Annotated in this window: 52 protein-coding genes and 1 tRNA gene (2 of these 53 only partly in view); 25 read left to right on the top strand and 28 right to left on the bottom strand. The window is 69.7% G+C overall.

The genetic code is table 11. The features are described from left to right. From nadD to OXI49_15030, 5 genes are all read right to left on the bottom strand, one after another. Nucleotides 1–240 carry the 5' portion of a nicotinate (nicotinamide) nucleotide adenylyltransferase gene (gene nadD / locus OXI49_15050; GenBank protein MDE2691829.1) on the bottom strand. Its footprint begins 354 nt before the window's first position, so only the first 240 of its 594 coding nucleotides appear in the window; it begins with the start codon at nt 238–240; its stop codon lies beyond the left edge, outside the window. Next, nucleotides 237–1298 carry a GTPase ObgE gene (gene obgE / locus OXI49_15045; protein MDE2691828.1) on the bottom strand — a complete coding sequence of 354 codons (1062 nt, stop codon included), beginning with the start codon at nt 1296–1298 and terminating at the stop codon, nt 237–239. The genes nadD and obgE overlap by 4 nt, the downstream gene beginning before the upstream one ends. A gap of 24 nt (nt 1299–1322) precedes the next feature. Next, entirely contained in the window at nt 1323–1580 is a 258-nt protein-coding gene (gene rpmA, locus OXI49_15040; protein ID MDE2691827.1) for a 50S ribosomal protein L27, read from the bottom strand. Nucleotides 1581–1611: 31 nt separating this feature from the next. Then, nucleotides 1612–1941 (bottom strand): 50S ribosomal protein L21, encoded by a 330-nt coding sequence (gene rplU, locus OXI49_15035; GenBank protein ID MDE2691826.1) that lies wholly within the window; start codon nt 1939–1941, stop codon nt 1612–1614. A 111-nt stretch (nt 1942–2052) separates the two neighbouring features. Further along, on the bottom strand, nt 2053–3435 hold the full coding sequence (locus OXI49_15030; GenBank protein ID MDE2691825.1) for a HAMP domain-containing sensor histidine kinase: 1383 nt from the start codon (nt 3433–3435) through the stop codon (nt 2053–2055). A 32-nt stretch (nt 3436–3467) separates the two neighbouring features. Here OXI49_15030 and OXI49_15025 point away from each other — a divergent pair, with 32 nt between their 5' ends. Genes OXI49_15025 through queA form a run of 4 tightly spaced genes read left to right on the top strand, consistent with a single transcriptional unit; the run spans nt 3468 to nt 8113 of the window. Further along, nucleotides 3468–5069: an ABC transporter substrate-binding protein gene (locus OXI49_15025; protein ID MDE2691824.1), complete on the top strand. Its 1602-nt coding sequence runs from the start codon at nt 3468–3470 to the stop codon at nt 5067–5069. A 16-nt stretch (nt 5070–5085) separates the two neighbouring features. Beyond that, nucleotides 5086–6051 (top strand): ABC transporter permease, encoded by a 966-nt coding sequence (locus OXI49_15020; GenBank protein ID MDE2691823.1) that lies wholly within the window; start codon nt 5086–5088, stop codon nt 6049–6051. Further along, nucleotides 6048–7088 (top strand): ABC transporter permease, encoded by a 1041-nt coding sequence (locus tag OXI49_15015; GenBank protein ID MDE2691822.1) that lies wholly within the window; start codon nt 6048–6050, stop codon nt 7086–7088. Before OXI49_15020 ends, OXI49_15015 begins: the two co-directional genes overlap by 4 nt. Beyond that, a complete protein-coding gene (queA, locus tag OXI49_15010; protein MDE2691821.1) occupies nt 7085–8113 on the top strand; it encodes a tRNA preQ1(34) S-adenosylmethionine ribosyltransferase-isomerase QueA in 1029 nt (342 codons plus the stop codon). The genes OXI49_15015 and queA overlap by 4 nt, the downstream gene beginning before the upstream one ends. On the opposite strand, the gene larB is transcribed toward queA, so the two are convergent. Genes larB through gcvT form a run of 5 tightly spaced genes read right to left on the bottom strand, consistent with a single transcriptional unit; the run spans nt 8071 to nt 11609 of the window. Further along, on the bottom strand, nt 8071–8835 hold the full coding sequence (larB, locus tag OXI49_15005; protein MDE2691820.1) for a nickel pincer cofactor biosynthesis protein LarB: 765 nt from the start codon (nt 8833–8835) through the stop codon (nt 8071–8073). The genes queA and larB overlap by 43 nt on opposite strands. A gap of 11 nt (nt 8836–8846) precedes the next feature. Next, a complete protein-coding gene (gene larE / locus OXI49_15000) occupies nt 8847–9641 on the bottom strand; it encodes an ATP-dependent sacrificial sulfur transferase LarE (GenBank protein MDE2691819.1) in 795 nt (264 codons plus the stop codon). Further along, complete coding sequence (locus OXI49_14995; GenBank protein ID MDE2691818.1) at nt 9631–10077, bottom strand: hypothetical protein; 447 nt, start codon at nt 10075–10077, stop codon at nt 9631–9633. Before OXI49_14995 ends, larE begins: the two co-directional genes overlap by 11 nt. Nucleotides 10078–10092: 15 nt before the next feature. Next, entirely contained in the window at nt 10093–10470 is a 378-nt protein-coding gene (gcvH, locus tag OXI49_14990; protein MDE2691817.1) for a glycine cleavage system protein GcvH, read from the bottom strand. A gap of 17 nt (nt 10471–10487) precedes the next feature. Next, nucleotides 10488–11609: a glycine cleavage system aminomethyltransferase GcvT gene (gene gcvT, locus OXI49_14985; protein ID MDE2691816.1), complete on the bottom strand. Its 1122-nt coding sequence runs from the start codon at nt 11607–11609 to the stop codon at nt 10488–10490. 33 nt (nt 11610–11642) lie between these two features. On the opposite strand from gcvT, the gene OXI49_14980 reads away from it, so the two are divergent. Continuing rightward, on the top strand, nt 11643–13376 hold the full coding sequence (locus OXI49_14980; protein ID MDE2691815.1) for a cache domain-containing protein: 1734 nt from the start codon (nt 11643–11645) through the stop codon (nt 13374–13376). A gap of 12 nt (nt 13377–13388) precedes the next feature. Here OXI49_14980 and OXI49_14975 read toward each other — a convergent pair whose 3' ends face one another. The 5 genes from OXI49_14975 to OXI49_14955 are packed head-to-tail and all read right to left on the bottom strand — an operon-like array spanning nt 13389 to nt 17383. Beyond that, on the bottom strand, nt 13389–14663 hold the full coding sequence (locus OXI49_14975; protein ID MDE2691814.1) for a pitrilysin family protein: 1275 nt from the start codon (nt 14661–14663) through the stop codon (nt 13389–13391). Beyond that, the gene (locus OXI49_14970; GenBank protein MDE2691813.1) at nt 14660–15922 is read right to left on the bottom strand and encodes a pitrilysin family protein; all 1263 of its coding nucleotides are present in this window, start codon (nt 15920–15922) and stop codon (nt 14660–14662) included. The genes OXI49_14975 and OXI49_14970 overlap by 4 nt, the downstream gene beginning before the upstream one ends. 19 nt (nt 15923–15941) lie before the next feature. Beyond that, nucleotides 15942–16745: a metallophosphoesterase gene (locus OXI49_14965; GenBank protein ID MDE2691812.1), complete on the bottom strand. Its 804-nt coding sequence runs from the start codon at nt 16743–16745 to the stop codon at nt 15942–15944. 34 nt (nt 16746–16779) lie between these two features. Then, nucleotides 16780–17010 carry a hypothetical protein gene (locus tag OXI49_14960; protein ID MDE2691811.1) on the bottom strand — a complete coding sequence of 77 codons (231 nt, stop codon included), beginning with the start codon at nt 17008–17010 and terminating at the stop codon, nt 16780–16782. Continuing rightward, a complete protein-coding gene (locus OXI49_14955; GenBank protein ID MDE2691810.1) occupies nt 16994–17383 on the bottom strand; it encodes a hypothetical protein in 390 nt (129 codons plus the stop codon). The genes OXI49_14960 and OXI49_14955 overlap by 17 nt, the downstream gene beginning before the upstream one ends. 67 nt (nt 17384–17450) lie before the next feature. On the opposite strand from OXI49_14955, the gene OXI49_14950 reads away from it, so the two are divergent. After that, nucleotides 17451–17526 (top strand) — tRNA-Ala (locus tag OXI49_14950). Nucleotides 17527–17543: 17 nt separating this feature from the next. On the opposite strand, the gene OXI49_14945 is transcribed toward OXI49_14950, so the two are convergent. Continuing rightward, on the bottom strand, nt 17544–18314 hold the full coding sequence (locus OXI49_14945; protein MDE2691809.1) for a protein-L-isoaspartate(D-aspartate) O-methyltransferase: 771 nt from the start codon (nt 18312–18314) through the stop codon (nt 17544–17546). Between the two features lie 24 nt (nt 18315–18338). Here OXI49_14945 and OXI49_14940 point away from each other — a divergent pair, with 24 nt between their 5' ends. Continuing rightward, nucleotides 18339–19736, top strand: a complete 1398-nt coding sequence (locus tag OXI49_14940) for a metallopeptidase TldD-related protein (protein MDE2691808.1) — start codon at nt 18339–18341, stop codon at nt 19734–19736. Here OXI49_14940 and OXI49_14935 read toward each other — a convergent pair. From OXI49_14935 to smpB, 6 genes are all read right to left on the bottom strand, one after another. After that, the gene (locus OXI49_14935; GenBank protein ID MDE2691807.1) at nt 19733–21376 is read right to left on the bottom strand and encodes a SpoIIE family protein phosphatase; all 1644 of its coding nucleotides are present in this window, start codon (nt 21374–21376) and stop codon (nt 19733–19735) included. The genes OXI49_14940 and OXI49_14935 overlap by 4 nt on opposite strands. Next, nucleotides 21373–21732 (bottom strand): STAS domain-containing protein, encoded by a 360-nt coding sequence (locus OXI49_14930; protein MDE2691806.1) that lies wholly within the window; start codon nt 21730–21732, stop codon nt 21373–21375. The genes OXI49_14935 and OXI49_14930 overlap by 4 nt, the downstream gene beginning before the upstream one ends. A gap of 43 nt (nt 21733–21775) precedes the next feature. Continuing rightward, on the bottom strand, nt 21776–22219 hold the full coding sequence (locus OXI49_14925) for an ATP-binding protein (GenBank protein ID MDE2691805.1): 444 nt from the start codon (nt 22217–22219) through the stop codon (nt 21776–21778). 601 nt (nt 22220–22820) lie between these two features. Then, nucleotides 22821–24329: a sigma 54-interacting transcriptional regulator gene (locus OXI49_14920; GenBank protein MDE2691804.1), complete on the bottom strand. Its 1509-nt coding sequence runs from the start codon at nt 24327–24329 to the stop codon at nt 22821–22823. Nucleotides 24330–24331: 2 nt separating this feature from the next. Next, nucleotides 24332–27193, bottom strand: coding sequence for an excinuclease ABC subunit UvrA (gene uvrA, locus OXI49_14915; GenBank protein ID MDE2691803.1), 2862 nt, complete (start codon nt 27191–27193; stop codon nt 24332–24334). Further along, nucleotides 27190–27711, bottom strand: coding sequence for an SsrA-binding protein SmpB (gene smpB, locus OXI49_14910; protein MDE2691802.1), 522 nt, complete (start codon nt 27709–27711; stop codon nt 27190–27192). The genes uvrA and smpB overlap by 4 nt, the downstream gene beginning before the upstream one ends. Before the next feature lie 235 nt (nt 27712–27946). On the opposite strand from smpB, the gene lpxC reads away from it, so the two are divergent. Genes lpxC through OXI49_14870 form a run of 8 tightly spaced genes read left to right on the top strand, consistent with a single transcriptional unit; the run spans nt 27947 to nt 38064 of the window. After that, complete coding sequence (gene lpxC / locus OXI49_14905; GenBank protein ID MDE2691801.1) at nt 27947–28945, top strand: UDP-3-O-acyl-N-acetylglucosamine deacetylase; 999 nt, start codon at nt 27947–27949, stop codon at nt 28943–28945. A gap of 55 nt (nt 28946–29000) precedes the next feature. Continuing rightward, nucleotides 29001–29615: a DUF4390 domain-containing protein gene (locus OXI49_14900; protein ID MDE2691800.1), complete on the top strand. Its 615-nt coding sequence runs from the start codon at nt 29001–29003 to the stop codon at nt 29613–29615. After that, complete coding sequence (locus OXI49_14895; protein MDE2691799.1) at nt 29612–30280, top strand: hypothetical protein; 669 nt, start codon at nt 29612–29614, stop codon at nt 30278–30280. The genes OXI49_14900 and OXI49_14895 overlap by 4 nt, the downstream gene beginning before the upstream one ends. Continuing rightward, complete coding sequence (locus tag OXI49_14890) at nt 30277–32550, top strand: ATP-binding protein (protein MDE2691798.1); 2274 nt, start codon at nt 30277–30279, stop codon at nt 32548–32550. The genes OXI49_14895 and OXI49_14890 overlap by 4 nt, the downstream gene beginning before the upstream one ends. A 24-nt stretch (nt 32551–32574) precedes the next feature. Further along, complete coding sequence (locus OXI49_14885) at nt 32575–33942, top strand: sigma-54 dependent transcriptional regulator (GenBank protein ID MDE2691797.1); 1368 nt, start codon at nt 32575–32577, stop codon at nt 33940–33942. After that, nucleotides 33939–35879, top strand: a complete 1941-nt coding sequence (gene selB, locus OXI49_14880; GenBank protein MDE2691796.1) for a selenocysteine-specific translation elongation factor — start codon at nt 33939–33941, stop codon at nt 35877–35879. Before OXI49_14885 ends, selB begins: the two co-directional genes overlap by 4 nt. A 1-nt stretch (nt 35880) precedes the next feature. Beyond that, nucleotides 35881–36996, top strand: a complete 1116-nt coding sequence (gene ald, locus OXI49_14875) for an alanine dehydrogenase (GenBank protein ID MDE2691795.1) — start codon at nt 35881–35883, stop codon at nt 36994–36996. Nucleotides 36997–37050: 54 nt separating this feature from the next. After that, on the top strand, nt 37051–38064 hold the full coding sequence (locus OXI49_14870) for a TIGR03842 family LLM class F420-dependent oxidoreductase (protein MDE2691794.1): 1014 nt from the start codon (nt 37051–37053) through the stop codon (nt 38062–38064). A 92-nt stretch (nt 38065–38156) separates the two neighbouring features. Here the strand turns inward: OXI49_14870 and polA are convergent, their stop codons facing one another. Further along, complete coding sequence (gene polA, locus OXI49_14865; GenBank protein ID MDE2691793.1) at nt 38157–40838, bottom strand: DNA polymerase I; 2682 nt, start codon at nt 40836–40838, stop codon at nt 38157–38159. Between the two features lie 33 nt (nt 40839–40871). Here polA and OXI49_14860 point away from each other — a divergent pair, with 33 nt between their 5' ends. Next, entirely contained in the window at nt 40872–44414 is a 3543-nt protein-coding gene (locus tag OXI49_14860) for an FG-GAP-like repeat-containing protein (GenBank protein MDE2691792.1), read from the top strand. An 81-nt stretch (nt 44415–44495) separates the two neighbouring features. Continuing rightward, nucleotides 44496–45905, top strand: coding sequence for a sodium-dependent transporter (locus OXI49_14855; GenBank protein ID MDE2691791.1), 1410 nt, complete (start codon nt 44496–44498; stop codon nt 45903–45905). 57 nt (nt 45906–45962) lie between these two features. Here OXI49_14855 and OXI49_14850 read toward each other — a convergent pair whose 3' ends face one another. The 5 genes from OXI49_14850 to OXI49_14830 all read right to left on the bottom strand — a co-directional run bounded on the left by OXI49_14850 (nt 45963) and on the right by OXI49_14830 (nt 50709). After that, nucleotides 45963–46919, bottom strand: coding sequence for an HNH endonuclease (locus OXI49_14850; GenBank protein MDE2691790.1), 957 nt, complete (start codon nt 46917–46919; stop codon nt 45963–45965). A gap of 54 nt (nt 46920–46973) precedes the next feature. Next, entirely contained in the window at nt 46974–47336 is a 363-nt protein-coding gene (locus tag OXI49_14845) for a hypothetical protein (protein MDE2691789.1), read from the bottom strand. Nucleotides 47337–47359: 23 nt separating this feature from the next. Beyond that, nucleotides 47360–48352 carry an Rpn family recombination-promoting nuclease/putative transposase gene (locus OXI49_14840; protein ID MDE2691788.1) on the bottom strand — a complete coding sequence of 331 codons (993 nt, stop codon included), beginning with the start codon at nt 48350–48352 and terminating at the stop codon, nt 47360–47362. Between the two features lie 111 nt (nt 48353–48463). Next, nucleotides 48464–49453, bottom strand: a complete 990-nt coding sequence (gene lpxK / locus OXI49_14835; protein MDE2691787.1) for a tetraacyldisaccharide 4'-kinase — start codon at nt 49451–49453, stop codon at nt 48464–48466. Continuing rightward, entirely contained in the window at nt 49450–50709 is a 1260-nt protein-coding gene (locus OXI49_14830) for a 3-deoxy-D-manno-octulosonic acid transferase (protein MDE2691786.1), read from the bottom strand. Before OXI49_14830 ends, lpxK begins: the two co-directional genes overlap by 4 nt. A 201-nt stretch (nt 50710–50910) precedes the next feature. On the opposite strand from OXI49_14830, the gene OXI49_14825 reads away from it, so the two are divergent. The 8 genes in view from OXI49_14825 to OXI49_14790 are tightly spaced (at most 15 nt apart) and all read left to right on the top strand, a layout consistent with a single transcriptional unit that may run on beyond the window. Next, the gene (locus tag OXI49_14825) at nt 50911–51618 is read left to right on the top strand and encodes a sigma-70 family RNA polymerase sigma factor (GenBank protein MDE2691785.1); all 708 of its coding nucleotides are present in this window, start codon (nt 50911–50913) and stop codon (nt 51616–51618) included. After that, a complete protein-coding gene (locus OXI49_14820; protein ID MDE2691784.1) occupies nt 51615–52202 on the top strand; it encodes a hypothetical protein in 588 nt (195 codons plus the stop codon). The genes OXI49_14825 and OXI49_14820 overlap by 4 nt, the downstream gene beginning before the upstream one ends. Further along, nucleotides 52199–52936, top strand: coding sequence for a hypothetical protein (locus tag OXI49_14815; protein ID MDE2691783.1), 738 nt, complete (start codon nt 52199–52201; stop codon nt 52934–52936). Before OXI49_14820 ends, OXI49_14815 begins: the two co-directional genes overlap by 4 nt. 15 nt (nt 52937–52951) lie before the next feature. Further along, nucleotides 52952–54190, top strand: coding sequence for a type II secretion system F family protein (locus tag OXI49_14810; GenBank protein ID MDE2691782.1), 1239 nt, complete (start codon nt 52952–52954; stop codon nt 54188–54190). Next, nucleotides 54190–55875, top strand: coding sequence for a GspE/PulE family protein (locus OXI49_14805; protein ID MDE2691781.1), 1686 nt, complete (start codon nt 54190–54192; stop codon nt 55873–55875). Before OXI49_14810 ends, OXI49_14805 begins: the two co-directional genes overlap by 1 nt. Beyond that, nucleotides 55844–56851 (top strand): hypothetical protein, encoded by a 1008-nt coding sequence (locus OXI49_14800; protein MDE2691780.1) that lies wholly within the window; start codon nt 55844–55846, stop codon nt 56849–56851. Before OXI49_14805 ends, OXI49_14800 begins: the two co-directional genes overlap by 32 nt. After that, nucleotides 56848–57474 carry a hypothetical protein gene (locus tag OXI49_14795; GenBank protein MDE2691779.1) on the top strand — a complete coding sequence of 209 codons (627 nt, stop codon included), beginning with the start codon at nt 56848–56850 and terminating at the stop codon, nt 57472–57474. The genes OXI49_14800 and OXI49_14795 overlap by 4 nt, the downstream gene beginning before the upstream one ends. Beyond that, on the top strand, nt 57471–57671 hold the beginning of the coding sequence (locus OXI49_14790; GenBank protein MDE2691778.1) for a hypothetical protein. 381 nt of this gene lie beyond the right edge of the window; only the first 201 of its 582 coding nucleotides appear in the window; it begins with the start codon at nt 57471–57473; its stop codon lies beyond the right edge, outside the window. The genes OXI49_14795 and OXI49_14790 overlap by 4 nt, the downstream gene beginning before the upstream one ends.

The raw sequence follows: 57671 nt of genomic DNA, 5'->3' as shown, positions 1-57671 counted from the left end.
CCGGCCAAAATCGAGTTCCGCGTCCGAGACGACGAGCTCGGGGTAGGGCAGGAGCGCCAGTTCGACCATCGTGTTCCGCACGAGCGCAGGCGCCCTCGTCCCTCGGGGCTTGTGCGGAGGACAGGCGGTCGGCAGGTAGTGGACGACGTCCAGGTCCAGGAGTTCCCGCGCGGCGAGCACCGGCAGAACGTGCCCGTTGTGGATCGGGTCGAAACTGCCACCAAACAGGCCCATCCTCATGGCGAGGTAACTCCCGCGGAAGCCTCGTCGCCGGCGGAGTCGGCCACATCCAGGAGGAGGCGCAGTTCGCGCACCAGGCGGTCAAGCCCGGTACCCGCGACGGCCGAGATCTCGAGAGACCGTACTCCCTCCCTTCGCGCCAGGGCGGCCAGGTCGCGTCGCCGGTCCGGTTCCGCGATGTCGAGCTTCGAACCGCAGAGGATCCGGGGCCGGCGAAGGAGATCCTCGTTGAAGGCGCCAAGCTCGGCGGAGATCGTGTCGAAGGCCGCCTGGACCGCACCCGCTCCCTCCTCGGGCTGCGGCCCGAGGTCGACCAGGTGCAGGAGGACACGGCAGCGTTCCACGTGGCGCAGAAAGCGGGTTCCGAGGCCGGCGCCCTGGGCGGCGCCGGCGATCAGTCCCGGCAGATCGGCGATCACGAAGGGTTCCGCCTCGACCGGAATCGCCGGCGGCCCAACCACGCCAAGCTGGGGCACGAGCGTCGTGAAGGGATAGTCGGCGATCTTCGGTTTCGCGGCAGTGAGCCTGCTGATGAGGGTCGACTTGCCCGCGTTCGGCAGGCCGACGACGCCAATGTCGGCGAGCAGCTTCAGTTCCAGGCGCAGGCGGCGCTGCTCGCCCGGTCTTCCCGTTTCCACGCGCCTCGGCGCTCGCTGGCGCGCGCTCTTGAAGCGGGCGTTGCCGCGCCCACCGGCGCCGCCGCGCGCGACGACGAGCTGGTCGGACTCGGTCAGGACCTCGCCCAGGGGCTCGCCGGTGGCAGCGTCATGGACCTCGGTTCCGAGCGGCACCGGAATGACGAGATCGCTGCCGCTCCGACCGGTCTTGTTCGACCCCTCACCGTGCCTTCCCCGCTCGGCGTGGTACGCGGCCGGAAAGCTGAGACGGTAGAGGGTGCCGAGCCCGGACGAGCCGACCAGAACGACATCGCCGCCGCTGCCGCCGTCGCCGCCGGACGGGCCGCCCTGCGGCACGAACTTCTCGCGCCGGAAGGCCAGACAGCCGTCTCCGCCGGAACCCGCGAGGACATCGATGACGGCCTCGTCGATGAAGTGCATGAGCCGCTCCCCGCGGCGCCACTACTACCCGGCCGGATGGACGTTGACCACCGTGCCGCGCCGGCCGCGGTTGCGGAACTCGACCACGCCGTCCGCCCGTGCGAAGAGGGTGTCGTCGCCGCCGCGTCCCACGTTCTCGCCGGGAAAGAAACGGGTGCCCCGCTGGCGCACGATGATCGTGCCGCCGGTCACGCTCTCGCCCGCGTAACGCTTCACGCCCAGGTTCTTGGGGTTGGAATCGCGGCCGTTGCGGCTCGAACCCTGGCCCTTCTTGTGCGCCATCTCTTTCGACCTCCGTTGCTCCGGCGAGCGGCTATGCCCCGCCGGATCGTTCGATCGCTTCTATCCGGAAGCGCTGCAACTCCTGGCGGTGCCCGCGGCGCCGCCGGTAGCCCTTCCGGCGCTTGAACTTGAACACGACGATCTTCGGGCCGCGCAGGTCGCTCACGAGCTGCGCCCGCACCCTGGCACCCTCGACGACGGGCTCACCGATTTCGGTTTCGCCCTTGCCGCCGCCGATCATCAGCACCCGGTCGAAGACCACCTCCGAACCGGCCTCGGCGCCGCCGAGGCGTTCCAGGTCGACAACATCGCCTTCCTCGACCCGGACCTGCTTGCCGCCGGTCTCTATCACTGCGTACATCGTTCTCTCTCAGCGGCGCGCCGATCGTTCAGCGCACCGAGTATCGTCATCCGCGCTACGCCGCCACAGCGGCATTTCGGCGGCCGACAGTAGCACCCGCCCAACGAAACATCAATGGTCGGTGGGACCCGACACCTCGCGTTCCGCACGCCGCCTCGCCGCCCTCGGCGGCCGCGACGGACCCGGCGACAGCGGCAACTCGACCTCGAAAGTCGCGCCCTCGCTCCCGCCCTGCCGAACCCGCGCCTCCCCGCCGTGAGTGGCGGCAATGCGGCGGACGATCGCCAGACCCAGGCCGGTGCCGCCGCGACGCCCCGAGTGGAACAGGTCGAACACCCTCTCGCGGTCTGCGGGGTCGACTCCCGGCCCGTTGTCGCCGACCGCCAGCACGACCGATCCCGGCCGGACTTCCGCCTCGAGGCGGAGAACGGGACGATCGCAGTCGCTCATCGCCGCCACCGCATTGTCGATCAGGTTCAGCAGCAATTGGTTCATCTGCTCGCGGTCGACCTGGAGGGGGACGCCACCGCTGCGATCGTCGATCTCGACGGGTATGCCGGCGGACCGGAGCTTGCCGGCCACCACCTCGGCGCCGTGGCCCAGGAGTTCGGACGCGGTCGTCTGCTCGAGCTTCAGTTCGTCCGGACGCGCATAGCTCAGGAAGTCGGACACCAGGCGCTCCAGGCGACCGACTTCTGAACGCGTGATCGCGACCAGACGCTCCGAGGAACCCGCCTGCATCTCTTCCTGGAGCATCTGCATGTTCAGGTTCAACGAGTTCAGGGGACTTCGGATCTCGTGCGCGAGGCCGGAGGCGAGGGTGCCGACGTAGGCCATCTGTTCCGCCTCCTGCGCCTGACGCTCGGCCAGGGCGGTCCGCCTCGAAAGGCGGCTGTAGAGCAGGTAGCCGGCCACGAACAGCGCGACGGTCAACACCGCGACGATCGCGGTCTGGCGCAGCAACTCACGGCGCAGGGTCACGAGCCTCTGCTGCAGCTCGCTGCGCGAGATCCCGATCTGGAAGGTGCCTACCGTGCCGACCGGTACCGTCACGATCTCGTAGGGCACCTGGTTGGTCACCGTCTCCGCGACCAGCGACGGCGACTCCAGGTTCGGCGGGCTTCCGACGTCGGTGCGGGTTTCGTCCCGGCGATTGCGGAACACCAGGTGACCCTCGCTGTCGAAGACCTCGACGGTCTCGACGATGTCGCGCTGCACCAGCACGGAATCGATGTAGCTGCGCGTCTCCGATTCGGTCGCCATCGCCGTGTACAGGTCGCGACCGGTGCTCTCCACCCGGCCCGCGATGCGCTCGGCGAGGTCCTCCGCCTCCGTCCGGGCCTCGATCACGATCCGGTTCAGCTCCCGCTCGGACAGCGACCGGAAGATCAGCCAGCCGAACAGGGCGAGGTCGGCGAGAACGAAGGCGCCGAGGACCGCCGCCCAGGCGCGCCGGCGCCGTTGACCTCCGTCCCTGCCGATCCAGTCCCACACGCTCGAACGGTACAAGACAGCCGCGGTGTACGATGATTCCCGTGGTTGCGATGCGGCTCCTGGCGGCGGCCGGACTGGCTGCCATGCTCGGTTGGAGCTGCGCTTCCGACATCCCGCGGGACACGACGCGCCTCACCGTCGGCATGCGCTTCGAGTATCCGACGCCGAACGAGTTGATCGGACCCGCGACACTCACGTACAGCGCGATCGGCAACCAGTTCTTCCTGCCGCTGATGGCGGAACGACCGGACTTCCGCGACGGTCCGCCGACCTGGGCGCCCGCTCTGGCGGCCGACTGGGAGTTCTCCGAGGATCGCCTGCAACTCACCGTGCGGTTGCGTCAGGACGCGCTATGGAGCGACGGCGAACCGGTGACGGCCGAGGATGTCCGGTTTAGCTGGCTCGCTCAGACCGACGCGAACGTCGCCTGGGACTACTCGTTCTCCAAGGAGTCGATCGCCGACGTCGAGGTGATCGACGCCGGAACGGTGCGCTTCCACCTCGACGCCGCCCTGCCCACCGTGCTGGCCGACGTCTCGACCGGACTCATCCTCCCGAAGCACGCCTGGGAGCAGCGGCCCTTCGCCGAGTGGCGCAGCGACCCCGGCTGGTTCTTCGAGAACCTGGTCACCAGCGGCCCCTTCCTGCTGGAGAACCGGACGCCCGGCCAGGAACTCGTGCTGGGCCGGAACCCCGACTACTTCGAAGACGGTTTCCCGCGGGTCGAACGCGTCGTCCTGCGTACGGCCAGCGATGGCGCCGCGCTCACCAACCTGCTCCTTGCGGGCGAAGTCGACGTCGCCACCGGGCTCGGAGCAACCGACGCGCAGCGGATCGCGAACCAGCCCGGCCTCCGCCTGATCGCCTACTCCAACCGTCAATTCACCTTCGTGTCATGGAACACCCGAAGGCCCTGGTTCCAGGACGCGGAGACCCGTCGAGCCCTGGCCATGGCGATCGACCGCCAGGCGATGGTGGACACCCTCTGGCATGGCTACGCCGAAGTCGGTACCAGCCCCATCATCTCGAGCGTCTGGGCGCACAACGCCGGGCTTGAACCCTGGCGCTACGACCCGCCCGCCGCCCGGGACGGGTTGGCCGCCGCTGGCTGGACCGATGGCGACGGAGACGGCATCCTCGAGCGCGACGGCGTACCGTTCCGGTTCGAGCTGGCGACCTTCGCCGGCGCCCCCGCCCGTTGGGACGCGATGCAGATGATTCAGGCCGACCTCCGCGCGGTCGGCATCGACGCCCAGCCCCGCCGCGTCGAACCAGGTGCCCTGATTCAGCGGATGCGCGACAAGGACTTCGACGCCGCGGCCTCCGCCTTCGCGATCGACACGAGTCTCGACCTCCGCTACGCCTTCCACAGCCAGTCGATCCCCGGCGGCGACAACTACGCCGCGTATGCCCAGCCCGAAGTAGATCTCCTGCTCGACAGCTTCGCCACCCGCCTCGACCCCTCGGCGGGCCTGGAAGACCTCCACCGACTGCAGCGCATCCTGCACGAGGATCAACCGATGCTGGTGCTGTGGGAACCGTTGACTCTGGCGGCCTTCAACGAGGAACTCGAAGCGGTGGAGCCGAACGCGCTGAGCCCGCTCGCAAACCTCCTGGAATGGGCGTGGCGTTGAACCTGCGACCACGCTGGTGATCCGCTTCGTCCTGCGCCGCCTGCTGGCCGCGGCGGTGCTCTTCCTGATCGTCCTGACTCTGGCCTTCGCCGTCGTGGCGCTGGCTCCCGGCGATCCGATGGCGCCCTCCGACCCACGGATTCCGCCAGAGCAGGCGGAGCGGTTGCGGGCGCTCTACGGGCTCGACCAGCCCCTTCCCGCGCAGTATCTCCGTTGGCTGGGAGCGGTCGTCCTGCACTGGGACTGGGGGCAGTCCTACCGAACCGGTCAGCCCGTGGCGGAACTTCTGTTCGATGCCCTGCCGCCCACCCTCCTGCTGGCCGGCGCGGCCCTGGTCGCCCAGTACCTGCTCGGCATCGGCCTCGGCCTGATCGCGGCTTCCCGACCGAACTCGCGTCTCGACCTGAGCGTGCGCGTCGCGAGCCTGGTCGTTTACGCCCTGCCCACGTTCTGGGTCGGCCTGATGGCGATCCTCGTGCTGGCGGTGGGCCTGGGTCTGGCGCCGGCCGGCGGCATGACCTCCGCCGCCGCCTTCGAACTCGGGCCGGTAGCCGCCGCTCTCGACGTGCTGGCGCACCTGTGGCTTCCGGCCCTGGTCCTCGGCCTGTCGATGGCCGGCGACATCGCCCGCTACACCCGGAGTTCGCTGATCGAGTTCCAGGCCACCGAGGCCGGTCGCGCGGCCCGGGCCCGCGGCCTGTCCGAGACACGGATCCTGCTCGTTCACGGCCTGGCCCACGCCGCTCCGCGCCTGCTTCAGCTCGCCTCTGTATCGGCTCCGCTCCTGCTTTCCGGCGCCGTGGTGGCCGAAGTCGTCTTCGCCTGGCCCGGCCTCGGCACCGCGACACTCCTGGCGATCCAGTCGGGTGACATTCCCGTGGTCCTCGCGGCCACCGCATACGGCGCCGTCCTGGTCATCGCCGCGTCGCTTCTCGCGGACCTACTCCTCACCCGCCTGGACCCGAGGATCCGGGTGGAATGAGGCGGTCTACCCTGCCGGCGACGGCCCGGACCGGAGCCGGAGTCCTCGTCTCTCTGGCCCTGCTCGCGGCAACCGCCCCCCTGCTCGCGCCGCACGACCCCGCGGAGCAGCTCGACGCCTCCGAATCGAGCCGACGGCCGCCGCTGTCCTCCCTTCTCGTCGTGCGCACGCTCGACAGCGAGCCGCTGCTGGCGGAACGGGTGACGGTCGACGGCAACGACCTGGTCCTCGACCGGCGCTCGGGTTCGCTTCGCCTCCCGCTCGGTTCCGTAACCAACTACCGCGAGGAGGGCATCGCCGAGCGGCGGAGGAACTGGCTGGGCAGCGACGCGCTGGGGCGCGACGTCCTTTCGCGTCTGCTGCACGGCTCGCGCGTGTCGTTGACCATCGGTTTGCTGGCCGCGTGCCTCGCGCTGACCGCCGGCACCCTCGTCGGCTCCTGCGCCGCGATCGGCGGCCGCTTCGTCGACCAGACGCTGATGCGCACGGTGGACGGCCTGCTCTGCTTCCCCCACCTGGCCCTGGTGCTCCTGCTGGCGGCGCTCTACCGGCCCGACACGACGCTCCTCGTGCTGCTGATCGGCGGCACCGGCTGGATGGGTCTCGCGCGCCTGGTCCGGGCCGAACTGTTGCGGCTCAAGCAGGAACGGTTCGCGCTCGCCGCCGCGGCCGCCGGGCGTTCACCGGCCGGTGTGCTCATCCGCCATCTGCTGCCGAACGCGACGACGCCCCTGCTGGTCGACGCAAGCCTCAGGGTGGGGGCCTGCATCCTGGTCGAATCGGCGCTCTCCTTCCTGGGACTCGGCGTACAGCCGCCGCAGCCAAGCTGGGGTTCGATGATCGCCGACGGCCAGGGTCACCTGGCCACGGCATGGTGGATCGCCGCGTTTCCCGGCCTGATGGTCGTGGCCGCCGTGCTGGGCTCGAGCCTGCTCGCCGACGGCCTGAGCGACCGCCTCGCCGGCCTGGGGACCGGCGGCCACGGGACTCGCCGGCGCTCACCGTGGGCGATCCGTACGTGGCTAGGTCAGGCATGACCGGCGGCAAGCTCCGGACCTCGGACTTCGACTACGACCTGCCGCCGGAAGCGATCGCCGGGTACCCCGGAGAACGCGGCGAGAGCCGACTGCTGGTGCTCGGCCGGACCACCGGGAAACGGCGCTTCGCCGACCTGCCGAAGCTGCTCGATCCCGGCGACCTGCTCGTCGTCAACGACACCCGGGTCATCCCGGCCCGGCTGCGGGCCCGCCGGCCGACCGGCGGCCGGGTGGAGATCCTGCTGGTGGAGCGGGAAGGGCCAGCCTCCTGGTGGTGCCTGCTCCGCCCCGGCCGCCGCTTGCCCCCGGGGGCGCCTCTGGCGATCGAGGGCGGCCCGTCGGCCACGGTCGACGAACGCGCGGACGGACGTTTCCGGCTGACATTCGAACAGCCGATCGAGCCGCTCCTTGCGGAGATCGGCGAGACACCCCTGCCCCCGTACATCGACCGGCCGGTCGAGCCGCGGGACCGGGAGCGCTACCAGACGATCTACGCCGCGCGGCCGGGCGCTGTCGCGGCGCCAACCGCCGGCCTCCACTTCACCCCGGCGCTCCTGGGAGCGCTCGAACGCCGCGGAGTCCGGCGGGCGAGCCTCACGCTGCACGTAGGCCCGGGCACCTTCCGACCGGTCAAGACGGAGAACCCGGAGGCGCACGTGATGGAGTCCGAGCGCTTCGAGATCCCGGAGGCCACCGCCGAAGCGGTCGCCGCCGCACGCCGAAGCGGGCGCCGGGTGGTGGCGGTGGGAACGACCGTCGTCCGATCGCTCGAGACCGCGGCGTCAACGGACGGACTGGTCGCCGCCGGCGCCGGCCGGACCGGGCTCTACATCCGTCCGGGCTACGAGTTCCGCGTCGTCGACCGGTTGATCACGAACTTCCACCTGCCCCGCTCCACCCTGCTCATGCTGGTCTGCGCCTTCGCCGGCCGCCGCCGCACCCTGGACGCGTACCGCCAGGCGATCGGGAGCGGCTTTCGCTTCTATTCGTACGGCGACGCGATGCTGGTCGACAGAATGCGGTGAGCCAGCGCCGCCGCGCCGAAGCCGTTGTCGATGTTGACGACGGCGATGCCCGGGGCGCAGGCCGTGAGCATGGTCAGCAACGGCCCGATCCCCTCGAAGCTCGCGCCGTAGCCGACGCTGGTCGGAACCGCCACCACCGGACAGGGCACCAGTCCGGCGACCACCGTCGGCAGGGCGCCGTCCATTCCCGCCACGACCACCGCCACATCGGCCCGGCGGAGAGAATCGATCGAGTCGAGCGCGCGCTGAATGCCGGCGACGCCGACATCCCGGATCCGCTCGACTTCGTGCCCCAGCCACTCGCTGCACGACGCGGCCTCCTCCGCCACCGGAAAGTCCGACGTACCGGCGCTCAGCACCGCGACCCGTCGCCCGGACGGCGGCCCGAAGCGGCCGGCGCTCCAGATCCTCGCGCGCGGCTCGAAGCGGCCGTCAGGGATCGCGGCGCTGAGCAATTCCGCGGCCGCCGCCTCCACTCGTGTGACCAGCACGCGGCCCGAGTCCGCCACCATCGCTTCGACGATCCGAACCAGCTCGTCGTCGCTCTTGCCCTGAGCGAAGACGACCTCGGGCAGGCCGGTCCGGCTTTCCCGATCGAGGTCGAGCCTGGCCGCCCCCAGGTCCAGGTAGGGCAGACGCGCCACGCGTTCGTGCGCGTCCTCCGGTGAGATGTCGCCGGCGGCTACGCCTCGCAACAGCTCGAGGAGTCGCTCCCGCTCCATCGCGACGCCGCTCAGGCGGCGTCCGCGCCGCCGGTTCGATAGCCGCGCGGGTCGAGCGCCGCTCCCTCGAAACCGAGCTCGAGCAGACGCGCCTCGATCTCGCTCCACTGGCTTTCTGCCGCCGGCAGTTCGCCCTTCCCCACCTCGACCCGCGCCGAGTCGCCGTCGTGACGCACTCTGAGGATGCGGAAGCCCCGTTTCTGGAGTTCCGCTTCGGCCTCCTCGATGCGGCGGAGCTTGGGCAGCGTGACGAGCTGGCCGTGAGGTATCCGCGAAGACAGGCAGGCATTCGCCGGCCGGTCCCATACCGTGAGGCCGAGCGCCCGCGCCAGCCGACGGGCATCCGCCTTGGTCACGCCGTGCTCCAGCAGCGGACTGTAGACGTCTCGCTCGCGCACCGCCCGCAGACCGGGGCGGTCAGGGCCCGGATCCGAAGCGTTCGTGCCGTCGCAGACCGTCGCGAAGCCGCCGGTCCTCGCGAGTTCCAGCATCCGATCCATGCGCAGTCCCTGACACACGTAACAGCGGTGACGCGGATTGGCCCGGAACTCGGGCTCGTCGAGCTCGCTATAGGTGGTGACCAGGTGGCGAACGCCGATCTCCGCCGCCAGCCGGCGGGCGTGGTCCAACTCTGAACCGGCAAGGGTTTCGGCCGCCGCCGTCACCGCCACGGCCCGGTCTCCCAGGGCGCGTTGGGCCAGGGCCGCGACCAACCCCGAATCGACGCCACCCGAAAAGGCGACCAGCACCGGGCCACGACTCCTCAGGTCCTCCTCGAGCGTCCGGACGAGCATCTCAGTCGTCACGCCGGCCGAGTTCGAGTTTGCGGCGCGGCGCGGCGGTGCCCCGCAGCAGGACGGGTACCGCGAACAGAGCCGCGTACACCCCGAAGGTGAGGATCGGCACCAGGGGCATCTCCTCGAGCTGCTCCCGCCGGGCCATGGACCGAACGAGGTACAGCCAGCCGGGCGGACCGAACAGGTAGAGCACGAACAGGAGCCGGGTGCGGGCCACCTGGAGAATGACCTCGTCCAGAGCCCGGCCCGCGAAGTGGCGCTCGCGGCCCGAGCGGTGGACGTAGACGTTGCCGAAGAACCAGCCGGCAAACGCGGCCAGTATGTACAGCGGGTAGAGCGCCAGTTCGAACGTCAGGTTCCACCGCAGGATCCCGATCTGGGCCAGGATGCCGACCGACCACGCCGCCAGACTCGACGACAGGATGACAGTCTCCAGCCCCTTCATCGCCGTGCGTCCGGATCAGCCCGCCAACTGCGCCTCGTACGCGGCGGCTGTCATCAGCTCGTTCGGCGGTCCTTCCTCGTCAAGTCGGAGGCGCACCAGCCAACCCTCGCCGTAGGGATCCTCGTTGACCACTTCCGGAGCGTTCTCGAGTCCATCGTTCACGGCCTCGATCGAGCCCGCCACGGGCGTGTAGATCTCCGCCACCGCCTTGACCGATTCGATCGCGCCGATCTCGGATCCGGCCGCGAACTCCTGTCCCGGCGCCGGCAGTTCGACGAACACGACGTCGCCCAGTTCCTGCTGGGCAAAGTCCGTGATGCCGAGCACGGCCTCGCCGTCCTCGACCTTGAGCCACTCGTGCTGCGCCGTGTAGAGGCGGTCGTCGGGAATCATCGGAACCTCATATGAACTCAGGCGCCCGCCTTGGGGCGCCGGTAGAAGGGTAGTTTGACGATACGGCAGTCGATCTCCCGGCCCCGAACCGTAACCGAAGCCGCGCTGTCGGGCGCGGGCGGCCCGCCGCTACTGCAATCCAGCCGGGCGATACCGATCGCCCGTCCCAGCGTGGGTGCGAAGGCGCCGCTGGTCACCGGACCGGCACAGTCGGGGGCATCCCGGACCGTCAGGCGATGTCCATGGCGGGCGATGCCGCGGCCCTCGACCTCGAAACCGACAAGCCGGTGGCGGCATCCCGTCTCCCGCTGGCGGGCCAGGGCGTCCCGGCCGACGAAGTCGCCCTTCTTCCACTTGACGATCCAGGACAGCCCGGCCTCAAGGGGCGTCGTCTCCTCGCCGATGTCCTGTCCGCAGAGCATCATCCCGGCTTCCAGCCGCAGCGTGTCTCTCGCGCCCAGACCCGCCGGCATCAGGCCAACGTCGCTGCCCTGCGCCAGGAACTCCGCCCACAGATCCTCCGCCTGGCCGGCCGCCGTGTAAATCTCGAAGCCGTCCTCCCCCGTGTAGCCGGTCCGCGACACGATCCGCTCTTCCTCATCCTGGTGGAGAAACGAGTAGTACCGAAGCTCCGCGGCTTCGGTACCCACGACGTCCGCGACGATCTCCGCCGCCCGCGGTCCCTGCACAGCGATCAGGGCCGTCTCGTCGCTCTCGTCGTCTACGCGGACGCCACCGTCCTCCGCCGAGGCCGCCGTCTCGAGCAGTTCCAGATCACGAGCCCTCGACGCGGCGTTGACCACGAGGAGGTAGTCCTCCGGGTCGAGACAGTAGACGAGCAGATCGTCGATGAAGGTGCCCCGCTCCGTCAGCAGGGCGCTGTAGTGGGCGCGGCCGGGCGCGAGCGCACCCACGTCGTTCGGCGTCAGGCCCTGCAGCAGGGACAGGGCGCGGGGACCCCACACGCGGATCTCCCCCATGTGGGAGACATCGAACATGCCGGCGCGTTCGCGCACCGCGCGGTGCTCCGCCAGCACTCCCTGATACTGAATCGGCATCTCGTAGCCGGCGAACGGCCCGAAACGAGCCCCCGACTCGACGTGACGCCTGTACAGGACCGTCCTCAGCACTCTCGTCATCTCGTCGCTTACAATGCCACGAAGGAGAACACGATGGGTTCGAACCGCAAGGGAGCGCTGTCGCTCGCCGTTCTGGCGCTACTCATGCTGGCGAGCGGGGTCGCCGAAGCCAGGACGACTGCCGCCCAGGTCAAGGACCGTGAGACCCTGAAGGCTTTCGTCGAAGGGGCGAAGGCAGAGTTCGAGGCGATCACCCAGGTAGACGAAGGCGCAAAGCTCAGGGGCCGGCTGAAACAGGAGGGGCCGCTCAAGGCGGGGTCGATGTTCCTGATCATCTTCCTCCAGAGCGGTGAGCCGTTCATCCACGGGGGCGATCGCACGGCGGAGAGCAAGAACCTGATCGACGTCGAGGACGACAACGGGAAGAAGGTCGTCCAGGAGCTCCTGGCGGTCGGCGCCCGAGGCGGCGGTTTCGTCGAGTACCACGACGGGGAGCCAGGAACTGCGTACGCCGTCGAGTACATCTCCGGGATCACGGGAAGACGATTCACGCTGGTCGGCGGCTGGTCGCAGGACGTCTCCCATGTACCGGACAGGCCCGCGACTCATCTGCCGAAACCGGCCGTCACCGCGTCGCAGGTCAAGGACAGCGAGACACTCATCACCTTCGTTGAGGAAGCGGTCAAGGTGTACCGCGAAGCCGTCCGATCGGAAGGCTACAGCGCCCTGGTCGGGATCAGAAACGCCTTCCGGCTGGAAGGAGGAGACTGGAAGTCCGGTTCCATCTACCTGTGGGTCGTGAGTGGCTCGGGCATCATCCTGTTTCACGCAACCAGGCCGGATGTCGAAGGCACGCCGACGGACATGACGAGGACGGACATCAACGGGGTGAGGTTTGCCGAGGAGCTGATCGGAGGTGCGCGGCGCGAGGGTCGGAAGTTCCTGGAGTACTACTACGACGACCCCACCGTCCAGGGAGACGAGGACACCGGTTCCCCGAAGCTCGGTTACGCGGTGAGCTTCCCGGTGCCCAACTCGGAGCAGAGGGCCGTGATCGGTTCCGGGATCTACCTCCCCCGGGAACCCCTGTCGAGCGTCTGCGAGGACGACACGAGCAGTCTCTGCCTGCATGGTGACACGTTCCGCGTGAGCGGCAGCTACCTCGTGGACGGCGAGGCGGATGCGATGTCTCCCGTTGAGATGGGCGGAGCATCAACCGACTCGGGGCTCTTCACCTTCTTCGACGGCGAGAACTGGGAGGTGCTGGTCAAAGTGCTGAACGGCTGCGAGGTGAACGGTCACTGGTGGGTGTTCTCCGCGGCCGCGACGGATGTCAGCTACGAGTTCTCCATCAAGGCCGCGGACGGTCTCTCCAAGGTCTACCGCTCCGCCGGCGGCGCGCCGTCCCGCGCTCAGGCTGACACCGGCGCGTTCCGCTGCGAGGATGTGCCGGCACCCGAATCGCCGCCCGAGGTCGCGGACATTCTGGAGGTCGGAGCGACGCACGACCTGCGGCACGCCGACGTGACCGCCTCGTTCACTCTGCAGGGCGCTGAGCGCGCGGCGTCGGCTGTGAGCTCCGGCGACTACCAGGCAACGGACTCGGGGCTCTTCACCTTCTTCGATCCGTCGAACTGGGAAGTGCTGGTGAAAGTGCTGGACGGCTGCGAGATGAACGGCCACTACTGGGTGCTGATCGCGAGCGCGACGGACCTTGCTCATCGGGTGTTGGTCGATTTCGGAGACGCCAAGGCGCCCTACGCCATCGATGAGGGCCTGGGGCCTGCGTTGATCGACACCACGGCGCTGAGCTGCGTGGCTTTCTGACCCGGTCGAGATCTACGAAACGGCGTTTCGCAGGCAACCGTCCTGGCCGGGCACTCCCACCGTCACCAGCATCCGCTCCGGGTCGAGGTGCCGCCGCGCCGCCCGGAAGACACCTTCCGGGCTGAGACGCTCGATCCGTTCGAGCCGCCAGGAGCGCCGGTAACTCGGTAGCTCGAAGAGCAGCGCGTCGACGAGCAGGCCGGCCCAGAGGCCGGCGGTCTCCGTCAGAAAGGGCTCGTGGCCGAACATCCCGGTCCTGCATGCTTCGAGGACGGCCGCTTCGGGCGGCCGCTCCAGCACCTCGTGGAGCGCTTCGCGGACCAGTTCGAGCCCGCGCTCGACATGATCCGGATGGGTTCCGAGGTAGACCGAGAGGGCGCCTGGATCGCTGCCGGCGCCGGCCAGCACATCGACGTGAGTCGCGTACGCCAGACCCTCCCGTTCGCGAACGCGATGGGGGATCCGTCCGGCCAGACCGTCGGATCCGAGCAGGATGCCGAGCGCGCGCAGCTCCGGCAGATCCGGATGCCGCCGGTCTACGGTGAAGTGTCCCGCGTATACGTGCGCCTGCTCTCGGGAACCGGTGACGATCTCGACGCGCTTTTCGCGCCGGCCGCGCGGCGCCGGCGGTTCGACCGTACGGATAGCGGCTCCGGCCGAGCCTCCGAAGAAGCGCTCCAGGTCCGCCAGCACCGCGTCCTCGTCGATGTCGCCCGCCACCGCCACCACGCCACCCCGCGCCAGGGCCTCGCCGTGAAACCGCATGCAATCCTCGGGCGTGAGGGCGGCCAGTGACTCGCTCGTTCCCTGACTAGGCGACGCGAGGGGATGGGGATGGTAGAGCTGATCCTGGAAGGCCCAGCCGGTCACGACTTCGGGGCGATCCGCGAGACTGAGAAGCTCACCCAGGGTCTGGTCGCGCAGCAGCTCGAAGCGCGCCCGGTCGAAACCGGCTTCGAGCACCAGCTCGGCCAGCCACTCGAGCGCCAGATCCGCGTCGTCGGCCAGCGCGTCGACCGAGAGGCCGTGGACCTCGGCGCTCGCCAAGCCGTTCAGGGACACGCCGCGCGCTTCGGCCTGTTCGGCGATCTCGCGCCAGGTTCGGCGGGCGCTGCCCTCGACCAGCATGCGGCCGCAGAGAAGCGCCAGCCCGGGCGACGGATCGACGCGGGCGCCGCCGCGAAGCCAGGCTCGGGCCGCCACGACGCCGGAGTCCGGCACGCGCAGGGCGGCCAGGCGCAGCCGGCCCGACCACAGGTCGAGACGCAGCGGCTCGCGATCGGTCACGGGCGAGACCAGCCGACGACCCGCGTTTCCCCGGACAGCAGGGCGGCGCAGGCCGCGGCGACGTCGGATGCGGTCGCGGCGGACAACGCCTCGAACGAATCGCGGCTGAAGCCCGGTCGGAACAGAGCCTGCTCGAGCGCGGCCGTCACCGCCCGTTCGGCGACCGCTTCGTGCAGGAAGACCCAGTCCGCGAACAGAATCCGCTTCGCCCGCTCGAGCTCTTCGGCGTCCGGCGGGCGACTCGCGAGGCCCTCGACCCGCGCACAGAGCTCCTGCTCCAGACGCTCCGGATCGACACCGGGCGCCGCCTCGGCCGACAGCGTCGCCATGCCTCCCAACCGGTGCCCGGCAACGGCGGCCGAGGCCCAGAGCGCCAGCGGATCCTCCTCGACAAGGTCGCGCTGGACGCGACTCGCGCGGCCACTGCAGAGGACGGCCAGGGTCAGACGGAGATGGACATGGGCCGGGTCGTCCGGCGCGGGCGCCGGATGGGCGACGAGCAGGCGTGGCGTCTCCCCTCCCTGCAGCTCGACCCGACCGTCGGGCCGTGCCTCGAAGACGGGCGATCCGGGGCTCGCGCGGGTTCGCCCACCGGTTGGCGCGCCGCCGCCCAGCGCCGCCTCGACAAGCTCCATCGCGTCCGGGGGCAGGCCGCCGGCGCAGACCAGGACCGCACGACCCGGCCGATAGTGCCGGTCATGAAACGAGCGGAGCGCCCCGGCGTCCAGCGAGCGCAGGCTCTCCCTCGTGCCGAGCACGGATCGCCCGTAGGGATGGCCGCCGAACACGCGCCGGGCCACCGCCTGCTCCAGCGCGTCCCAGGGATCGTCCTCGACCATCCGGATCTCCTCGAGGATCACCTCGCGCTCGCTGTCCACCTCCTCCGGCAGCAGGCTCAGGCCCCGCATCCGGTCGGACTCGATCCGGAGCGCCTCCTGCCACGATCCGCGCTCGAACTGGAAGTGGTAGAGGGTTGCGTCGTGGGACGTGAACGCGTTGTTCGTGCCGCCCAGGCGCTGAGTCAGACGGTCGATCGCGCCCGGTTCGTAGGCCGCCGAGCCCTTGAACATCATGTGCTCCAGAAAGTGGGCCAGACCGGACTCGCCGGGTTCCTCGTCCCGACTTCCGGCGCGATAGCAGAGGGCAACGACGATCGACTCGGCCCCGTTCTGCGGCAGGAGGACCACTCGCAGGCCGTTGTCCAGCGTCTCGACCCGACCCGCCACGCGGTCGAAGGCCCGCAGATCGACCGCGTTCATGCCAGGGCGCGGTCGTAGGTCATGCCAGTGCGCAGTCGTGAACCGCTTCTGTCTCGAAAAGCCCGCTCCGCTCCGACCAGAGCATCTGCTCGACCGTCGCCGACCGGCCCCCGACCCCCGTATCCAGGGTGATCAGGTTGCAGGTGTTCCGGCCGCGCTCCCTGCCCCGTCCGCGCCCCGAAGTCGAGGTACCGCTCTGGACCAGCCACAGCCTTCTTCCGCAGTCCGGCGCCACGCCCACGGCGGCTACGTGGACGTGCCCGGCCAGGACCAGGTCGACGCCGGCGGCCGCGAACGCCGTCAGGGCCTCGCCGCTGCGACGCGCCGTACGCCAGCCCATCAGTTCGGGCAGGGCCGCCAGCGGGTGATGGGCGACGGCGATCCGCACACGGCCCTCGCTCTCCGCCGAGCCGTCCCGATGGAAGCGCTCCCCCACCGCGGCCAGTTGGCGTGCCGTGAAGCGGCCGTCCTCGATCGTCAGGTTGAACGCCGTGTTGAACCCGACGACCTCCAGTTCCGCATCCCGGAAGCTGGGCTCGATGTCGGGGCTGAAGTGGCGGCGGTAGGCGCCGTAACGGTCGAGCAGACGCTCCCACACCCGGTACATCGGAACGTCGTGGTTGCCCGGTACGGCCAGGAACGGCGGCCCGAGCCCTTCCAGGAACCGCCGCGCCTGCCGGAACTGCAGAGGTTTCGCCCGCTGAGTCAGGTCTCCCGACACGACGACGAGGTCGGGGCGCCGGTCGGCGACCAGCGCCTCCACGCCCGCGGCCGCCGGCCGGTAGTGCGGCGGCCCGAAGTGGATGTCGGAGAGGTGGAGCAGACGGCGCAGCGAAGGAAGGCCCTGGCGCGAGGCCCTAGCGGATCAGGACGCTGCGTACGCTCTCGTCGACCCGCTCGCCGGCGAGGTCGCCCAGAATGCCGAGGATCTCCCGGCCACGGGCGCGTCCGATCAGGAAACCGAGCGAAGCCGCCACTGCCACGGACGCCAGCGGATACGCGCGCACGAGCGCCACCCAGTCGAGACCGGGCGTCAGACTGCCGACAATCCGATCTTCGATCGCCGGCTGGTCAGGATCGGCGGTCACGACGCAGCAGGAATCCCAGGACGAAGCCCGCGGCGGCCGCGATCAGCACTGCCCGACCGGGATTGTCACGGACGTACACGTTCACGTCGCCAACCAGTTGATCCAGGTCCTTGCGCGCCCGTTCGTAGCCGTGACCGAGCTTCTCCCTGGCGGCGCCGTAGCCTCCCTTGGCCGCTTCGCCAGCCCGGGCCGAGGCCTTCTTGACCCGTTCCGACAGCGGGGAGTCCCGCATCCGCTCGCGCGCCGCGTCGACGCCGTGACCGACAGCCGAGCGGGCCTTCTCCACCCCTTCAGCGACCGCCTCCCGGGCCAGATCCATCGACGTGACGTTGCCGCCGTCCTCGCCGCCTTCTTTCTTCTTGGCGTTGCTCATGGCCCGATCATATACGTGTCCGGCGCTGCTACAATCCGTGGCCCCCGAGGTACGGGAGAACTCTCGTGGGGCAGTAGCTCAGCTGGGAGAGCACCACGTTCGCAACGTGGGGGTCGAGGGTTCAAGTCCCTTCTGCTCCACCACTTCTGGAAGTTCGGGCCTAGAAGTTCGGGTTCTCCCCTTCCGGGTCCTCCTGCGCGCGCCCCACCATGGGCACGAACCGGACGACGTCGACCTGGCGGCGTTCGAGTCCGTCCGGGGTCTTTCGGATGACCACGAGATCCTGCAGCGGTCCACCGACCGGGGCAACCAGGATGCCGTTCACCTTGAGCTGTTCGATCAGCGGCGGCGGCACCTCCTCAGGCGCCGCGGAGACCAGGATGCCGTCGAAGGGCGCTTCTTCCGGCCACCCGCGGTAGCCGTCACCTACGCGGACCTCGATGTTGCCGTAGCCCAGCTCGTCCAGAACCCCCTCCGCCCTCTCCGCCAGATCGTCGATGATCTCGATCGAGTAGACGCGGCGAGCGAGACGCGCCAGCACCGCCGTCGTGTACCCGGAGCCGGTACCGATCTCGAGCAGCTTCTCGTCGCCGTCGAGCTCGAGAAGGTCCGCCATCAAGGCGACCAGGTAGGGCTGGGAGACGGTCTGACCCGAGCCGATCTGGACGGCCTCGTCGCCGTAGGCGTCGTCACGCAGGGAGTCCGGTACGAATTCGTGCCGGGGCACCGTTCTGAGGGCGTTCAGCAGCTTCGGTTCTTCGATCCCCCGGCCCCTGATCTGTTCCTCCACCATGGCCGTGCGCTGGGCGGCGAACGGGTCGTTCTGGCCAGACGGCTGCCCCGCGACGCCGACCGCCGCAAACGCGCACACGACGCCGGCAAGCGCGACGGACCGCGGCGACCCGGACCTCGACTGCCGGAGTTCCTGCACGATTCCCTATGATAGGCAAACACCGTGCCGGATCGTCGCCCCTCGAGACCGGCCGCGCCGAACGGCCCATCAGGAAGGAGACGATCGGGACGTGCCGAGGCCGAGCCCCGCCTGCGCTCCCTGGGCCGGGTCCGGGAGGAACTCGGCGCCGCGGTGGACCGCTCGCCGGCGGACGAAACGGAAATCCTCTGGCTGGAAAGCAGGCGCGGCCGCACCGGCTACCGTGTTCCCGACCTCGACAGCTACCGGCGGCGCTCCCGTCAGGTCACGTTGAGGGTGCGGGAGGGGCGACGCTCGGGAATCCACCGCACGGGAGGCGCACGCAGCGGCGAGCTCGACGGTGCGGTGCGCTTCGCTCTCGCGGCGGCCCGGGCGGCGCCCGCCGAGTCGCTGCCCCTGTTGCCCGAGGGCAACCAACCGGAAGCCCCCTCGGCCGCCGTCTCCGACCCGGCCCTCGAACGCCTGCACGCCAAGGCGGCCCGGCGGCTGCTGCGAGAAGCGCTCAGGGACGACGAAGCGGCGATCATCGAATGGACTATCGGACAGGCCGCCATTGCCAACAACCGGGAACTCGCGCGAGGCGTACGCGCCAGTTCCGTCATGGTCGAAGTGCGAAGCGGCGCCGCTCCGGGCGCCGGCTTCGCCCGCCACGCCGCCCGCTCGCTCGACGGCCTCCAGCTTGCGCGACTGGTCGAGACGGCGCGTGAGCGGAGAGCGCCTGAAGGCACGGCCGCGACGCCGCCCAGCGGCGCGCCCGTCCTCCTGGCTCCCGAGGCGACGATCGAGTTCGTCGAACTGCTGAACCTCCACGCGTTCTCGTCACGGGCCATCCTCGAGCAGGAGTCCTTTCTGCTTCAGCACACGGGGGTGCAGGTCTTCGACCGCCGCCTCGACCTGGCGGACGACGCCTGCCGCGAGAGCGGGCTCCCCTTTCCCTTCGACCTGGAAGGCGTCTCGAAGATTCCGGTCGAGCTGGTGTCCGCGGGCGTGCCACGAACACCGGCACTGGACACCGCCACCGCTGCCCGCGTGGGACTTTCTCCCACCTGCCACTGCACGGGCGGCGAGGAGGCCTATCCCCTCAACACGTTCCTCCAACCCGGCGAGCACAGCGACAGGGAACTGTTCCGCATCGCGGACGGCGGCGTCTGGGTCAGCAGGCTGGACGAGGTCGAGTGCTTCGACCCCGCTCGCATGCGGGTGCGGGCACGGGCCCGCGGGGCGCGTCGCCTGCGAGCAGGTCGGCTCGCGGAGCCGGTGATCGATCTCGTCTGGGAGGACAGCCTGCTCCGTGTGTTCTCCAATCTGCTCGCCACCGGCGACACTCTGTTCTGCCGCCCTTCGCGCGACGGTTTCCTCGGCGGCACGTCCGCGCCAGCTCTGGCGGTGGCCGACGTGGACGGTCTGACCGCGGCGGGCTAACCCCTACGAATCAGCACGACCGTCTGATCGTCGCCCTGCGGCAGGCCGGCCCCGAAGCGCCTCACGTCGGCATCGATGGCGTCCACGATCTCGGACAGCGGCCGCTCGCGGCGGGAGCGAAGGAAGTCCTCGAGCCGCTCCTGGCCGTACTCTTCGCCGTCCGGAGACTCGCACTCCGTGATCCCGTCACTGTACAGGCAGAGAAGGTCGCCCGGACCCATCTCGAGAGGCTCGACCTGGTAGCTCGCGCTGGGAAGCAGGCCCAGCGGCAGTCCGCTGGCCGGAAGCGGCGTCACTTCGCCGTTCCCGCGTACCAGGAGCCCGGGGTTGTGCCCCGCATTGAGGAAGCGGACGGCGCGGTTTCGCGGGTCGATCTCGGCGAGGATCAGGGTGATGAAGCAGTTGCTGGCGCTGCTCTCGACGATGTGCTTGTTCAGACGGTCGAAGAGTTCCGGCGAGAGTTCCGCCCCCACGCCTTCTCCGCCCAGCCGGCAGTCGTCGACGAGCAACCGCAACGCCGAGTCCAGGGTAGAGACCAGGAGCGCGGCCGGCATGCCCTTGCCCGTAACGTCTGCGACCACCAGACCACGGCGCGACCCGGCAAACCGGAGCGAGCCGTAGTAGTCGCCGCCGACCTGGCGCGAGGGACGGCTCCAGCCAACCGTCTCGAAACAGCCCGCGCTCGGCATCTCGGCGGGCAGGATGTTGCGCTGGATCTCCGCGGCGAGCTCCACTTCCCGCTCCAGGCGCTCCTTCTCGAGCGCCTGCCGATGGAGCTTCGCGTTGGTCAACGCGATCGCGGCCTGATTGGCGAACAGCGAAAGCGCCCGATGATCGGCCGCGGCGAACGGGCCGACCCCGGTCCGGCTCTCCTTGTCCGCGACCACCAGCAGGCCGACGCTGCCGCTGCCCCCGTCGCCTTCGATGGGGACCGCAAGCGAATGTTCGGCGTCCGGCATCACGCCAGCCGCCAGCGCTTCGATGCCCGCCTCGTCGAAACCGGCCCGCGGCGCTTCGATCGCCTCGCGGGCGCCGCCGCCGATCGTGCCGGCGAGCGCGAGGCGGCCTTCGTCGTCCAGCAGGTAGAAGGCGCCGCGCCGGGCGTCCAGGAGCGAAACCGCGCGCAGCAGGATCTCCTCGGTCAGTTCGTCCAGGTTCAGCGTCGAAGCGATCGCCAGCCCCACGTCGTAGACCGCCTGCAGCGTGACGACGTTGTAGTTGTCCTGGAACTTCCGGTCCTTCAGTTCGTCGGCCAGTTCCCGCAGCCGGAGGCCGATGGCCAGCACTCCGGCGAGGTCGTGCTCCTCCGGCTTGCTTTCCTGTCCGCCGCCGGCGCCGTCATCGCGAGCCGCATCGTCCCCGACGGCGTAGTAGAGGATCAGGTCGTGCTCCAGGCTCCGTTCGCGGGTGCCGAGCACGCCCCACGACGCCACCGGACCGCCGTCGCGCCGGTAGATCTGGGCACCGGCCAGGCCCTGCGTCCGGCACCAGTGCCTGACCAGTCGGGTCTGCGCCGCGCCGCTCTCCCACTCCGCAGCCGCCGCGGCCGCCGCAAGCCGCCAGAGTTCGGCTCCGGGACCCGTTCCAGCCGCCGAGGTCGACTCCGACGCCTGAGCAGCAACGGCGGCCGGCGAAGTCACGAAGCCCCGGCCTGAAGCTCGGTCACCGCCGCCTGTTCGTCGGGAAAGATGCTGGCGTACTGCGCCAGGCCCATGATGTGGAAGGTCTTCTCGATCGTCGGGGTGAGATGGCAGAAGGAAAGCCGGCCCTCCACTTCGATCATCTTCTCGATGATCTCGATCAGGATGGAGATGCCGATCGAGTTGACGATCTTCGTCCCGGCGAGGTTCAGCAGCAACGTCCTGAAGCCCTCGTCGAGCAGACCGTACGCCGCCGCCGCGATCTCCTCGCCGCCCTGATTGTTGATGTAACCGTCCGTGTAGATCACCGCCAGACCGTCGCGGCGCTCCACCTTCAACTTCAGACCCTCGGTCATGGAACCAACCAGACTTCCTCGCTCAAAGTAGCGTCAGAGTGCGTCAGAGTACCTTCAACATCACGACGGATGTGCCGCCCTCGCCCGAGAGCACGTTCACCTCGTCCATCAGTCCTTCAATGATCTTCAACCCCCAGCCACGCTTCCGGATCGACTTCAGGTTGTCCTCGATCCGGGGCGGCACGAGCTTCGAACAGTCGAAGCCGACTCCCTGATCCTGAATCGTGATCCGGAGCACCTGCGGCTCGTCCGCCTCGGCCGAACCGAGTACCGCGAGCCCGAGATGAAGCTGGCCGTCGGCGGCCCGGCTGTGTTCGATCGCGTTGATGCACGCCTCGACGACCGCCATGCCTACTTCCTCGACCTTGTCCGTGCTCATCCGGATGGACTTCGCCATCTCGCAGGCGCAGGCCCGCACCTCCAGCTCCATTTCGGGCGCGAGCCTGAAGGTCAGGTGGGTTTCTTCAAGAACTCCGAGCTCAGACATCGGGTGTAGGCGATCGGCGTCCCAGCGGCCGGGATCCTAGGCGACAAGAAAGAGCTTGAGACAGTAGATCACCACGGGCTGGATCCGGTCGTTCAGCAGAAACCAAAGAAAGCTGGCGACCACCACGGACGACCAGAACACACCGGCGGAGAGACTCCCCGCCCACGAAACCGGCGCGGTGACGCCCCCACGGTCCAAAAAACTGAACGGCGACCCTACCATTATGTTCGACCTCCCCGTTGGTGACCCTGTGGAGAGCAAGTCCCCTGCCAGCCGTGGAGATACGAGGGAAAACCGCCCGCAAATCCAGCTCTCAGGCGGGTTTGACGACGAGCAGCACCGTCGCGACCGGATGGTCGATTCGGGGCAATTTGTCCCGACCCAGTCGCGTCACTCGGGCTTGAGGCGGCTCTGGTGAGACGTTACGCCCGCCCCACATGCACTAGGGACAATATGTCCTATGGTGGGCCATAATGACCCATCACCATCGCGGGATACCGGCCAGAACCCTGGTGGCACGTCCCCGCGCCACCAGCGTCACAGTCCGAGCGCTCGTCTGCGAGCGGTCGGATGTCAGGCCGGCCCACCGACAGCGGATCGATCAGTACCCGCCGCGCGTCAGAGTGCGCCTGTTGACGCCGAGAAGCCTCGCGGCGGCGCTCTTGTTGCCCCCCGTCATCCCGATGACCCGGCGTACGTGACGGCGCTTGACCGCCTCGAGGTCGAGCGGCTCCGGGCTCTGAGGACCGACCGCGCCGCCCATTAGCGACTGGATCAGGGCCACGTCGACGACGCCGTCCGCCAGGGAGACCGCGCCCTCCACGATGTTCTGCAGTTCCCGTACATTGCCGGGATAGTCGTGCGCCAGCAGGAGGTTCAGCGCCGTCCGGTCGAACTGCGGCACCTCGACCGATTCCCGCTCGCAGAACCTCTCGGCGAAGTGGCGGACCAGGTGCGGAACGTCTCGCCGCCGCTCCCGCAGCGGCGGCAGCTCGACGCTGACGCCCTTCAGGCGGTAGTACAGATCCTCGCGGAAGCGGCCCTCCTCGACCAGGCGCTCAAGCGGCTGGTGGGTAGCGGCAACGACCCGCGCGTCGACCGCTATCGGCCGCTGGCCCCCGACCCGCACGATCTCGCGCTCCTGAAGCGCGCGCAGCAGCTTGACCTGCAGCGCGACATCGAGGTCGGCCACCTCGTCGAGGAAGAGGGTACCCCCCTCCGCCAGTTCGAAGCGACCGAGGCGCGCCCTAACGCCGGTGGCCACGCCGCCCTCGATACCGAACAGCTCACTCTCGAGCAGGCTCTCCGGAAGCGCGGCGCAGTTCACCGCCACCAGCGGGCCGGTCCGCTCGGATCGCTGGTGGAGCAGGGCCGCCATGAGTTCCTTGCCCGTGCCGCTCTCGCCGCGAAGCAGGACGCCGACGCTCCGCGGCGCGACCCGGTCGATCACCTCCAGGATGCGGCGCATCGCCGGCGCATGGGCCACGATCCGCCTGCCGCCGACCTCCGCCAGGTCGTCGAGGCGCTCCTTGAGCAGCTTGTTCTCTTCCGCCAGTCGTTCCCGAGAGACAACCAGCCGCTCCACCTGGCGCAGGCCGTCCAGGGCCACTCCGGCCAGCGCCGCGACGGACCGGAGAAACCTCCGGTCGCCGTCGCTGAAACCCGGTTCGCCCTTGCCACGGACCTCCTTGTCGAGGACGGCGACGAAGCCCAGCACGGCATCGCGAGACTTGAGCGGAGCCGCCAGCAGGGACTGGAACTCCCGGCCGGCCAGCGACCCGCCGCTCCGCGCCAGGACGTCGTCCCGGGCCAGGAGATCGTCCCACAAGGGTCCGGCAAGCAATCCCTCGGCTGCCGGGGAATCGCTGCCGAAGCCGACCGTGGACGCCGACCGCGCGACCCCGAAGCGGTCGCGGGTGACGGCCGCGGCCGCTGCCGGGTCGACGATGGTGCAGAGACGCTGCAAGAGGTCGTCCAGCAGTCCCTGCTCGGATTCGTGGGAATGGAGCGCCACGACCAGGTCGTAGAGCGTCTCGAGCTGCAGCCGCTGGCGGCGGCCGGCAAGGTCCGTGGCCGCCTTCCGGGAGGGGGAGGATCTGCGGTCGGCCACGCTCAACTCGCCCTTCTCACCTGGGTGGCGGGAACCGGTGTCGGGGTCGCCAGCACCTTGCTCAGAAACTCCCCGGTATGACTCTCCCGCGAGGCCGCCACGCGCTCCGGCGTGCCGGCCACCACCAGCCTGCCGCCACCGACGCCGCCCTCCGGGCCGAGGTCGATGATCCAGTCCGCGTTCTTGATCACGTCGAGGTTGTGCTCGACGACCAGCACCGTGTTGCCCCGGTCCACCAGACGCTGCAGAAGGCCGACCAGGCGCCGCACGTCGTCGAAGTGGAGACCGGTCGTCGGCTCGTCCAGCAGGTAGAGACTCCGGCCCGTCGCCCGTTTGGACAGCTCGGTGGCCAGCTTGACCCGTTGCGCCTCGCCACCCGACAGCGTGGTCGCGGGCTGCCCGAGGCGGATGTAGCCGAGCCCCACCTCGTCCAGCGTCGAGAGGATGCGATCGATGGCGGGGACGTTGGCGAAGAACTCGCAGGCGTTCTCGACGCTCATGGCCAGGATGTCGGCGATGTTCTTGCCCTTGTAGCGGACCTGCAGGGTCTCGCGGTCATAGCGCAGACCGCCGCAGATGTCGCAGGTGACGTAGACGTCGGGCAGGAAGTGCATCTCGATCTTGTTCTGGCCGTCTCCGGCGCAGGCTTCGCAGCGGCCGCCCTTGACGTTGAAGCTGAACCGGCCGGGCTTGTAGCCGCGGGCCCGCGCTTCGGGCGTCTTGGCCATCAGGGTGCGGATCGGCGTGAAGACGTTCGTGTAGGTCGCCGGGTTGGAGCGCGGAGTGCGGCCGATCGGACTCTGATCGATGGCGATCACCTTGTCGAGATGCTCGAGGCCCTCGATCCGGTCGTGATCGCCGGCCGGATCGACGGCGCGGTAGAAGTGGCGAGCCAGGGCCTTGTACAGCACCTCGTTGACCAGGCTGCTCTTGCCTGAGCCAGAGACACCGGTGACCAGGACGAAGCAGCCGAGCGGCACGTCCACGTCGAGTTCCGCCAGGTTGTTCTGGCGGGCGCCCCGGATGCCCAGCCAGGCGCCGTTCCCCGGCCGCCGCGCCGCCGGCACCGGCACCTCCGCTTCGCCGCGGAGGTAGGCGGCGGTCAGCGATCCCTTCGCCTTCTCGACTTTCTCGAGCGATCCTTCAGCGACCACCTCGCCGCCGTGCTCGCCCGCCCTCGGACCCAGATCGACGATCCAGTCGGCCTCGCGGATCGTCTCCTCGTCGTGCTCGACCAGGAGCACGGAGTTGCCGAGGTCACGCATGCCCTTGAGCGTTCGCAGCAGCTTCGCGTTGTCCCGCTGGTGCAGGCCGATCGAGGGCTCGTCCAGCACGTAGAGCACTCCCTGGAGCTTGCTTCCGATCTGCGTGGCGAGCCGGATGCGCTGGCTCTCGCCTCCCGAGAGAGATCCCGAGGCCCGGTCCAGGTGCAGGTAGCCGAGACCGACGTCATCGAGGAACGTCAGCCGGTCCTCCACCTCCTGCAGGATCTTGCCGGCGATCTGCCGTTCCTTCGTGTTCAGTCCCAACGCTCCGACCACCCGCCGGAGGTCGCCGATCGGCATCGAGGTCAGATCGTCGATCGAACGGTCGCCGACGGTGACCGCAAGCGCTTCGGGACGAAGCCGGCGGCCCGAGCACGAGCCGCAGGTGCGCACCGACATGTACTTCTCGATCTCCGCGCGAACGCCCGGCGACTCCGTGTCCGCGTGGCGGCGAGTGAGCATCGGCACCACGCCCTCGTAGCGCCCGCGCCACTGGTAGGACGAGCGGCGACCCTTGATCTCGAAGGCGATCTCGCGGCTGCCCGAACCGTAGAGCACGACCTGCCGCACCTCCTCGGACAGCTCGCACCACGGCGTCGAAAGGTCGAAGCCCATTTCTGCGGCGACCGTCCTGAGCATCCTGAGCCGCCAGGAGGATGAAGTCGCAGGAAAGGGCCGAAGCACGCCGGCCTCGATCGATCGCCGCGGATCGTCCAGGATCCTCTCCTCGTCGACCGCCATCGAGGAACCCAGGCCGCCGCACTCCGGACAGGCGCCGTATGGGCTGTTGAACGAGAACAGGCGCGGCGAGACCTCGGCCAGGCTGGTGCCGCAGTCGGCGCAGGCGAAGTGCTGGGACATCGTCTCCTCGGGCAAGCCCTGGGGGGCCACGACGAGCAGGCCGCGCCCTACCTCGAGGGCCGTCTCGAACGATGCAGCCAGCCGCTGCTCGATGTCCGGCCGCACGACGAGCCGGTCGATGACGATCTCGATGTCGTGCTTCCTGTTCTTGTCGAGAGCGGGGAGGTCGCCGGAGAGCTCGCAGAGTTCGCCATCGATCCGCGCCCGCAGAAAGCCCTCGCGGACCATCTGCTCGAGCTGGCGGCGGTACTCGCCCTTCTTGCCCCGCACGTACGGCGCGAGCAGCAGCAGCCGGGTGCCCTCCGGCATGGCCGCCACCCGGTCGACCATCTGCTGCACGGTCTGCGGCCGGATCACCTTGCCGCACTCGGGGCAGTGCGGCACACCCACCGAGGCGTAGAGCAGCCGCAGGTAGTCCAGGATCTCGGTCACCGTCCCCACCGTCGACCGTGGATTACGGGACACCGACTTCTGCTCGATCGAAATCGCGGGCGAGAGTCCCTCGATCGAGTCGACGTCCGGCTTCTCGACCTGGTGCAGGAACTGGCGGGCGTAGGCGGACAGGGACTCGACGTAGCGACGCTGTCCCTCCGCGAACAGCGTGTCGAACGCGAGAGAGGACTTGCCCGAGCCCGAAACGCCGGTGACGACGACCAGCCGATCCCGCGGGATCTCGACCGTCAGGTTCTTCAGATTGTGTTCGCGGGCGCCGCGAACGACGATCTTCTTCCCGCTCACCGTGCTTCCCCGGACGCGTCCGCGCGCAGGCGCCGCCGGCCGCGAAACACCTCGCCGGCCTCGCGGTCGAGGGTGCGCTCCCGTTCCCGCTCCCGCTTGTCGTGCAACTTCCTGCCCTGGGCCAGGGCCAGTTCGACCTTGATCCGGTTGCCCTTCAGATAGACGGACAGCGGCACCACCGTCAGGCCCCGGTCGCGAGTACGCCCGAACAGGCGGTCGATCTCACGCCGATTCAGGAGCAGCCGCCTGGGCCGCTCGAGAGCGTGGTTCTCCCGGTTGCCGTGGCTGTACGCTGAGACGTGAGCGTCCAGCAGCCAGGCCTCGTGTTCACGGAAGGCGACGTAGCTGTCGCGTAGCTGGATCTTGCCGCTCCGGATCGACTTGACCTCGGTGCCCAGGAGTTCGATGCCGGCCTCGAGCCGCTCCAGGACGTGAAACTCTCGCCGCGCCTTCCGATTGACCGCCAGGGCGTTCCCGCCCGCGAGCGACCGCTGCTTCTGTTTGCTGCGCCTGGCCATCGGTGTTCGTTTCCGGCGTTGGGTGCATCTTCCCGAGTGAGTCTACTCTCCGCGGACACCCCCGACGCAGGCGGCCACGATGCGGCCGAAGCGCCACAGAGGTGTGGCGGAAACGCCACATCCCGGATCGCCGACCGGCTGTGGGCGCGCACGTAAACGACTGAAAAACAAGAGACTTGCAAGAGACACAAGGCAATCGCCGGGCTGGCACGATCCGTGCTGAAACACCTGCCCGATGGCAAAGCGCGCCAACGGATCGGACCGGAGTCCCCGGGCACGGTCCAACGACACGCGTGACCGCCTGTTCCGCCAGCAGACGATCCGGCGTCCGACGGCGATCTCCGGCGTGGGCATTCACACCGGCCGGGAGACGAATCTGCGCATCCTGCCGGCGCCGCCCGATGCGGGCATCCGTTTCCGCCGCGCGGATGCCGGCAACGTGGAGGTTCCCGCCGACCTCACGAGCGTCAGTTCCCTCGAACTCGCCACCACGCTCGGTCGCGACGACGTGACCGTCTCGACCGTCGAGCATCTCCTCGCCGCCGTCTACATCCTCGGCATCGACAACCTGGTCGTCGAGATGGACGGCCCCGAGGTGCCGATCCTCGACGGCTCGGCGATGCCCTACCTGCTGCTGCTGCAGGCGGCGGGCGTAAGGCCCCAGAACGCGGACCGGCAGATCCTCGCGATCACTTCGGTGATCGAGATCGACCGCGGCGACAAGTGGCTGCGCGCATCGCCCTACCCCGGCCTGCGCCTGGACTACACGATTGACTTCGAGGGCTGCGCCGTGGGGCGCCAGCGACTGCAGATCGACGTCGACACCCGCAGCTTTGAGCGCGGCCTGGCGCCGGCGAGGACCTTCTGCCGGCAGATGGACGTCGAGCAGATGCAGCGGGCCGGACTGGGTCTGGGCGGGTCGGTCGACAACTGCATCGTCTTCGACGAACACGGCGCGGTGAACACGGATCTCCGTTTCACGGACGAGCCGGTGCGCCACAAGGCGCTCGACGCCGTCGGCGACTTCACCCTGCTCGGAGCGCCGATCTGGGGCCACTTCGAGGTTCTGCGGGGCGGGCATCAACTCCACTACGAGTTGCTCAGGGAACTGGTCGCCAACTCGCGGTGCTGGACCTGGCTCCGCGGCGACGAACTGCCGCCGGAAGCGGGTCGCCCCCTCGAGAGAGATCAGCCCGGGACCTGGCACCCCGGCCTCGCCGGTCCGCCTCCGTAGCCGCCCCGATCCTCCCGCGGAGCGCAGGTACGCCGCGGGCTGGTAGGGTCACGCCATGAGAGTCCCGCGGGCGGGACGGCTGATCTGCGCGCTCAGCCTGTCGAGCGTTCTGGGCGGCGACGCACTCGCGGCACAGCCTCCGCGAGAGGCCTCCGGCCGGTCCACCAAAGCCGCCATCGCCGGACTCTCCGCCGTGCGCGAGGGTCCGGTGCTGCTGGTCAGCTTCCGCCTTGACCGCGCCCTCGACGAACGCACCTGGGAAAAGATCGAGAGCGGACTGCCGACCGGCTTCATCTACGACATCCAGGTCCGGCGCATCCGGCGGCGCTGGTTCGACAAGGCCGTCGGCGCCACGCGGCTGCAGGTCGTGGCGATGTACAACGCCCTCACCCGGGAGTACCTCGTCAACTTCAAGCGCGACGGCGAGCTCTACGCCAGCCGCGCGGTGACCTCGCCGGAGGACCTGGAGCGAGCGCTGACGACCTTCGAGGGATTGCCGTCGGTCGAGCTGGCCGACGAACCGCCGGGGCGGCTGGTCTTGCGGGTACGCGCCGAAGTGCGAACCCGAACCCGGCTCGGCCTGATTCCGGACCGGGTCCACACCGCCTGGGCCCAGACGACGCCCTTCCGGTCCGCCCAGCGCCGGATCGGCAGCGGGGAGGCCGAGTGATCCAGCGCCTGACCGCGGCCCGTCCGCCCCTGCGGGAACTCATCAAGACCAACCGCTTCCTGGTCTGGCTCCTGGCGCTCTCCCTCGCCGTGCCGACGGCGGGCTACTACGCGCTCCAGCGCGGCCGCGAGATCGACCCCACGGTGCTGAACAACAGCATCCTGCTGTTCGCGCTGCGCAATCTGAACGTGGTGCTGATCCTGGTCGTCGTCTTCGTACTCGTCCGCAACCTGACCAAGCTGTGGATCGAGCGCCGGCGCCAGCGTCTGGGCGCCAAGTTCCGCACCAAGCTGATCCTCACCTACATCGGCCTGTCGCTGATCCCCGGACTCGTCCTGTTCGCCTACGCCACGGAACTGCTCCAGGGCTCGATCGACCGCATGTTCCGAACCGACATCGACGACCTGCTGGAGCCGGCGAACCAGGTTTCCCAGGCCCTGACCTCGACCCGGCAGGACGAGCTGCTGCGCGATGCCGAGCGTTTTCTCGCCGACACCGAAGGCCTGGACCTGGACAGCCCGCGCGGCCGCGGCAGGCTGCTGGGGGCGCTCGGCGAGGCCCTATCGGAGACCGACCTCGACTACCTGGCGGTCCACACCGCCTGGGCCCAGACGACGCCCTTCCGGTCCGCCCAGCGCCGGATCGGCAGCGGGGAGGCCGAGTGATCCAGCGCCTGACCGCGGCCCGTCCGCCCCTGCGGGAACTCATCAAGACCAACCGCTTCCTGGTCTGGCTCCTGGCGCTCTCCCTCGCCGTGCCGACGGCGGGCTACTACGCGCTCCAGCGCGGCCGCGAGATCGACCCCACGGTGCTGAACAACAGCATCCTGCTGTTCGCGCTGCGCAATCTGAACGTGGTGCTGATCCTGGTCGTCGTCTTCGTACTCGTCCGCAACCTGACCAAGCTGTGGATCGAGCGCCGGCGCCAGCGTCTGGGCGCCAAGTTCCGCACCAAGCTGATCCTCACCTACATCGGCCTGTCGCTGATCCCCGGACTCGTCCTGTTCGCCTACGCCACGGAACTGCTCCAGGGCTCGATCGACCGCATGTTCCGAACCGACATCGACGACCTGCTGGAGCCGGCGAACCAGGTTTCCCAGGCCCTGACCTCGACCCGGCAGGACGAGCTGCTGCGCGATGCCGAGCGTTTTCTCGCCGACACCGAAGGCCTGGACCTGGACAGCCCGCGCGGCCGCGGCAGGCTGCTGGGGGCGCTCGGCGAGGCCCTATCGGAGACCGACCTCGACTACCTGGCGGTCTATCGGGACACCACCTTCCTGCACGCCACGGTCAATCCCCAGGCTCTTTCCGAACGGCCCGAGCCGACCCGCGGCATGCTGCTCGAAGCGGTCCGCACCGGCGCCGCCCGGGCCATCGGGGAAGTGGCCGGCAGCGAGGAGCGCCTGATCCTGGCCGCAGCGGCGCGGGAAGGCGGCGCCGAGTCCACGGTGGCCGTTGCCGGCAGGCTGCTCGATGCCGAGCTCGCCGGCAGCACGGAGACCCTGATCGCCGCCTACCAGTCCCGGCGGCAACTCCACGCGCAACGCGATGAGATCCGGGCGGCCTACTGGCTCCTGTTCCTGACCGTGACCCTGTGCATCCTGCTCGTCTCGTGCTGGGTCGGCCTCTACCTAGCGAACCGCGTCACCGGTCCGATCGAGGCGCTGGCGGACGGCACCCGGCGCATCGCCGGCGGCGATCTGGAACATCGGGTCGAGGCGGCCGCCGACGACGAGGTCCAGATCCTGGTCGACTCCTTCAACCGGATGACCGACGCGCTGCAGGAATCGAACCGGGACCTGGTGGCGACGAACCGCCGCCTGGACGCCGAGCGCGCCCGCATCGAAGCGGTGCTCGAGAGCGGGCCGGCCGGCGTGCTTTCGCTCGATCGCGACGGCCGCATCCTGACCTGCAACCGCGCAGCGGTGGAGATGCTGGGCCTTCCGTCGCACGTCTCGCTCGCCGGCGCGCCGCCCGAGGCCCTGAGCGAACTGCTCCCGGACAAGGGCGTCGAGGCCGTGTTCGCCGACCTGCCGGACTCGACGGTCAGTCGGGCGACCGGCCCGCGCCGCTCGGGGGCCGCCTCAGCCCGCCGCGAAGTCAGCCTCGGCGGGAGGGACGACTGGAAGACCCTCGAGGTCAAGACCAGCCCCCTGCGCGCCCCGGACGGCAGCGGCGGCTTCGAGCTGCTCGGCCACGTCCTCGTGATCGAGGATCTGACCGCGCTGCTGGACGCCCAGAAGGCCGCCACCTGGACGGAAGCCGCGCGCCGGATCGCCCACGAGATCAAGAACCCGCTGACTCCGATCAAGCTGGCCGCGGAGCGACTGCTGCGCAAGGCGCAGAACAAGGACGCGGGCCTCGGCGTCGCGGTCGAGGAGGGAGCGCAGATCGTCGTCCGCGAGGTCGGCAACATGCAGAACCTCGTGGACCAGTTCGCGCGCTACGCTCGCATGCGGCGCCCCCAGCCCCGCGATGTCGACATAGCGAAGCTGATCAGCGAAACGGTAGACCTGTACCGCGAGTTGAAACCCGGAGTCGAGGTCGAGGCGCGCATCGAGGCCGGCGAAGAGGGTCTCCATGCCAAGCTCGACGCTGACCAGATGCGCTCCGCCCTGGTCAACCTGCTGGACAACGCCATCGCCGCCACCAACCCGCCCGGTCAGGTGACGGTCCGGGCCGGCCGCAGCAACGGGACCTTCGACCTCTCCGTCAGGGACACCGGCAGCGGCGTGCCGAAGGGGGCCCGAGAGAAGCTCTTCCTGCCGTACTTTTCGACCAAGGGACGGGGTTCAGGGCTGGGCCTCGCCATCGTCCAGCGCATCGTCAGCGATCACAACGGCTCGATCCGGGTCGAGGACAACGAGCCTCACGGCACGACCTTCACCATTGAACTGCCTCAGTCCGAGTTGCCCCAGTCCGAGTTGCCGCGGTAGAAACGCGCTCACCGGCATCCAACGATGAGCAAGGCGCGCATTCTGATCGTCGACGACGAGGCCGGCATCCGCCAGACCCTGCGGGACATTCTCGAGGACGAAGGCCACTCGGTGACGGCGGCGGCGGACGCGGTGAGCGGCCAGGCGCTGATGGCGAGCGACGAGTTCGATCTCGTCCTGCTCGACATCTGGCTGCCCGACCGTGACGGTCTGGAGATCCTGGAGGAGCTCAGGGAGGGCGACTTCCAGACGCCGGTCGTCGTCATCTCCGGCCACGGGAACATCGATACGGCGGTCAAGGCGATGCGCGTCGGCGCCCACGACTTCCTGGAGAAGCCGCTTGCGCTCAATCGGGTCGTCGTGTCGGTCGAGAACGCCCTGGAGCGGAACCGTCTCGAACGCCAGGTACGGGAACTGTCGAACCGGCTCGACACCGAGCGGCAGCTCATCGGCGACTCACCGTCGATGCGGCAGTTGAAGGACGAGTTGAAGCTCGCGGCTCGCGCCGAGAGCCGGATCCTGATCACCGGCGAGAACGGCACGGGCAAGGAGCTCGTCGCGCGGCGCGTCCACAGCCTCTCCCAGCGCAGGAGCCGCGCCTTCGTCGAAGTGAACTGTGCCGCGATCCCGGAGGAACTGATCGAGAGCGAGCTCTTCGGGCACATCAAGGGCGCCTTCACCGGAGCATCGGAGAACCGCCGCGGACGGTTCGAACAGGCCGACGGAGGCACCCTGTTTCTGGACGAGATCGCCGACATGTCGCTGAACACGCAGGCCAAGGTGCTGCGCGTGCTCGAGGAGCAACGCTTCGAGCGGGTGGGAGGCTCCGAGCCGATCGAGGTCGACGTGCGGGTGCTGGCGGCGACGAACAAGGACCTGGAAGAGGGTGAACTCCCCGCCGGCCGGTTCCGCGAGGACCTCTACTTCCGGCTTGCCGTCATTCCGCTCCACGTACCGGCCCTTCGCGAGCGGCGCGAGGACATTCCGGCTCTGATCGACCACTTCCTGGAACGCTTCGCCGCCGAGGCCGGTCGCCGTCCGAAGACGGTCGACCCCCAGGCGCTCGAACGGCTGGTCGCCTACTCGTGGCCCGGGAACGTGCGAGAACTCCGCAACCTGAGCGAACGCCTGATGATCATGGCGCCCGGCGACGTGGTCGTGGAAGCGGACCTGCCGCCGCGGGTACGCGGCGCGGACGCGATCGCCCAGGTGGGCAACGACTACGCCTCGCTCAAGGAGGCCCGCGAGACCTTCGAGCGGCTGTACATCGAGCGCCGGCTCGGTGCCGCCGGCGGCAACGTCTCCCAGGCCGCCAGGGACCTCGGAATCGACCGCCGCCACCTGTACCGCAAGCTCCAGGCCTACGGCATCGACCCCGAACGCGGTTCGTGAACGGGGTGGTCGCCAACCGGTTCGTCGTCGGCACCGCCGGCCACGTGGACCACGGAAAGACGCGGCTGGTCCAGGCCCTGACCGGGGTCGACTGCGACCGCTGGGAAGAGGAGAAGCAGCGCGGCATAACGATCGACCTCGGCTTCGCCTCGATGGTCGAGGACGGCTGGCAGATCGGCTTCGTCGACGTGCCCGGCCACGAGCGCTTCGTTCACAACGCCCTCGCAGGGCTCGGCGGCATTCAGATGATGGTGCTGGTCGTGGCGGCCGACGAGGGGGTCATGCCGCAGACCCTGGAGCACCTCGCGATCTGCTCGCTGCTCCGGATCCCCGCCGGTCTGGCGGTGCTCTCGAAAACGGACCTCGTGTCGCCCGACCTCGTGGAGCTCGCCGAGCTGGAGCTAGAGGAGGCCCTGGCCGGAACCCCCTTCGCCGGCGCGCCGATTGTGCCGGTCTCGGCCCAGAGCGGCGAAGGCCTCGAACAGCTCCGTGCCGCCCTGGTGGAGCTTGCCCGGTCGGCGGCCCCGATCGACCGCTACCGTTCCATGCCAGCCCGCCTGCCGATCGATCGGGCCTTTCACCTGCGGGGACTCGGCGTGCTGGTCACCGGCACCCTCGCCCGGGGCATCGTGAGCATCGGCGACGAGCTGGACATCCTGCCGGCCGCCGGCCGTGCCAGAGTGCGCAGCATCGAGGTCCACGGCGACCGCCGCCAGCAGGCTGAAGCGGGCGAGCGCACGTCGCTCCAGCTCGTCGGCGTCGACCTCGAGCAGGTCGCGCGCGGCCACGAGCTGACCGCGCCCGGCGTCTACCGCGCCACGACTTCCCTGCTCGTGCGCTGCCGGCTGCTCGCCTCGGCGCCCGAACCGCTCGACGGCAGCAGCCCGGTGCGGCTCCACGTGAACGCCGCGCAGCGGATCGGCAAGCTGCGGCCGCTCGAGGCCGACCGGCTCATGCCCGGCCAGGAAGCCGTGGCCGAGATCCGGCTCGACGAGCCCCTGGTGGCGGTTCGCGGCGACCGCTTCGTCATCCGCAGGCCCTCGCCCCAGACGACGCTCGGCGGCGGCGACGTGCTCGACCCGGCCTGGAGGCGTCCTCGAGGAAAGGCTCTCGGACCGACGATCGACGCGCTCGGCTCCGGCGACCGGCAGGCCGCCGCCGTGCAGTGGGCCGCCGCCAGCCGCGAGGCCGGTCTTGCGACGACCGAACTTGCCCTGCGTCTGGGCGTCGTCCCCGCCGACGCCCGGGAGGTGCTGAACGGCGCCGCGCAGGCAGGCCTGCTGCTCGAGGCGGGTGCCGGCGGCCGCTTCGTCACCGCGACCACGGTCCGTCGCGTGACCCGGCGTGCCCGGCGTCTGGTCGAGGCCCACTTCGCCGCCGACCGCCTGTCACGCGGCATGCCGAAGGCCGAACTGGTCCGCCGGCTGCTGGGCGCGCGCGCCGCCGACCTCGCCCCGGCCTACCTGGACTGGTCGAGCCGGGGCGGCAAGGACGACGCGATCGTCACGGACGGAGAACTCGTGACTCTCCCGGGCCGCGCCAGCGAACTGACCGGCGCCGAATCGAAACTGGCCCGGGACATCGTCGAAGGCTTCGAGGAACAGGGACTGACCCCCGGCTCGCCCGAGGAGCTCTGCCGCACCCTGGGGGCCAAGCCCCAGGTCTTCGACGGCGTCCTCCGCTACCTGGTCGAGCGCGGCAAGCTGGTCCGCCTTCCGAACGGCCTCGTGCTGGCCGCGAGTTCCCTGGAGCGCTTCCAGGCCGACCTGTTGGCCACCGGCTGGGACATCTTCACCGTCGCCGAGTTCAAGGACCGCTTCGGCCTCACCCGCAAGTGGGCCATCCCGTTGCTGGAGCACCTGGACCGCCAGAGGTTGACGCGCCGGGAGGGGGACCGGCGGCGGGTGCTGCGGCCGCGGCATAGGATGGAGGCCTGACATGCGGGTCGGCGTTCCCACCGAGATCAAGACGGACGAGCACCGGGTCGCGATCACGCCCGCCGGCGTCGCCGCGTTCACAGCCCGCGGCCATGAGGTGGCGATCGAGTCCGGCGCCGGCGTCGGCAGCGCGATCCCGGACGACGCGTACCGTTCGGCCGGCGCCGCGATCGTGGACGGCGCGGACGCGGTGTGGGCGCAGGCCGATCTCGTCCTCAAGGTCAAGGAGCCTCTCGAAGCCGAGTTCGAGCGCATGCGGCCGGGGCAGGTCCTCTTCACCTACCTCCACCTGGCGGCGTCGGAGCAGCTCACGGCGAGCCTGCTGGAGCGGCGGGTCGTCGGTATCGGCTACGAAACGGTGCAGCTCGCCGACGGGACCCTGCCGCTGCTGGTGCCCATGTCGGAAGTCGCCGGGCGGCTCTCGATTCAGGCCGGCGCCGCGTGCCTGGAGCGGCGGGCCGGCGGCAAGGGCATCCTGCTGCCCGGCGTCTCCGGAGTGCGGCGCGGCCTGATCACGATCATCGGCGCCGGCGTCGTCGGGATGAACGCCTGCGTCGTCGGCGTCGGCCTCGGCGCGGAAGTCACGATTCTCGACATCAACCCGCTGCGCCTCGGCTACGTACGGGACGTGGTCCAGGGCCACGTCACGACGCTGATGTCGAATGCGGCCAACATCGAGGGCGCGGTGGCTTCGGCCGACCTCGTCGTCTGCTCCGTGCTGATCCCCGGCGCCCGGGCGCCGCGCCTCGTCACCCGCGCCCACCTGGCACAGATGGAGCCGGGATCCGCGCTCGTCGACGTCGCCGTCGACCAGGGCGGCTGCGCCGAAACCAGCCGCCCCACGACCCACCGCGACCCCCGGTACGTCGAGGAGGGCGTGGTCCACTACTGCGTCTCGAACATGCCGGGCGCCGTGCCGCACACATCGACCTACGCCCTGACCAACGCGACGATGACCTACGCGCTGGAGATCGCCGACCGCGGCTGGCGCGACGCCGCGAGACGCGACCCGGCCCTCGCCTCCGGCGTCAATGTCGTCGACGGGCACGTGACCCATGAGGCGGTGGCCGACGCGCACGGGTTCGAGTACGTGCCCTTGGCCGAAGCGGCCGGCTGACGGGCGAGCCGGGACCGCTGGTACGCTCCCTCGGTGGGCGCACACGGCGGTTCGATGTCCTTCGGCGTGGTCCTTCAGCCGGACCCGCCGATCTCGCGCGTCGTTGAACTCGCGGTCATGGCCGAGCGCCACGGCTTCGACCAGAGCTGGCTCTTCGACTCGCACGTCCTGTGGCCCGAGCCGTTCGTCATCTTCTCCCGGATCCTGGCGAGCACGGAACGGATGGGCGTGGGGCCCATGGTCACGAATCCCGGCACGCGGGATGTGACCGTGCTGGCGTCCCTGTTCGCGACCCTGGACTCCATGTACCCGGGGCGCACGCTCTGCGCCATGGGCCGGGGCGACTCGGCGCTGCGCTACATCGGCCGCCGGCCGGAGTCGCTGGCGGCCTCGGTGAACGCGATGAACGTCATCAGGGCGCTGTTCGCCGGTCGTGAGGCGGACCTGGGCGGTACATCCGTGTCGATTCCCTGGCGCGAGGGGGCGGACGCCGAGTTACCGGTGTGGTTCGCGGCTTACGGCCCGAAAGCACTGGACACGGTGGGCCGCCACGCCGACGGCTTCGTGCTCCAACTGGCGGACCCGAAGATCCTGGAGTGGACCCTGCAGGCGATGCGCGACGCGGCCGAGGACGAGGGCCGCGACCCGGACGCGATCACGGTCTGCGTGGTCGCGCCGGCCTACGTCGGCGACGACATCGAGCACCAGCGGGACCAGTTGCGCTGGTTCGGCGGCATGGTCGGCAACCACATTCACGACCTCGTCGTGCGCTACGGCGAGGACGATTCGAAGGTGCCCCACGTGCTCGCCGAGTACATCCGCCAGCGCCAGGGCTACGACTACTCCCACCACGGCCGCAGCGGAAACCCGGACACCGAGTTCGTGCCTGACGGCATCGTCGACCGCTTGTGCGTGCTGGGCACGGCGGAGGACCACATCGCGAAGCTGCGGGAACTGAAGGCCCTGGGCGTCGACCACTTCGCCGTGTACCTGATGCACGACGACAAGGAGGGGACGCTGGCAGCGTATGGCGACCGGGTGATTCCGGCCTTGCGCAATGCAGAGTAGACGCGTTTCATAGCCGCCTTCGGCGGCAGCCGGCGAGGGCGCCGGCGCACCCAGTGTGGAGCATCCTGCGAAGGCGTGGGGCGCTCTGCCTCCTAGGCCTTGGCTTCGTACCAGTCGGGGCCGGAGTCCATGTCGACGACGAGGGGCACGCTCAGGTCGGCGACGCCTTCCATCTCTTCGCGTACGAGGGCCGTGAGCGCGTCCATGTCCGTGGAGGGCGCTTCGAGCACCAGCTCGTCGTGGACGGTCAGGAGCAGCCGGGCCTCCTCGAGCTCGGTCCGCAGGCGGCGGTCGACGGCGATCATCGCCAGCTTCAGCAGGTCGGCGGCGGTGCCCTGGATGCGGGCGTTGACGGCCATCCGGCGGGCGTTCTCGCGCACCGCCCGGTTGCGGCTCCTGATGTCGGGGATGTAGCGGACGCGGCCGTAGAGGGTCTCGACCTGGAGCGTCTCCTCGGCACTGGCCAGGGTCTGCTCGGTGTAGGCGCGCACCCCGGGGAAGCGCTCGAAGTAGGCGTCGATGAAGGCCTGCGCCTCGCCGCGGGCGATACCCAGCGCGCGCGCCAAACCGAAGGCGCTCATGCCGTAGATGATCCCGAAGTTGATCGTCTTCGAGGCGCGGCGCTGCTCGTCGGTGACCAGGGCGGGCGCCACGCCGAACACCGTGGCGGCGGTCGAGCGGTGGATGTCGCCGCCGTGGCGGAAGATGTCGATCAACGCCTCGTCGCCCGAGATGTGCGCGAGCACGCGCAGCTCGATCTGGCTGTAGTCCGCGACCAGGAGCCGGTAACCGTCGCGGGCGCGGAAGGCGCGGCGCACCCGGCGGCCGATGTCGGTGCGGATCGGGATGTTCTGCAGGTTCGGGTCGTGCGAGGACAGCCGGCCGGTGGCCGCCACCGCCTGGTGGTAGCGCGTGTGCAGGCGGCCGTCGGCGGCGACGAGGCTCGGCAGCGCGTCGACGTAGGTCGACTTGAGTTTGGTCAGTTCCCGGTAGTGCAGGACCTTCGCCGGCAGCCGGTGGCCCTGCTGCGCCAGGTGCTCCAGGACATCGGCGCCGGTCTTGTACTTCTTCGTCTTGCGGGTGCGGCCGGGCGAAGGCAGGCCAAGGTTGTCGAACAGGACGACGCCGAGCTGTTGTGGCGACAGAATGTTGAAGCGTTCTCCGGCCTCGTCGAAGATCTCTTCCGCCAGATCACCCGCGTCGAGTTCGAGGCGCCTCGACATGTCGGCCAGCACGCCCGAGTCGAGCTCGATGCCCTCCTCCTCCATCGCCGCGAGGACCGGCAGCAGGGGCGCCTCGATCCGCTCGTAGACCTCGCGGGCGCCCCGTGACTCCCGCCACTGCTCGGCGAGCGCCTCGAGGATCAGCGCGGGCAGCACCGCCTGCTCGGCGGCGTAGAGGCCGAGCCCGGCGTCATCGCCCAGCGTCGCAGCCGGACCGCCGGGTTCGCCGAGGCCCGCGTCGGCCGGCGTCGTCGCCTTGTAGAAGAGGCGGTCAAGCGCGACGGTCGCAAGACCGAAGCTGCGCACGGCCGAGTGGACCAGGTAGGCCATCAACATCGTGTCCGCCAGACGAGCGGCGACCGCCGGCCGGCCCTCGTGATGCGGGCACAGCCGGACAACCTCCTTCAGGTCGTGGCCGATCAGCTCGAGGTCCGGGTCCGCCAGCCAGGCACGCACCTGCGCCGCCGCGGCCTCCCGCACACCGGCCGTGTCGAAACCGGCGAAGCGGGCGCGGCCGACTTCGGCGACCTCGCCATCGGCGACCTCCTCCACCGGCGCGAAGGAGAACCCGGCCGGTTCGCCGCCGCGCCGGAACACCACGCCGACGGCAATGCGGGGTCCCATCTCCAGGACCGCGGCCTCGAACGCCTCGACGGAGTCCAGGACGATGGCGGGCTCGATCTCCGGACCGCCGCTCTCGCTCTCGAGCTCCTTGAGCAGGCTCCAGAACTCGAACTCGCGGCACAGGTCGGCCAGCGCCTCATAGTCCGGGGCTTCCATCTCCAGGGCCTCGGGCTCGAACGGAACATCGAGGTCCGTGTGGATCGTCACCAGCTCCCGGGACAGCAGGGCCTGATCGGCGTGCTCCCGCAGCCCCTCGCGGTAGGCCTTGCGCTTGAGTCCGGCCGCGGCTTCCAGCAGCGTCTGGAGGTTGCCGTGCTCCCTGATCAGGGTCTGCGCGCCCTTCTGGCCGATCCCGGGGACGCCCGGCACGTTGTCCACCTTGTCCCCGACCAGGGCGAGCACGTCGACGACCTGCTCCGGCGGCACCCCGAAGTCCTGCTCGACCAGGGCCGGGTCGTAGGTCTTCTCGCGACCGGTATGGAGCAGCGACACGCGGTCGCTCACGAGCTGGAACAGGTCCTTGTCCGCGCTGACGATCGTGACCTCGTAGCCCGCGTCCTGCGCCTTGCGTCCCAGCGTGCCGATGACGTCGTCCGCCTCGTAGCGCTCGAGCTCGAGGATCGGGATGCGGAAGGCTTCGATCGCCCGGCGGATCGCCGGCATCTGCGCCTTCAGATCCTCCGGCATGGGGGCCCGGTTCGCCTTGTACTCGGCGTACGCCTCCGTCCGTACCGTCGCGCGCCCCACGTCCAGCGCGATCCCGAGCAGCGGAGGTTCCTCCTCGCGCAGCAGCTTGCGCAGCATGTTGATGAAGCCGTAGATCGCGTTGGTCGGCTCGCCCGCCGAGGTCGACAAACCCCGGATCGCGTAGAAGGCCCGGAAGATCGTGGAGTAGCCGTCAATCAGGTAGAGACGCTTCGCGGTCACGGCGGCGACTACTCTAGAGTGTCGAGTCGAGTCATGCCTCGAAACCTCTCCGCCCTTCTTCTCCTCGTCGCGCTCGTCCCGGCCGCGGCGTCCGCGCAACCGACCGAGGAACAGGTGCGCCTGCACGGCATCGGCTACGCGCAACTCGAGAACGAGCGCGAGGTCGAGGCCGAGAGCACCTACCGGGAACTGATCGAGCTCGTGCCGGACGAGCCTCTCGGTCACGCCAACCTGGCCGTCGCGCTGCTGCGGCAGGACCGGAAGGACGCGGCGCTCGCCGCCGTCGACCGCGCCCTCGAACTGGGCGGCAATAGAGCCGACCTGCTGCTGATCCGCGGCGACATCCTGCAGTGGTCAAGCCGACACGAGGAGGCGCTGGTGGAGTACCGCCGGGCCGCCAGCACCGCGCCGGACGACCCCGAAACGCAGTACGCCCTGTTCCGGCATGCGGACATCATGAGCGGACCACAGGCCGAAGTCGACCGGCGAACCGCGGTCGACCGGCTCCGGCGCCTGCGGCCCGACAACCTCGTCGTTCTGCTGTTGAGCGGAGAGGCCGCCCTCGGAGACGGCGACCGCGGCCGCGCGAGCGACGACTACCTCCGCGTGCGGGAGCTGATCTGGCAGGCCCAGCCGAGCGCCGAACGAGTCGTCGAGGAGGTTCTCGACGCACTGGAGGCGGACGACCTGGAACGCGGCCTCAGCCTCGCCCGGCGGGTCACGAACGTCATGAAGGGGACCACCGCCTGGACAAGCAGTCACGCCGAGATCTTCACGAACATCCCGGGCATTCCGGTCGAGCGTTTCGTGGACGAGTCGCCGATCGAGGACTTCGGACCGGCGCTCCCGGTCCGTTTCCGGGCGACCCGCATCGACAACGCGGCCGCCGCCGGCCGGGCGCTCGAAGTCGCGGACTTCGACGGCGACGACCGGCCCGACATCGCCTGGGTGGCCGGCGGGGACGGCTCGGAGGCTCCACTCCCGCAACTTCAGTTGCGGCGCGCCTCCGTCGGTCACGCGGCCTCCGGCACGGCCCTGGAAACGGACGCCCGGTTGCTGGTCGCCGGCGACGCCGACAACGACCGGCGGCTTGACCTGGTTGCCGTCGGCGATCCTCTCGCCGTCTGGCAGGTTGACACCTCGGGCGCCACTCCCCGGTTCGGGAACACCAGCGACCGCTTCCTGGCGCAGCCCTTCGCCGTGGACGCCGCCGACCTGATCGACTTCGACAGCGACGGCGATCTCGACCTCGCGGTGGCGCGAACCGGCGGCGGGCCGGATCTGCTGCGGAACGTGTCCGGCGAGGGGGTCTTCGAGGGTCCGCTCGAGGCCCTGGGACCCAGGGCGCTGCCGCAGGTCGAGCCGCGACGGTTCCATCACCTCCAAGCCACCGACGCCGACCGCGACGGCGACACGGATCTGCTGCTGGCCCACGACGCCGGCGTCCTCTGGCTGGACAACCTGCGCCAGGGGCGCTTTGCCGAGAGAACGCCGCCCGCACCCGCGGGAAACCTGCTGGGAAGGCTCGTCGGCCGGCTGCTCGGCGACGACGCCGAGCCCGCGCTCGCGACCGGGACGCCGGTACGGGTCGTCCGTACCGCCGACCTCGACCGCGACGGGATCCCGGAGTTCGTGCTCGCCGGCGCTTCCACGGCCATCCTGAGGGCCGGCGAGCACGGCGCGCTCGCCCCGTTCCCGCTGACGTCGGAATCGGTCGGCTTGCCCACTGGCGCCACGGACCTGGCCCTGCTCGACGCCGACAACGACGGCCGCCGCGATCTCGCCCTGGTCGCCGACGGCGAGCTGCGGGTGCTGACCCAGACCTCGGACTCGGGGCCCGAAGCGCTCGAGTTCCAGCTCGCGCAGGTCACGGGTCTGCCCCGGGACGCCGGCTTCAGCGCCGTGCGCGCCGACGACCTCGACGGTGACGGCGACCAGGACCTTGTCGCCGCGGGCGCCGCCGGCCTCTACCGGATCGAGAACCTGAACGGCTCCGAGAACAACTGGCTGCGGGTTCGCCTGGTCGGTCTCGACATCGGCAACCAGAAGAACAACGTCTTCGGCCGCGGCACGACGATCGAAGTCAAGTCGGAGCGCGCCTACCAGTACGTCGAGGTCGACCGGCCGGTCACCCACATCGGACTCGGCAACCGCCGCCGGCCCGACCTGGTCCGCGTCGTCTGGGCCAACGGCGTGCCGCAGAACCGCCTCGAGCCCGGCGAGAACATGACGATCGTCGAGGAGCAGGTGCTCAAGGGCAGTTGTCCCTTCCTCTACACCTGGGACGGCGAGAAGGTCACCTTCGTCACCGACCTGCTGTGGGGCGCGCCACTCGGCATGCCGCTCGCCGACGGCGTTTGGAACGGCTACGACCCGGACGAGCTCGTGCGGGTCGACGGCGCCCGGACGCGCGATGGCTTCTACGACCTGCGGATCACCGAGGAGCTCTGGGAGGCCGCCTACATCGACCGGGTGCGGCTCTGGGTGGTCGACCATCGCGAAGGCGCGGAGGTGGCGAGCAACCTCCGGATCGTTCCGGGCCGGGGACACGTCGGCCGCCCGCCCGACGAGGTGGTCGCGAGCGCGGAAGTCCGGCCCGTCGCCCAGGCCACGGACGGCCGCGGACGCGACGTGACGGAACGGGTCCGCGCCCGCGACGAGGTCTACGGCGACGGCTACCGGCGCTCACGCTTCCAGGGCCACGCCGCCGAGCCCTGGACGTTCACCTTCGACCTCGGCGAGGCGCCCGGCAAGCCGGTGCGGCTGTGGCTCGACGGCTGGGTGTTCCCCGCCGATGCCAGCCTCAATCTCGCCATCGCGCAGGCCGTGGAGCATGGTGACCTGGAGATGGTGATGACCCGCCTCGAGGTCGAGACCGGGGACGGCTGGCAGACGCTGCTTGATCCGATGGGCTTCCCGCCCGGCAAGACGAAGACGATGGTCGTCGACACCCCGCCGCTGCCGGCGGGCGCGCGGAAGCTCCGGATCGTGACCACCCGCTGGCTGCATTGGGACCGGGTCGCCTGGAGCAGCGAGCCGGACGGCGTCGACGGCGACGGTGCCGTTGTCCAGGCCCGTCTGAACGCGGCAAGCGCCGACCTCTCGTACCGCGGCTTCTCAGCGCCGACGCGGCCGGCGCCCAACGGCCCGCACCTCTTCGACTATCAGCGCACCAGCGCCGCGTCTCCCTGGCTGCCCTTCCCCGGCCGCTACACCCGCTTCGGCGACGTCGTCGAACTGCTCGCGGACGTCGACGACCGCCAGGTCGTGATCGGCCCCGGCGACGAGATCCGTGTCCTCTTCGACGCCCGGGAGTTGCCGCCGCCCGCGCCCGGCTACGTCCGCACCGTCTTCCTGGAGAGTTTCGGCTGGGACAAGGACGCCGACCGCAACACCTGGAAGGCGGACAGCAACCTGCCGCTGCCCTTCAGGGCGATGTCCGGCTACCCGTTCGGCCCGGGCGAGAGCTACCCGCGGACGCCGGAACTCGACGCCTACCGCACCGAGTGGCTGACCCGGGCGGTCGGCCCGGAGACGCCCTTCAGCGCGGCAGCGGCGCCCTCCTCGAGCCCCTAGCGCCGACTCCGCTACGCTATCCGCCGGCCGGCGGCTGGCCCGCCGCCATCACAGCACGACGCCTGACGGGAGGGAACAAACGTGGCAAACGGCTCCGGCGGACGCGGCAGGTTCGGTCAACTCGGGTTCATCTTCGCCGCTGTCGGCTCCGCGATCGGCCTCGGCAACATCTGGAAGTTCCCGTACATCACGTACGCCAACGACGGCGGTTCCTTCGTCATTGTCTACCTGATCGCGATCGTGCTGATCGGCCTGCCGATCATGATGGCCGAGCTCGTGATCGGTCGGAGTACCCGGCAGAGCCCCGTCGGCGCCTTCGTCGCGGCCGCGAAGGGCGCGGTCGGGGGCAAGGCCTGGGGCGCGGTCGGCGCATTGGGAACGCTCGGCAGCTTCATCCTCCTGTCGTACTACGCGCTGATCGCCGGCTGGACGGTGTACTACTTCGGCCAGTGCCTGAGCTGGTCGTTCCGCGGCTTCGACACCGGCGGACAGACTCTCGGCGACTCCTTCGGCGCCTTCCTCGGCAACGGACCGCTCCAGATCGGCTTCCACGCCCTGTTCATGATCGTGACGGTCGGCGTCGTCACCCTCGGCGTGCACGACGGCATCGAACGGGTGGCCAAGACGCTCATGCCGGTGCTCGGGGCCATCCTCATCCTGCTCGTCATCAACTCGTTCTGGAGCCCGGGCTTCGGCGAAGCGGTCCGCTTCCTGTTCCATGTCGGCCCGGTCACCGCCGACGGCCTGCTGGAGGCGGTCGGCCATGCCTTCTTCACGCTCTCGGTCGGCATGGGCGCGATGATCACCTACGGCTCCTACATGAGATCGAGACAGTCGATCCCGAGGAGCGCCGCCGCGATCACCCTGCTCGACACCCTGGTTGCCCTGATGGCCTGTATCGTCATGTTCTCCATCATCTTCAGCGTCGACGCGGCGGAACGGACAGGGACCTTCGGCAAGAGCGCCACGATCCTGTTCACGACACTGCCGCAAATGTTCTACGACATGCCGCTCGGCGTCGTGCTGGCGCCGCTGTTCTACCTGCTGGTCGGCTTCGCGGCGCTCACCTCGACCATCTCGCTGCTCGAAGTCGTCGCCGCCTACCTGATCGACCGACGGGGCCTGAGCCGGCGAAAGGCCAGTCTGCTCTCCGGCGGCGCCGTCTTCCTCTTCGGCATCCCCTCGGCGCTATCCCTGGGCGCCGTCACCGGCTTCTCCTCCTGGGCACCCCTGGGCGAGCGCACCGCCGGTTTCTTCGACACGATGGACTACACCGTCTCGAACTGGATCCTGCCCCTCGGCGGTCTGACGCTGGCCGTGTTCGTCGGCTGGTTTCTGAGCCGCCGCAAGTCCCGCGAGGCACTGGCCGACGGCCACGGCGACGTGAGCCGGTGGTACTTCCTCTGGCGCGACGTGCTGTTGCGCTTCGTCTGCCCGGTCGCGATCCTGTGGATCATCTGGGCCGTGATCGGGGGGCGGTCGTTCGCCTGACGCAAGGCGGACCGACTCGATCCCAAAGACGCGGCTGGGCGTTGAGCGCGCCGCGAATCAGTCGGCGGCCTCGAGAAAGCGTTGGAATCGCCAATCGAGGAACTCCCGGTCCGGGTGGTCCTCGGAACGCGCGGGCAGACGGAGCCCGGCGCCATCGAGTCCCTTCAGGCTCTCGAGCAGGGGACCGTCTCGGCCATCCCTGACCGACCTGGCAACGTGGATGCGGCAGCTCGTGTCCACGCCGATCAAGTCGGCATCGAACGCGGTGTGGTGAAGGGTCGACATGCAGATGCCGTTGGTCACGGTCGCCGGGCCGTCTTCGGCATCCGGCAGGATGTGCGCCCCCACGAGCAGTCGAGACAACGTCAGACCGCTGAAGGCGCAGCGATGGCCGTACGCGGACTTGGTCCGGCTGCTGAACCATGCCTGGTGATTCCTCCGCTTCGTAGCGACAAGCGTGTAGGACCGCTCACGCAGTTCGGCAGAGGAGCCGGCGGCTTGCGCGGCCTGGATGGAGCTCATCGTCGGATGGAAGGCGTCCGCGGCGGCGAGAAGGACGCGTCCGGCGTCGAAGTCGAGTTCTTCCACCCACACAGACGAGAGCGGCTCGTACACAGCAGGCGAGACGCCAACGAAGTAGATCAGGGCCGCGCTCCGACTGTACGCCTCCTCGAGGGCCCGGTTGGTGGAATCCCCCCTGCCACCGCGAGCGAGGTCGTAGGCAAGCAGTCCTGTTCGATAGTCCGGCTCGCCCATCTGATCGCGATACCAAAACCGCCGACCCGCCCGAGGAGCCACCGTCTTGATGCTGAGCGCCGCGCTCATCTGCCTCGGCTTGAATATGCCGACGGCGCGGCCAGCGAAGTGGATCTTCTCGCCACGGAAGCGGAAGCCCCGGTCGATCACGCTCCAGGGCAGCTTGGGGCCATGCGCGAAGCGAAGCCGGTCCAGTTCAGCGAACGCGGCTGCTCGAATCGCCGCGTCGGGGTCGGCGCGCATCGGGCCTGGGGTCACTGTCCCCGGCTGCCTGATGTCACGGCGCGCCGAAGCATCGCCCGCGACTGCACGTCATTCAGTTGAGGTCCTCGGTTCACCGTCTTCACTGGAGGTCGTCGGCGAGACGACGAAGTAGCCCCAGGACCGCAGGTGCTCGGCGATGGCGAGCGACCCGTCGGCGACCTCCACCTTTCCGTCGACCGCGCCAGCAGGGCCGACGCGGCACAGAGCCTCGTACAGATCCCGGTCGAACGTGCCGCTTCCGAAACTGACCTCCCTGGCGGCGTCCTCAAGCTCTTGCAGAACGACACAGAGGTCGTCGTGCGCCTCCTCCGCCTCGTCCTGGCTGGCGCTTTGTCGAGGAGTTCTAGACGCGGTGTCCTCCAGCCGCTCGGCCAGCCAAGGCAGGCCGGACCGGAGCGTCGACGTGAACACCCTGCCAGCGAGGCGGACCTGAACTAAGAGGCCCGATCCGAACCCAGTTGCTCCTTGAGCGCGTTGAAGCCACCCCGGTCGAGGCCGGTAGCCGACTCGATCACTCGCCAGTCCACGCCGGCCCGCAGGAGGCCCTCGACCGTCGCGACCGTGGCGCGGTGTTCGCCGAGCCGGACGCCCTCCGAACGGCCCGTCCTCTGGCCTCTCTCCCAGATCAATTGGCCCAGGCTCTTCAACTCGCTGTCCGGACCCCTGGCCTCGATCTCCTCCAGCATCGCTTCGACCTCCTTCATCATGGCCGGGTCCTCCCTTCCGTGGAACACGTAGCTGTGGAACACCTCAAGGTCGTGCGGCCTCTCGGCCGATAGCAAGTTTCGCATCAACTCGACCGCACGCTCAAGAGCCGCCGCCCGCTCCGACTCCGGCCCCGAGACGGCGAGCATCAGATACTGGGCCAGCCGGCCCAGAGGCGAGCCGACTACCGTCGACAGCCCGCCGGCGCCTTGGTCCAGCAGCAGGAAGTCGAGCCGGGGACCCCACGGCAGGTCCCGCGCCGACTCCCCCAACAGCCCGTCGAGAGATGTCGGATACGGCCAGGGGCGGCGCCCCTGGTGAAACACCACGGGGAGAACCGCCGGCAGGCGCTTCCGCTCCGGGACCTCGCGAACCGCCGCCTCCAGAACGCTTGTGCAATAGCGCAGCAGGCGCAGCGCCATGAACGGGTCGGGCGAAGACTGATGCTCGATCAGCACGTAGAGGCGTACGGGGGGCTCGCCGCCCGGCTGGTCGACCTCGAACAGGAGATCGGACTCGGTCCGCCTGAGCCGTTCGTCGACGAAGGTGTCCGGGAGGCGCCTCAGGGTGTTCCAGGCGAAGCGGTCCCGAACGGCCACGGGCAGGGTCTCGCGCAACAGGGCGGCGGCCTGCGCCGGCTCCGAGAACACGCGCCGGAACAGGGCGTCGTGGGGCTGGGCGATCTGACTGGACTGCCTGGGCGGTTTCGGTTTCTCGGACATCGGTAGACCGGCGGCGTCTGCAGACAAGGACGGATTGGCGGCCGGCTTCCAGGCAGGCGCACCTCGCGACGGCGGCGGCGCCGGAATGCCGTCTCCACGGCGTTCCGGGGCTCAGCGTTCCAGGCGATCCGAGAGCCACCGCAGAAACTCCGGCTCGAGCCGCGCCTCGACGCTGAGTTCCTGAAGCGGCGGCGCGCCCGCCGGCAGGCGGCCGCGGAGCTTGACGGCGTCCTTGGAGGTCACAACGACAGCGTCGCAGCGATGGCGGGCGGCGGCGGACTCGATCGCGCGGAGGGAACGCGGCGGATAGCCGTGGTGGTCGGGAAAGCGGAGGTGATCCACGCATTCCAGGCCGGCGGCGACCGCGGTGCGGGCGACGCGCTCCGGCCGGGCGACGCCAGTGACGAGTAGCGGTCGCTCCGCTGACGGGCCACCCAGGAGCTCGGACCGAAGCGTCGACGTGAACACCCGGCCGGCGAAGCGGTGGCGGTGCAGGGTCGGTTCGAAGTCGGCCGGCGGTTCGGCGCCTTTTTCGAGGCCGGTGATGACCGCGGCGTCGGCGAGGCGCACCATGCCCAGAGGCTCGCGCAGGCGGCCGCCCGGCAGCAGGAGGCCGCCGGCAAAGGGGTCGGCGGCGGGAAAGGTCAGGACCTCGACATCGCGGCGTACCCGCACATGGGAGAAGCCGTCGTCCAGCAGGAAGACCTCGATGTCCGGCGCCCGCTCGAGGGCCAGGGAGGCGGCCGCGCGGCGGTCGGCGCCGACGGCCACCACCACGCCCGGCGCCTGCTCGGCGAGCATCACCGGCTCGTCGCCGGCCTGCTCCACCGAGGCGAGTGGCCCCTCGCCGAGGCTCACGACCCGCGGTTCCCGATCCCTGCGGCGGTAGCCCCGCGACAGCACGGCGACCCTGAGGCCCTGGTCGGCCAGGCCGCGCGCCGCGGCGATCACCGTCGGCGTCTTGCCGCTGCCGCCCCAGTGCAGGTTGCCGATGCTGACCGTCTTGCGGCCGAGGCTCGCGGCGCGCGGCGACCAGAAGCGGCGCCGGCGGTGGTGCGCCCACTCGTAGAACCGCTGCCAGGGACTGCGGGCGGCGCTCAATCCAGGTCCACCAGTTCGCTCAGGAGCTCCACCGAGCGCTCCACCGCGCCCCGGTTCCGGTCGACGACCGCCATACCGCGCCAGCCCTGCTCCGCCGCCCCGGCCGGGTCGTCCAGACAACGCCGCCACGCTTCGGTCAGTGCCTCGCCGTCAGCCGCCACGGTCACGCCGTCCGCGGCCTCGAGGTCGCGCGCGATGCGCCGGAAGTTCTCCATCGACGGGCCAACGATCACCGGCACGCCGAAACGCGCCGCCTCGATCGGGTTGTGGCCGCCGGTCGGCACGAGCGTGCCGCCGATCAAGGCGGCGGACGCGAGCCGGTAGATCGAGGCCAGCTCGCCCAGGGAATCAAGCAGGACGATCCCGGGCGGCGAGGCCGACCGCGGCGCCGTGTCCCCGGCCGCGGCGATCCGGCTCCGTCGGATCCCCGGCAACGACCGTTCCTCCACCTCTCGCCATACTTCGTCGAAGCGTTCCGGATGGCGGGGCGCCAGAACCAGCAGCGCCTCGCGATCCAGTCGCTCGAAGGCGTCGAGGACGATCGGCTCTTCGCCGGGCATCGTCGAGCCCGCGATCAGGATCGGCCGATCCCCCGCGAGATCCCGCAGGGCCTGCTCCAGGTCCGCCACCGGGGCCGGTTCCGGAGTGTCGAACTTCAGGTTGCCGGTCAGCGACGTGCGGACCGACCCGGCGCCGAGGCTCAGTAGACGCTCCTCGTCCTGCGGGCTCTGGGCGCCCAGCCGACCCAGCGGGTCGAGCAGAAATCGCCGGTAGAGGCGTCCCGCCCGCTTCATCCGCCCGTAGCTGCGGTCGCTGATGCGGGCGTTGAGCACCGCCACGGGAACCGACCGGCGGTGGCAGTCCCGAAGGAGCAGGGGCCAGAGCTCGCTCTCGAAGAGGACCAGCGCCCGCGGCGCGTAACGGTCCAGGAACCGCCCGACCAGCAACCCCAGGTCGAACGGCAGGTAGGTGACGACGACACTCCGGCCGTCCGCGCCGAGCGGCTCGAACAGCCTCTTCGCCGCCGCCTGGCCGGTGGGCGTCACCGTCGTCACCACCAGGTCGAGGTCCGGCGGCAGGGCCCGCGCCAGGGTCGCCGCCACTCCGGCCTCGCCCACCGACGCGGCGTGCAGCCACAGCGGTCTGATTCCCCGGGCCTCCGGCAAACGTCCCAGCCGGGCAGGAAGCGTCGGCAGGTAGTGCCGGCCGCGCCGAGCCAGCAGCACCGGCGCCGCCACGCCCAACCCTGCCGCCATCGCGAGCTGGTAGAGGAACCACATAAGGTGACGGCCGGGCGCCGAACCGCTTCCGGTGCGACGCGCGGTGAACTCATGGGGCTGCCGAAGCCCCGTATCGACGGACGAGTATAATTCCGCCGCCTGCTGGCGGAGGGCCCTCCAATCTCCCGAAGCGCGGCTTGGACGCTTTGCCCCGGGCCTCCGTATCAACAGCGAGGCATGAGATCCGCGCAAGCCATCCGCATGGAACCGCCACGCGAAGATCCTCCCCGGAGCGGTCTCACGATCGCGTACTCCCGCCACCAGCGTCAGGTGGCGTGGGCCGACGCGTCCGACGCCGAGCTGCTCGAGGGCCTTCGCGGCGACGACGACCTCGCGCTCGACGAACTGATGCGCCGCAAGACGACCCCGTTGGTTCGTCTGGCCACCCGGCTCGTGGGAGACCGGGAAGACGCACGCGACATCGTCCAGATCGCCTTCCTGCGCATCTGGAACTCGCGGCATCGTTTCGACCGCCGGTACAGCCCGAACACGTGGATCTACCGGATCGTCTCGAACCTCGCGATCGACCACCTGCGCTCCCGTGCCTCCCGCCTCCGCTCGTTGCAGAGCTTCCAGTTGCACGACGAGCATCAGCGGGGCGAAGTCTCCGCGCGGCAACTCGATTCGTTGTCCGCCAGTGAGGTCCGGTCCGTGTTTCATGAGCTCGCCTCCACTCTGAGCGACAAGCAGCGCGCGGTGTTCGTGCTGCGCGAGATGGAGGGGTTGGCCGGCAAGGAGATCGCCGGCATCCTCGGCATCCGTCCCTCGACCGTCCGCAACCACCTGTTCAACAGCCGCAAGCTGCTCCGCGAGGAGCTGCTCAGGCGCTACCCCGAGTACGCGCAGACAGCCGGGACCCGCGCCGGCAGAAAGGAGCGCCCATGACTTCTCCCTGTCCCGACTGGGCTGCCCTCGTGCGCGAACGCGAGCGGGCCGAAAGGAGTTCGGAAGTCGGCGACGCGACGGTGGACGCCGCCTGGGAAGACGCTCTCCGCCACCGCGAGGACTGCGAACGCTGTCGCGTGGCCTCGCTCGCTGTCGATCCGGTGCTGTTGTTCAGCGGCCCTTCCGCCGGCGACACTGCCGCCGGTGGCAACTCCGCCCGTGACAACGACGAAGAGGTCAGCGCGGCCGACGTCGAGGCGATCCGCCAGCGCGTGCGGCTCGAGCTCGACGGACGGGCGACCGAGAAGCGCCTGAACGAGGCGCGGAGCGCCCGCCGGCGCCTGCCCATGGCTTCGGTACTGGCCGCCGGAGTCGCGGCCGCGGCGCTCGGTCTGAGTTTCCTGCTGTGGCCCGAGAGCGTGCCGCCCACGGACGAGATCGCGGGCGACCCGCCCGTGCTGCCCGACCACATCGCGATGGCACCGCTCGTGGAGCCGCTCGGCGACGAGCCGCTGCAGGTCTACCAGCTTCCCGGCAACGGCCACGGCTCCGGCCTCGACGTGGTCCTGGTGGTGGCGCCGTGAGCGCCGCTAGCGCCGTTCGCCGGGCCCTCGCCGCCCTGGCCCTCCTGACTGCCGCCGGCACACTGCAGCCGGCATTCGCGCAACCGGGAGACGCACAGCAGGAGGCTGAAACCCAGATTCGCCACGCCTTCACGCTCCAGCATCAACGGGCGGACGACGCCCTGGAGTGGATGCAGAGCGAGATGTCGCCCCAGGGAACGATCGAACTGCAGCGGGCGACGAACACTCTGGTGCTCAGGGACCGGAGCAGCGTACTCGAGCACCTGCTCGCCCTGCTGCGCGACTTCGACCACCCGCGCCAGCAGATCGAGTTCGAGATCTTCATCCTCGAGGCGTCGCGCCGCGGCAGCGGCGACCCGCGCTCCGAGCTGCCCGCGCAGCTCACCGACGAACTGGGCAACTGGCTGGCCTTCACGAGTTACCGGCTGCTCGGCGAGGGGCAGTTCGAAGCGACGGAGGGCGAGAACGTCCGCTACGAGATCGGCACCGAGTTCCGGCTCGGTTTCCGGGTCGGCACCGTGCTGCTCGACCGCCGCCTCAAGCTGTACGGAGTCGAGATCGAGCGCAGCCGCAGCGCCGTCCTCGACGAGCGCGTCTTCAACGGCCACCTGAACGTCTGGGTCGGCAAGCCGCTGGTCCTCGCCCTCCCCTACCGCGGATCCGACGCCAGCGGCCTGGTGGTCGCCGTGACCGTCCGGTCTCCCCGCGAAGACGGCCTGGGCGCCGGCGACTAGGAGCGGGGTCGGGTCATGCAGTTCGTCTGCCGGCTTGGCACCACCGACGGTCGCATCGTGGAGCAGATCCACGAGGCGCCGGATCTGCGCACCGCGCGGCGCGAGATCGAGCGCCGCGGCCTGTACGTCTTCGAGATCAGGCGCCGCGGCCTCCAGCACCTCTTCGGGGCGCTTCTGGGCACGGGTTCGGCCGCCGCCGAGAGCAGCCGCAAGGCGGTCCCGGGGCAGGACTTCCTGATCTTCAACCAGCAGTTGGCGGGCCTGCTCAGCGCCGGACTGCCCCTGCTCCAGTGCCTGGACCTGCTCTGCGAGCGGCAGCGCCACGCCGCCTTCAAGGAGTCGCTGGGCGAGATCCGGGACCGCGTCGAGAGCGGCGAAGAACTCTCCGAGGCCTTTGCCGCGGCGGGCAACTCCTTCCCGCCGATCTACAGCTCGATGCTCAAGGCCGGCGAGCAGAGCGGCGGCCTGGAACGGGTCATTCGCCGGTACGTCCGCCAGCTCAAGCTCGTCACGAGTTCCCGCAAGCGGGTGGTCAGCGCGTTCTTCTATCCGGCGCTCCTGATCTGCCTTTCCGTCGGCATCGTGGCGGTGATGATGTTCTTCGTCATGCCGCGCTTCGAGGAGTTCTACGTGGCGCTCGACCTCGATCTGCCCTGGCTCACGCAACTCCTCCTCGCCGTGTCCCAAGTGCTGCGCAGCCCGACCACCCTCGCGCTCATGGCCGCGGTCGCCGTGGCCGCCTGGGCGAGCTGGAGGATCGGCAGGAGCGGCCGGATCGGCGCCCTGGTCGACCGCCTGAAACTGCGGTTGCCGTTCATCGGGCCGATCTTCCACCGCTTCGCCCTGTCCGAGTTCTGCCGCTCCCTGGCCACCCTGCTGCACGGCGGCCTGCCGCTCGCCTCGGCGCTCGAAACCGCGGCGTCGGCGGTTACGAACCGCTTCCTGCACGAACGGGCGGTAGCGCTCGGACCGCGCATCCGCGAGGGCGAGGCGTTCCACGTGGCCCTCGAGGAATCGGAGGTCTTCACCGACCTCGCGATCGACATGGTCAAGGTCGGCGAGGCGACCGGCGCCCTGGACGAGATGGTGAACAGCGTTTCCGACTTCCTCGACGAGGACGTCGAAACCCGGACCGAGCGGCTCCTCTCGCTGGTGGAGCCCGTGATGCTGGTCGTCATGGGCTGCACGATCGCATTGCTCGTGCTCTCGATGTATCTGCCGCTCTTCAGCGTGCTGGGACAGGTGCAGGGCTGATGGTCGTCCACGAAGAGAGCGCCGCGGCGCGCAACCGTCGCCTGATCGCGGAGGGCGTGTCCGATCTGGAGAGCCTGCGGGCGGGGGGCGACGAGGACGACCGCCTCGGCCGGGAACGGGCCGAGGCCGCCCGGCTGGCGGCGCAGTTCGGGCTCGAGGTCGCCGATCTCGCGAACTTCCGCATCGACAACGACCTCTTCCGGCACATCCCCTTCGACCTGATGCTCCGCTACAGCTTCATCCCTGAACGCCAGTTGGAGGGCCGCCTGGCGGTCGTCATGGCCGACCCGACAGACGTTGTCCGCGTCGACGAACTGGAACTGCAACTCGGGCAACCGCTCGAGGCGCGCATCGGCGTCCGGTCCGAGATCGAGGATCTCCTGCAGAAGTCCGAGAGCGCGCAGCGGGTCCTCGACGAGGCGACCGAGGACTTCAAGATCCAGCTCGTCCAGGAAGACGAGGACAGCGGCGAGGTGCTCTCGATCGACCGGATCTCGGCCGACCAGAGCCCCATCATCAAGCTCGTCGACTCGACGCTGTTCAATGCAATCCAGCGCCGGGCTTCGGATGTCCACATCGAGACGCGCGAGCAGGAAGTCGTCATCAAGTACCGGATCGACGGCGTGCTCTACCAGGCGATGGAGCCGATCGACAAGCGCCACCACCAGACCATCGTCAGCCGGATCAAGGTCATGTCCGAGCTCGACATCGCCGAAAAGCGGATTCCCCAGGACGGCCGCTTCAAGGTCCGGGTCAGCGGCCGCACGATCGACTTCCGCGTATCCGTCATGCCTTCCGTCCACGGCGAAGATTGCGTCATCCGCATCCTGGACAAGGAGTCGATGAACCAGGAGTTCAGGAACCTGCGGCTCGACGTCCTCGGCCTCGACGGCGGGACGATCGCGAAGCTCCGCAAGTTCATCCGGGAGCCGTACGGCATGGTCCTGGTCACCGGTCCGACCGGATCCGGCAAGACGACCACGCTCTACGCCTGCCTGTCCGAGATCCAGTCCAGCGAGGACAAGATCATCACGATCGAGGATCCCGTCGAGTACCAGCTCGACGGCATCACCCAGATTCCCGTGAACGAGAAAAAGGGGCTGACGTTCGCCCGCGGCCTCCGCTCCATCCTCCGCCACGACCCGGACAAGATCATGGTCGGCGAGATCCGGGACGAGGAGACGGCGCAGATCGCCATCCAGTCCGCGCTGACCGGACATCTCGTGTTCACGACGGTCCACGCGAACAACGTGGTCGACGTCCTCGGCCGGTTCCTGAACATGAACGTGGACCTCTACAACTTCGTGGCGGCGTTGAACTGCGTGCTGGCCCAGCGGCTGGTCCGACGCATCTGCAGCCACTGCCGGGAGCCGGTGCGCGCCACCGACACGCTGCTCGAAGAGAGCGGTCTCGCGCGGGAGGACATCGCCGGCTGGGAACTCTTCGAGGGCCGGGGCTGCATGGAGTGCAACGGCACCGGTTTCTTCGGAAGGATGGCGGTATCGGAGCTCCTCGATCTGTCCGACGCGATCCGTGAACTGATCCTCGACCGACGACCGGCATCGGAGATCCGCCGCGCCGCCGGCGAGGAAGGAATGCGTTTCCTGCGCCAGAGCGCGCTGGAGAAAGTCCGCGAAGGAGTGACCACTCTCCGTGAGATCAACAAGGTTACCTTCGTGGATTGAGCGCCTTGCCGGCCTCGACGACCCTCGGGGACCGGCATCGGTGTTCCTGCTCGACGAGCGCGAACTCGTCCTGGCGCACTTCGTGCGTCAGAGCGGCCCCACGCCCGAGCTGCAGGCGGTCAGGCGCCGGGAACTGCCCGCCGACACGTTCCAGGATGGGGCGCTGGGCGGTCCGCTGCGGGAGCCCGCCCAGTTCCACGACGTGGTCGCTGAACTCCAGCAGGCCGCCGATACCGCCACCGGAGCTCAGGTCAGGGCCGCCGCACTCGTCCTCCCGGACCGCTGGCTGCGGCTGACCTTCGCGGAACTCGAGGACGTGCCCCGGAGCCCGCAGCATCGCGAGGAGGCCCTCCGCTTCAAGCTGCGCAAGCAGGTTCCCTTCCGGGTGGAGGAGTTGCGCGTGCGCGGCGCCCGGACCGGCAACGGCGCCGGCGAGTCCACGCGTTTCCTGATCGCGTTCGGCGTCGAGCGGGTGCTGGCCCAGATCGAGGACTCGTTCCGCCGCGCCGGTATCCACATCGGCATGGTGACGAACGCGAGCCTCGGCGCGGCGCACGGCATCCGGCAGATGCAGGACGACACCGGCGCCTTCCTCCTTCTGCTCGCCCATCGCGACGGCTACTCGCTTCTGGCGCACACGGAGGACGCCCCCGCTCTCTATCGCTACAAGAGCTTCGACCCGGCCCTCCCTCCTTCGGTCGCTTCCCGACTGGCGGTGCGCGAACTGCGGTTGACCCGGAGCTTCATCGAGGAGCGCGGCGTGTTCGGCGCCGAGGCCGGCCTGCCCGAGCACGTCCTGATGCTGGCGGCGGAGGCCTCGCGGGAAACCTGGCGCGAGCGGCTGGAAGAGGCTTTGGGGCTACCGGCCCGCGTCTTCGACGACGACACGATCTCCGGCAACGGATCCGAGGCCGGAGAACTCGACCTCGACCGCGCCCTGCCGATGCTGGGCGCCTCGCTCTCGGTGAGGACGTGAGCAGGTCCCTGAATCTGGCGGCCCGACCGTTCGTCAACCGCCGCCCCTGGCGCCGGCTGACCGCTGTGCTGTGGGCGCTCGGCCTCGCCCTGCTGACCCTGAACGCGGTGCTGTACTGGGGCTACCTCACCGGCTCCGCCGACGCCCGCGCCGAACTCTCCGGGCTGCGGGAGCAACTCGCCGGCGACCAGACGCAACTCGACCGCCTGAGCACGGAACTGGCGCGCCTCGACCTGGAGGCGCAGAACCGCGAAGTCGCCTTCCTGAACGAACGCATCGCGGACCGGCGCTTCCCCTGGGGGCAACTCTTCAACGACATCGAGCAGGTACTGCCGTGGAACACGCGCCTGCGAAGTCTGGCGCCGGAGCGCGGCGACCGGAACCGGCGGCGGCGCGCGGAGCTCGGAACCGGCGACCGGTCCCGGGTGGTCCTCGACCTGACGGGCGAAGCCCAGGATGACCAGGGCCTGCTCGATCTGATCGACGCCCTGTTCGAGCACCCCGCCTTCGACGATCCCAAGCTGCTCCACGAGAGCCGGCAGGACGCCGGCCCGCTGGACTTCACCATCGCGGTCGTCTACCTGCCCGGCGGCGCCGGCGACGCCGCGGAGGATCAGCCGTGAGACGGCGACGGCGCGGCTGGCGCCTGCGCATCTGGTTCTGGGTCGGCGCGGGCCTGTGCGTCCTCAACGCGGCTCTGCTGTCCACCTACCGCGGCGTCTACGCCGGCCGCTTTCAGGCGCTCGAGGACGAGATCGCCCAGGTCCAGAACCTGCGCACGCGTGCCACCCAGGAAGTGGCCCGCCGCGAGGGCCAGGTC

The organism is Acidobacteriota bacterium (assembly GCA_028875725.1).
Classification (GTDB): domain Bacteria; phylum Acidobacteriota; class Thermoanaerobaculia; order Multivoradales; family Multivoraceae; genus Multivorans.
This window is presented reverse-complemented; position numbering and strand designations above follow the sequence as displayed.

What these genes read in the sequence shown, in the direction of transcription:
- obgE (MDE2691828.1), bottom strand. Translation starts at nt 1,298, where the DNA reads ATGCACTTCATCGACGAGGCCGTCATCGATGTCCTCGCGGGTTCCGGC.
- rpmA (MDE2691827.1), bottom strand. Translation starts at nt 1,580, where the DNA reads ATGGCGCACAAGAAGGGCCAGGGTTCGAGCCGCAACGGCCGCGATTCC.
- rplU (MDE2691826.1), bottom strand. Translation starts at nt 1,941, where the DNA reads ATGTACGCAGTGATAGAGACCGGCGGCAAGCAGGTCCGGGTCGAGGAA.
- OXI49_15025 (MDE2691824.1), top strand. Translation starts at nt 3,468, where the DNA reads ATGATTCCCGTGGTTGCGATGCGGCTCCTGGCGGCGGCCGGACTGGCT.
- OXI49_15015 (MDE2691822.1), top strand. Translation starts at nt 6,048, where the DNA reads ATGAGGCGGTCTACCCTGCCGGCGACGGCCCGGACCGGAGCCGGAGTC.
- queA (MDE2691821.1), top strand. Translation starts at nt 7,085, where the DNA reads ATGACCGGCGGCAAGCTCCGGACCTCGGACTTCGACTACGACCTGCCG.
- larB (MDE2691820.1), bottom strand. Translation starts at nt 8,835, where the DNA reads ATGGAGCGGGAGCGACTCCTCGAGCTGTTGCGAGGCGTAGCCGCCGGC.
- OXI49_14995 (MDE2691818.1), bottom strand. Translation starts at nt 10,077, where the DNA reads ATGAAGGGGCTGGAGACTGTCATCCTGTCGTCGAGTCTGGCGGCGTGG.
- gcvH (MDE2691817.1), bottom strand. Translation starts at nt 10,470, where the DNA reads ATGATTCCCGACGACCGCCTCTACACGGCGCAGCACGAGTGGCTCAAG.
- gcvT (MDE2691816.1), bottom strand. Translation starts at nt 11,609, where the DNA reads ATGACGAGAGTGCTGAGGACGGTCCTGTACAGGCGTCACGTCGAGTCG.
- OXI49_14980 (MDE2691815.1), top strand. Translation starts at nt 11,643, where the DNA reads ATGGGTTCGAACCGCAAGGGAGCGCTGTCGCTCGCCGTTCTGGCGCTA.
- OXI49_14970 (MDE2691813.1), bottom strand. Translation starts at nt 15,922, where the DNA reads ATGAACGCGGTCGATCTGCGGGCCTTCGACCGCGTGGCGGGTCGGGTC.
- OXI49_14955 (MDE2691810.1), bottom strand. Translation starts at nt 17,383, where the DNA reads ATGAGCAACGCCAAGAAGAAAGAAGGCGGCGAGGACGGCGGCAACGTC.
- OXI49_14930 (MDE2691806.1), bottom strand. Translation starts at nt 21,732, where the DNA reads ATGACCGAGGGTCTGAAGTTGAAGGTGGAGCGCCGCGACGGTCTGGCG.
- OXI49_14925 (MDE2691805.1), bottom strand. Translation starts at nt 22,219, where the DNA reads ATGTCTGAGCTCGGAGTTCTTGAAGAAACCCACCTGACCTTCAGGCTC.
- smpB (MDE2691802.1), bottom strand. Translation starts at nt 27,711, where the DNA reads ATGGCCAGGCGCAGCAAACAGAAGCAGCGGTCGCTCGCGGGCGGGAAC.
- lpxC (MDE2691801.1), top strand. Translation starts at nt 27,947, where the DNA reads ATGGCAAAGCGCGCCAACGGATCGGACCGGAGTCCCCGGGCACGGTCC.
- OXI49_14900 (MDE2691800.1), top strand. Translation starts at nt 29,001, where the DNA reads ATGAGAGTCCCGCGGGCGGGACGGCTGATCTGCGCGCTCAGCCTGTCG.
- OXI49_14885 (MDE2691797.1), top strand. Translation starts at nt 32,575, where the DNA reads ATGAGCAAGGCGCGCATTCTGATCGTCGACGACGAGGCCGGCATCCGC.
- ald (MDE2691795.1), top strand. Translation starts at nt 35,881, where the DNA reads ATGCGGGTCGGCGTTCCCACCGAGATCAAGACGGACGAGCACCGGGTC.
- OXI49_14870 (MDE2691794.1), top strand. Translation starts at nt 37,051, where the DNA reads ATGTCCTTCGGCGTGGTCCTTCAGCCGGACCCGCCGATCTCGCGCGTC.
- OXI49_14860 (MDE2691792.1), top strand. Translation starts at nt 40,872, where the DNA reads ATGCCTCGAAACCTCTCCGCCCTTCTTCTCCTCGTCGCGCTCGTCCCG.
- OXI49_14840 (MDE2691788.1), bottom strand. Translation starts at nt 48,352, where the DNA reads ATGTCCGAGAAACCGAAACCGCCCAGGCAGTCCAGTCAGATCGCCCAG.
- OXI49_14830 (MDE2691786.1), bottom strand. Translation starts at nt 50,709, where the DNA reads ATGGCGGCAGGGTTGGGCGTGGCGGCGCCGGTGCTGCTGGCTCGGCGC.
- OXI49_14825 (MDE2691785.1), top strand. Translation starts at nt 50,911, where the DNA reads ATGAGATCCGCGCAAGCCATCCGCATGGAACCGCCACGCGAAGATCCT.
- OXI49_14820 (MDE2691784.1), top strand. Translation starts at nt 51,615, where the DNA reads ATGACTTCTCCCTGTCCCGACTGGGCTGCCCTCGTGCGCGAACGCGAG.
- OXI49_14810 (MDE2691782.1), top strand. Translation starts at nt 52,952, where the DNA reads ATGCAGTTCGTCTGCCGGCTTGGCACCACCGACGGTCGCATCGTGGAG.
- OXI49_14805 (MDE2691781.1), top strand. Translation starts at nt 54,190, where the DNA reads ATGGTCGTCCACGAAGAGAGCGCCGCGGCGCGCAACCGTCGCCTGATC.